Origin of the sequence: Crocosphaera sp. XPORK-15E (assembly GCF_034931425.1) — a bacterium.
Classification (GTDB): Bacteria; Cyanobacteriota; Cyanobacteriia; order Cyanobacteriales; family Microcystaceae; genus UHCC-0190.
Genome location: NZ_JAYGHQ010000015.1, coordinates 80,682 through 138,352 on the forward strand (window position 1 = coordinate 80,682; position 57,671 = coordinate 138,352).

Genomic DNA, 57,671 nt, shown 5'->3' on the forward strand with positions numbered 1-57,671 from the left:
AGAGTGCGTAATAATTCCCCAGTAGCTAAATTCCAGACCTTGATTGTATTGTCATAACTCCCACTAAGAACAGTCTGACCATCAGGACTTATGGCTACAGTCCTAACCAGGGAAGAATGACCCTCAAGAGTGCGGAATAATTCCCCAGTAGCTAAATTCCAGACCTTGATTGTATTGTCCCAACTCCCACTAAGAACAGTCTGACCATCAGGACTTATGGCTACAGTCCTAACCCGGTCAGAATGACCCTCAAGAGTGCGTAATAATTCCCCAGTAGCTAAATTCCAGACGTTGATTGTATTGTCATCACTCCCACTAACAACAGTCTGACCATCAGCACTGATAGCTACACTAGAAACCCCGACAGAATGACCTTCAAGGGTGCGTAATAATTCCCCTGTAGCTAAATTCCAGACCTTGATAGTCTTGTCCCAACTCCCACTAACAATAGTCCTACCATCAGCACTCATAGCCACACTATTAACCGAGTCAGAATGATCTTCAAGAGTGCGGAATAATTCCCCAGTAGTTAAATTCCAGACTTTGATACTTCCACCACTTCCATAAGTAATTAATTGCTTGCCATCAGGAGTTAAAGCAACATTAGTTCCAGATAATCCAGGGATAATGCCATCATTAATATAGTTAGGATTATAAACAGTAATTACAGGAGGTTGACTATTTTTCTGCTTAATAGGAGGTTGAGAAATAACAGTCGGTTTAATGGGTATATTTTGACTAGGGGGAGATTGATTGCTTATTGGTGGAGGTTGAGAAATAACAGTGGGTTTAATCGGGATATTTTGACTAGGAGGAGATTGCTTAACAGTGGGTGAACTTTTAGGCATTACAGAGACATTATTACCTGAAATATTACTACTAAAATTAGGCAATAGATTAAGCCATAAATCTACATTTTGAGGTCTATATTTAGGAGAGATAGCCAAACCTCGCATAATTGCTTGCGTCATTCCTAAACTAATATTCTGATTCAAATTATTAGGTATTTTTAATGGATCTACGTTATAAGTAGCAGTATGAAAACTCCTTTTTCCTGCATCTTCAGGAATCATCTGAGTTAACATAAAATATAGGGTTGCAGCTAACCCATAAACATCCGTATAAAAACCAGGTTTATTATCTTTATCATCAGGATAAATTTGTTCAATGGGACTATATCCAGGGGAATACATTTGAGTATGATGTGCTGTTTGATCAGGGATATATTCCCGCGCAATACCAAAATCTATTAATACTGCTTCTTGTGTCTCCTGATGAATAATGATGTTAGCAGGTTTAATATCTCGGTGTAATATTCCCCTCTCATGAACCCCTTTTAAACCATTAGCAACCTGTTTAATATATCCTAATGCTTCCGTTTCCGATAATATACCCCTTTTATTAACTAATTGTTCAATATTATCCCCAGGAATAAACTCCATAACAATAGCCGGAAAACGATTATCAGGAATCAAATCAATACATTTAACAACATGAGGATAAATATCACATTTAGCTAAGTTTAAAGCTTCCGTTATAAAGTCTCTACGAATCTTATCAAGAAAATTATTAGGAATTTCTTGCTCATTAATCGTTTTAATAACAACAAAATTTCCTTTCTTATCCTTTGCTAAATAAGTTAACCCAAAACCACCTTCACCCAGTTGCTTTTCAATGGTATATTTACCCTGATCTAATTGATGTCCTTTTTGCCATATAGTCATGATTAATTACTGATGCAATAGTTTGATTTTTTTCCCCCTTCTACTAATAATGAAGGAATTTAAGCTAATCAGACCAATCATTAACTATATCTATACAAACTCTTGTAACACTTTTATATTTTTAATCTATTAAATTTTAGCCTTTCACCCGCAAAAATGTATCACCTCTATACCAAAAACTCAGATACAGTTATGTAGGGTGGGCAAATAGAAGTTATTGGCAGATTTTTTCTAACTATTCAATGATTGCCCACCCTACCCTTAAATTAAGCTTGCGCTAGTAATTTTTCTTCAATGAAGTCATAACCACTCGCTTCCAATTCGAGGGCTAATTCTTTACCACCTGTTTTAACAATTTGTCCCGCGTGCATCACATGAACATAATGAGGTTCAATATAATCAAGTAAGCGTTGATAGTGTGTAATAACTAACAAAGCATTATCAGCAGTTGCTAACTGGTTAACCCCGTTTGCTACAATTCTTAAAGCATCAATATCTAAACCAGAATCAATCTCATCTAAAATAGCCAAACTAGGTTCTAATAACGCCATTTGTAAGATTTCATTGCGCTTTTTTTCACCCCCAGAAAAACCCTCATTTAAACTTCTTTCTAAGAAGCTAGGATTCATTTTAACAATCTCTAATTTTCCCTCAACTAAATCTTCAAAATCAAAGGTGTCAATTTCTTCTAACCCTAAATGTTTCTGACGAGCATTATAAGCGACTCTGAGGAAGTCTAAATTACTGACTCCAGGAATTTCTAAAGGATATTGAAAGGCCAAAAATATACCCTCTAATGCTCTTTCATGGGGTGCTTTATCTAAGATATTTGCTCCTTTATAAATCACCTCACCGCCAGTTATTTCATAGTCAGGATGTCCTGCTAAAACCTTAGATAAGGTGCTTTTTCCTGAGCCATTTCTGCCCATAATAGCATGAACTTCTCCCGCCTTAATTTCTAAGTTAACCCCTTTTAAAATAGGAGTTCCTTCCACATTGGCAGTCAAATTTTTAACGGATAAAATAACGTCACTCATGATTTTTCTGGCAAATAATTGATTACTTGGTTTACTCTTGTTTCCACTGGTAAGGTGGGCAGTGTATCGGCCTAAATTATCCGACAGTTCCCTCTAATTTGAGGCTTAATAATTTGTCTGCTTCTGAGGCAAATTCCATCGGTAATTCACTCAAGACATCCTTACAGAAACCACTGACTAACATAGAGATAGCATCTTCTTCAGAAATACCCCGTTGAGCAAAGTAGAAAAGTTGGTCTTCCCCTATCTTAGAAGTCGAGGCTTCATGTTCAACTTTTGAGGTATTATTATCGACTTGAATGTAGGGAAAAGTATTGGCTTCCGCATTATCCCCAATCAACATAGAATCACATTGAGAATAATTTCTCGCCCCCGTTGCTTTCGGGTTAATTTTCACCAAACCGCGATAACTATTTTTAGAATTACCAGCAGAAATTCCCTTAGAAATAATCGTGCTTCGGGTATTTTTGCCAATATGAATCATCTTGGTTCCCGTGTCAGCTTGTTGCTTATGATTTGTTAGAGCAATAGAGTAAAATTCTCCAACAGAATTATCTCCCACTAACACACAACTGGGATACTTCCAAGTAATAGCTGAACCCGTTTCTACCTGAGTCCAAGAAATTTTAGAATTAACTCCTTTACAGAGTCCTCTTTTGGTTACAAAGTTATAAATTCCGCCCTTACCATTTTCATCGCCAGCGTACCAATTTTGCACCGTAGAATATTTAATATCCGCATTATCTAACGCCACTAATTCAACCACTGCGGCATGGAGTTGATTACTATCATACATAGGAGCAGTACAACCTTCTAAATAGCTGACGGATGCTCCTTCTTCTGCGACAATTAAAGTCCGTTCAAACTGTCCCGTATCGCCATTATTAATACGGAAATAAGTAGATAATTCCATAGGGCATTTTACCCCTTTAGGAATAAAGACAAAAGAGCCATCAGTAAACACAGCAGCATTGAGGGCAGAAAAGAAATTATCATTAACAGGAACGACACTACCGAGATATTTTTTAACTAACTCAGGATGTTCGTGTAATGCTTCAGAAATAGGACAGAAAATAACCCCAGATTCTGCTAATTTTTCTTTAAAAGTTGTCGCCACAGAAACACTATCAAAAATTGCATCTACAGCTACATTGCTGAGGCGTTTTTGTTCTGATAAAGAAATACCTAATTTTTCAAAGGTTTCTAACAAAGTTGGATCAACTTCATCTAAATTTTTGAGTTTTTCCTTCTTTTGTTTTGGCGCAGAATAGTAGATAATATTTTGATAGTCAATTGTTGGATAAGTGACATGGGGCCAAGTAGGTTCCGTCATTTTCTGCCATTGCTTATAGGCCTTGAGACGAAACTCAAGCATAAACTCTGGTTCGTTTTTCTTCGCAGAAATAAGACGGATAACGTCTTCACTTAAACCGCGAGGAATAGTATCAGATTCAATGTCAGTAACAAAGCCGTATTTATAAGGTTGGTTGACTAGGTTTTTGACGGTTGTTGCACTCATTAGATTTTGTGTTCTCCATTTCCGTGTAACGACTCTCCTTAAGATGGGAAAGTCAAATAATTTAAGGATGAAAGTGACAGGCAGTCAACCCCACAAGGTTGATATCTTTGGGACAAAGATTAATTAAACAACATTTATGTTGCTTAATTCTATCTTACAATAGATTAACAACCTAATTGTTGTCAAAGTGACATTCACCTAAAATTTTTGGGAATTCTACCCCTAAATCCCTAATATTTTATAACTTATGAGTTTAAAAATGACTATTATGCACTCTCCTTCAACAAAAGAAGACATTTTGCAGTATTTACTTAAACAGGGTCAAGCTAAAGCCCAAGAACTCGCTGAGACGCTTGATATTACTCCTCAAGCAACCCGTCGTCACCTCAAAGACTTGGAAGGGGAAGGGTTGATAGAACATCAAGCAACCCAGGGAGGGTTAGGACGACCCCAATATATCTATTCTCTCAGTAAACAGGGGCGAGATCGCTTTCCTAACCGTTATGGAGAGTTTGCTGTATCGTTTTTGGATACCTTAAAGGAAACGGTGGGGGAAACTCAGGTTAAGGAGGTGTTACGCAAGCAATGGGAAAGAAAAGCAGATGAATACAGACAGCGTATTGGTGAGGGGTCGTTAAAAGAGAGGGTGGAGAGGTTAGTTAAACTGCGACAGGAGGAGGGTTATATGGCTGAAATACACCAGGTAAACGGAAAAAATGGCTTAGATGGTCAAAGGGATGGTTATATCTTGGCTGAGCATCATTGTGCTATTTCTGAGGTAGCGGAGTCCTATCCGACGGTGTGCGGTCATGAATTAGAAATGTTTGCCGCAATTCTGCCCGATTGTACTATAGAACGGACTAATTGGATTAATGAGGGAGAGCATAATTGTGGGTATTTAATACAATTTAAAAATGATTATTAAGGGAATAGGGAACAGATAAATTAATATTTTTTGTCTTTATTATACAATTCTTAATACTGAACTTAGGGATCTCCCTTGACATTTTACTCTCATTTTGAGAGAATTGAATTAAATTAGCAGAGCGTCAAGCAGAAAGAAAGATGAAAAACTTGGTCATTAAACCCCATGAAATTAATTTCAATTTCCCATCTTCGTCAAGAGGCCAGTTGTTACCCCGATGTAAAAAAAACAATTGAAAATTGGTACACAGTGGTTAAAAATGCTCCATGGCAAAACTTAGAAGAAGTCAAGAAGATATATCGAGATGCAGAAGCAGTTGGCAATTTTACCGTTTTTAATATTAAAGGAAATCACTATCGTTTGATAGTCGGCATTGATTATGAAGCACAAGTTATCTATTACAAATACTTTCTAACCCACAGGGAATATGACAAAGACAACTGGAAAAATGACCCCTACTTTTGATGACGCAAGCTATCGTCATCTTTTGTTTGAAATTGCCCCGAAAGTAATTGAATCAGAAGCAGAATATCACAAAGCCTTAACCGTTGCTGAACAATTAACCTTCAACAAAACTCGCACACCGGAAGAAAGCGCATTATATCAATTATTAGTGACATTAATTGAAGTATACGAAACAGAAAATTATTCCATAGAACAATCAAAACCTCATGAAATTTTACAACATTTAATGGAAGTCAGTGGCACTCGTCAAGCTGATTTAGTTGGTATTATTGGCTCAAGCGGTGTTGTTTCTGAAGTGGTTAATGGAAAACGAGCCATTAGTAAAGCACAAGCAAAAGCACTGGGAGATTATTTTAAATTATCTCCTAACCTATTCATTTAAACCAGAAAAACGTTATCATAGAGAGTGTAAGCTGTTTAGTTAACATTAAGATGAATCAACCTCAATCTCCTGCCCAATTTTTAACTCCTGAAGAATCTGCTGATGTTGACAAAGCCTTATTAACTGCTCCAGAAAAGTTCTTAACCCGTTTAACCATTTCCTCTTTAAAATTATTAATTATCATTGCTCAAGATGTAGGAGTTTCTGTCGAAGAATTAACCCATCAGCAAGTCATTAACTGGCTTGAAAAAGATGGGAAAATTCGGCGAGAAAAAGGCGCAGATGCTTCTGTCTTGAAGTGGTAATAATTAGGATTAAAATTAAATCAATCAGAAAATCTTAATAATTCAATAAAATTATTAAGCTACAATCAAAGTAAGAAAATGATTACAGGAATTGCCTCATGACCATTACTTTAAAAGTTCCTAGTATTGCCTGTGGTGCTTGTGCTAATACTATCACTAAAGCTATTGAAGGGCAAAAACCGGAGGCTAAAGTTTCTATTGATGTTGAGTCAAAAATAGTTACGGTGGAGACAGAAGCATCTGAAGAAATGATTAAAGAAATTATCACAGCAGTGGGTCATACTGTTGAATGATAATCAATAAAACTTAATCATGATCAGTTGGATGACTGTTATTTTTAGGGTAGTTTCTTAAAAATAAATTAACCATCAAGATAGGTTTAAAACTTTCATTGCCCCCTTAATTATATCATAATAAGGGGGTTTTGTTACATCAATTTCTTTAGCTTCTTTTTGATTAATTCCTAATAAACCTTTACGTTGTCCTTTCCGAATTGATAAGATTTTTCCTTGAGGATTTTGAATTCTTAATTCTTGCTGATCTTTGCAATAATAACAGATGTATTGTTTGCCTTGGTATTCAAAAATATCTTGAGATGTGACATCAGATAACAAAGGAAGACGCATTCCCACAATATCTAATTCAATATTTGTATTACCATTCCAGTGATTTTCTGTGAGTTTGTAGGCAATATCTAGACGTGCTGGTAAAGGAAAATAACGACCATAACGCCAAGCGATCGCCTTCATTTCTTGACCATCATGATCTTGACAAAATACTATTTTTATATTATTTTTACCAACAATTCTTTGTTCTAAAACTCTTACATTGTCTGTCCAAAATATGGGAAAAGCATTACCAATTCCCCAAGGTTGTAAACCATCAATTTGTTGATATAAACGAAAATTTAATTCTTTAAAATCTGCTTGAGCATCAATTTTAACTAAAGGTTTAAGATGATTTGGTTCTAAACATTGATGAGCAAAACTGCTTAATCTTTCCTTAAATGCCTCTAAATTATTAGCAGAGAAACTAAAGCCTCCGGCGGCTTTGTGTCCACCATATTTACCTAATAAATCATCACAAAAGACTAAAGCTTCAAACACATTAAATTCTTCAATACCTCTCGCTGAACCTCTAATTTTACTCAAATCTTCTTCTTCATAAGTACCAATAAAAACTGGAACCCCATAACGCTCAACTAAACGTGAGGCAACAATACCAATTACTCCATGATGCCATTGATGTTTGACGATCAGCAAAACGCGATCCTTTTCATAATTAATAGGTGTTGTTTCAATCAAATGAATCGCTTCTCGTTCAATTTCCTCACATAAAGATTGGCGTTTACCATTAATTTGTTCACACTGCATTGCTCTTTCTAAAGCAATTCCTAAATCATCGGTTGTCAATAATTCAATGGCAACTTGAGGATCGCCAATTCGTCCGACTGCATTAATTCTCGGCCCTAATTTAAAGCCAATATCATCAGGTTTTAATTGCTTTTGTTCTTCACTAACTCCCGCCACTTGCATTAAAGCTTGAACCCCTGCTAATTGTGAGTTAGGTAATTGTTTTAAGCCCCGTTTTAACCAACGACGGTTAACCCCAACTAAGGGTGCTAAATCGGCAATTGTTCCCAAGGTAAATAGTTCTAACAAAGGGGCAATAATGCCTTGAGTTTTATCTAAACTTTGGGCCGTAGTTACAGCTAAAATATAAGCAACTCCAACCCCTGCTAAACCCCGATAAGGAGACATAATAGGCAATAATTTTGGGTTTAAAATTGCCTGAGCAGGGGGCAATTTTTCCGGTAAATCATGATGATCTGTAATAATAACAGTTAACCCTAATTCAACGGCTCTTTGAATGGGTTCATAGGCAGAAATTCCATTATCAACAGTTAAAATAAGTCCTACACCATCTTGAGCAAAACTTTCGACAATTCGTTTATTAATTCCATAACCATCTTTCATGCGGCTAGGAATTTCATAATAAACATCTGCTCCTAAATGTTTTAAGGCCCGTAATAATAAAGAAGTGCTAGTCATTCCATCAGCATCATAATCTCCACAGATGGCAATTTTCTCACCTGTTTCAATGGCTTCTTTTAATAAAGCAATACTTTTGTTTAAATCAGGAAATTCTTCTAAAGGAGAAGGCAAAATTTGTGTATCAGGGTTAAGATAAACTTGAGTTAAACTGGGGGTATCAATGCCCCGATTTAAAATTACTTGGGCTATAAGGGGAGAGAGTCCCGTTTCCTTGACTAATGCCTGTACTTTTTCCGGGTGAGAAGGGGCAATAGACCATCTTTGATTGGGTAATTTCATAAGAGATTTGTCAGATTACTCTGTTACAGTTTATAATAATAACAATTCTTTGATTATAGCAAATCTAATTTTAAATACCGATGCCAAGAAAAATCAACTTACAGCCTTTAACAATAGGATTCTGTTTTAGTTTAATCCTCATAGGATGTACCCCAGAAAATAATATTTCAGGGGAAGATTCTTATCAACCCATCAATCTAACAGAAGTCAAAGGAGAGTTAACTGGAGATGATCCCGAAGCGATGACATTAGAGTTATTTGGGATAAAAGAAAAGGTCGAGGGAAACTTTTCTCAGGAAATCACAGTCAATAAACAAGAAGGGTTTGACCAAATTGTTATGTTAACTCAGATGAACCTACCGGATGATTCAGTTAGGGGGATACGTTACAAACTTCAATTTCAATTCGATCAATCTATCGGAAAATGGCGTTTAATAGAAGTAGGTCGTCAACAATCTTGTTACAGAAGCAATGAATCAAGTGATTGGACAATTAAACCTTGTCCCTAATAATAGAATTTAACTCTAAGTTATTAATTATTAGTTCTGTTTGTCGAGAATTATCAAATAACCGTTTAAAATTAATAAACAGAGACAATTCCTAAATCCTAACCCATGCCCTTAATTCAATGGTATCCTGGCCACATTGCCAAAGCCGAACGACAACTCAAAGAACAACTCAACCGTGTCGATGTTGTCTTTGAAGTGCTAGATGCTCGTATTCCCCTAGCTTCTCATCATCCTGACGTACCTGAGTGGATTGGAGAAAAACCGAGGATTTTGGTACTCAACCGCATTGATATGATACCTGAATCCGTGCTTCAAGATTGGTTAAGCTGGTTTAAAAGCCAAGGTGAAAACGCCTATTGTACCAATGGTAAACAGGGACAAGGTATCAAAGCCTTAAATAAAGCGGCTCAAGCGGCTGGAGTACAGATGAATTATCGAAGACGCGATCGCGGAATGCTTCCCCGTCCCGTGCGAGCAGTGGTTATAGGCTTCCCTAATGTGGGAAAATCAGCCTTAATTAACCGTTTATTGGGGCGTAAAGTGGTGGCCAGTGCTAGAAGGGCCGGTGTAACCCGTCAGTTACAATGGGTAAGGATTTCTGATAGTATCGAACTTTTAGACGCACCTGGAGTCATTCCCGCTAGGCTAAATAATCAAAAAAATGCCGTCAAATTAGCAATTTGTGAAGATATGGGAGAAGCGGGTTATGATAATCAACAAATTGCTGCGGCGTTAGTTGACTTATTAGTTGAATTAAATTTCGAGCAAATTTTGTTATCCCGTTATAAACTTGATCCCTTAGAAATTACGGGAGAAGAATATATTGATCGCTTAGGAAATGAGCGTTATCAAGGAGATAAAGAAAAGGGTGCCATGCAATTACTCAATGATTTTCGTAAAGGAATTATGGGAGAAATTCCCTTAGAATTACCACCGAGAGCAGAAGGGTTATGAGGGAGAAACTTAAACCACTAGCAGAAAAGCTTTATGGCATTTATGAGAATTGCTATATATAATTAAAGAAACAATATCCACCTTTGTATTATCCTAGAATGAACTTTTTTAAACAAACCCTTGCCAGCTTAATTGGAACCCTTGCCGGATTATTTCTCTTTGCTACAATCGGCGTAAGTGGCTTAGTTATATTGCTTATTACCTTAGCTTCTTTTGAGAGTGGCCCCACAGTCAAAGATAAATCGGTTTTAGTATTTGATCTATCTACCACAATTCAAGATACGGAACCCTCTGTCACTTTAAGAGAGGTCTTTTCTGATCAAGATAAATCAGTAATTACCTTACGTAAAGCGGTTAAAGCGATTGAAAAAGCGACCCAAGATAATCGAATTAAAGCAATATTTTTAGATGGTAGTAATGCTAGTAATGGAAGTGGTTACGCTACCTTTACAGAAATTAGAGAAGCTTTAGTTAAGTTTAAAGAAAGTGGCAAAAAAATCATCGCTTATGATGTCACATTAAGTGAGCAAGAATATTATTTAAGTTCCTTAGCAGATACCCTAATTATTAACCCCATGGGGTCGATGGAAATTAATGGCATTGGGGTAGAACCTTTATTCTGGAAAAATGCCCTAGACAAGTATGGAATTGGGGTGCAAGTGGTTAGAGTAGGGAGTTATAAATCGGCGGTTGAACCTTTTACAAGAACCACCCTAAGTCCTGAAAATGAAGAACAATTAGCAGTATTACTTAACAATATTTGGGGAGACTTTCTCAACACAGTGGGGAGCAGTCGAAAACTTTCCCCCCAACGTTTACAAACTATTGCCAATACTCAAGGAGTTTTAGATCCCAAAGAAGCACAAAAAGCGGGACTTATCGATAAAATTGAGTATCGAGATCAAGTGATTAACCAGTTAAAAGAAATTACAGAAAATAAAGATGAATCTCTTAGACAAATTTCTTTAGCTAACTATATTGATGTTCCCGTATCAGGAATTAAAGAGAAATCTTCTGATAATAAAATCGCCGTTGTTTATCTAGAAGGAACAATTGTTGATGGGGTAGGAAGCTTACAAGAAGTTGGGGGAAATCGCTTTGCAAATCTCTTTCGTAAAGTCCGAGAAAATGACGACATTAAAGCTGTTGTAATCCGTATTAATAGTCCTGGCGGAAGTGCGATAGCTTCAGAGATTATTTTACGAGAAATCCAACTGACTCAAGCTAAAAAACCTGTCATTATTTCAATGGGAAATGTAGCCGCATCTGGGGGATATTGGATCGCCACAGGAGGTCAACATATTTTTGCTCAACCAACCACTATTACCGGATCAATTGGGGTATTTGGTGTTTTATTTAATTTACAAAAAATTGCTAATGATAATGGCATTACTTGGGGTAGCGTCAAAACGGCTAAATTGGCAGATTTAGAGACAGCAACCCGCCCCAAAACTGAACAAGAATTAGTAATTTATCAAAAGTCAGTCAATCAAATTTATGACCTCTTTTTAGACAAAGTTGCTAAGTCTCGTAACCTATCTAAAGACAAAGTTGCTAAGATTGCTCAAGGGAGAGTTTGGTCAGGAGAAGAAGCGAAAAAAATTGGCTTAGTCGATAGTTTTGGCGGGTTAGAAGCCGCCATTCAATATGCAGCTAGACAAACCACTTTAGGGGATGATTGGCAAATTGAAGAATATCCGATTTCTCGTGGATTTGCTGACTTATTTATCAAGAAAAATCTTGATGATAATGCCCAAGAAATGGCGGTTTCTCTTGACCCATTAACTCAAGAATTGATGAGATTTAAAGAAGAATTGAGTTCCCTTAGAACCCTCAACGATCCGAGAGGTGTTTATTCTCGTCTTCCCTTTAATTGGCAATTACATTAGGAGAAAAACCCAAAGAATTTAACGACTAAATCTTGAACAATGTACTTGAAAAATATCCACTTATATGCCTTCCGTAATTATCAAGAACAATCCCTTAAATTTGAAGCACAAAAGACCATTTTATTAGGGAATAATGCCCAAGGAAAATCAAATCTTTTGGAAGCAATTGAATTATTAGCAACCCTAAAAAGTCATCGCACAAACCGCGATCAGGATCTCATTTTAGAAGGGGCAAATACGGGGCAAATTTTAGCTAATATTGAACGAACCTATGGTCAATCAGATTTAGGTTTAATTCTCCGTTCACCTGGAAGGCGTAGCTTAACATTAAATCATGAAAATTTACGTCGTCATCTGGAATTTTTAGGTCATGTAAATGCGGTAGAATTTTCTTGTTTAGACTTAGATTTAGTGCGAGGATCACCCGAAGCAAGAAGGAATTGGTTGGATACCTTATTAGTGCAATTACAACCCGTTTATGCTAATATGTTACACGAGTATTATAAAGTTTTAAGACAACGTAATGCTTTATTAAAAGCCATGCGTAAACAAGCAGAAAATTCCGAAAATTCAGCCAATGTATCAACAGATATCGAGCAATTAAAATTATGGGATCAACAATTAGCTGAAACAGGTTCACGAGTAATCAGAAGAAGAAATCGTGTCATCGAAAGATTAACCCCTTTAGCACAAACTTGGCATAAAAATATTAGCGGTGGCACAGAATTTTTAGAAATAAATTATTTACCCAATGTTATCAGTAAAGTCGATGAACCTCGACAAGTTCAACAAAACTTTTTAGAAAAAATAGAACAACGTCGCATTGCTGAACAACAATTAGGGACAACAGTTGTCGGGCCTCACCGGGATGATGTAGAATTAAATATTAATCACACCCCCGCTAAATCTTATGGCTCTCAAGGACAACAAAGAACCTTAGTTTTAGCCTTAAAATTAGCCGAATTACAACTTATTGAAGATGTGATCGGGGAACCACCCTTATTATTATTAGATGATGTTTTAGCGGAACTTGATCCCAATCGACAAAATCAATTATTAGACGTAATTCAAGGAAGATTTCAAACCTTAATTACCACCACTTATTTACATTCTTTTGATGCACAATGGTTAGAATCTTCGCAAATCTTAAAAGTTGAAGGGGGAAAAATTTACCCCTTTTAAGGTCTATATTACCGCGCACGATGGCCAATATCACGCCTATAATATTTCCCTTCAAACTCAATCGACTCAACGGCTGAATAAACAGCTTCAATCGCTGCCTGAAAATCTTTCCCCAAGGCCGTCACGCCTAAAACACGCCCCCCATCACTTAAAAGGCGATTGCCATCTAATTTAGTTCCCGCCTGAAACACCGTAGCCCCGGACTTTTCAGCCCCTTCAATGCCTGTAATCAGCTTACCTTTCTCATAATCCCCAGGATAGCCCCCAGAAGCGATTACCACACAAACCGCGCTCCCTGAATACCATTGCAAGGGCGGCAAACTCTCTAAACGCTGTTCAACACAAGCTAACAATAACTCATCCAGGGGAGTTTCTAACAAGGGTAAAACTGCTTGGGTTTCTGGATCACCAAATCGACAATTATATTCTAAGACTTTCGGATCACCATCAGGACTCACCATTAAGCCCGCATACAATACCCCACGATAATCAATACCCCGTTGACGCAACGCCGCCACCGTTGGCTCTAAAATTTCCCTTTGTACCCGTTGTAAGAGGGCAGGAGTAGCAATGGGGGCCGGGGCATAAGCTCCCATTCCTCCCGTATTGGGGCCAGTATCTCCTTCCCCAATGCGTTTATGATCCTGGGCTGGCACTAAAGGGCGCACCGTCAAACCATCCGTTAAAGCCAAAATTGACACTTCTTCCCCAATTAAACATTCTTCCACCACAATCAGGGAAAAACCATCAATTACCAAACTATCAACCGCAGCTTGGGCCTCAGCCACCGTATTCGCCACAATAACCCCTTTTCCCGCCGCTAACCCATCTGCTTTAACCACAATAGGGGCCCCTTGTTGGGCAATATAAGCTTTAGCTGCTTGAGCATCCGTAAAACTTTCCCCTTGAGCAATGGCAATGCCAGCTTCAGCCATCAGGGTTTTTGCCCAAGATTTACTGGACTCTATTTGCGCCCCTGCTTGGGTAGGGCCAAAAACTTTGAGGCCAAACCCTTGTAAATAGTCCGTAATACCCAAAGATAGGGGAATTTCTGGGCCAACCACCACTAAATCAATGGCCTGCTCCTGGGCAACCTGAGCAATGCTCACAAAATCATCAACTTTTAGGGCAATATTTTGACAACCTTTCAATAAAGCTGTCCCCCCATTACCAGGAACACAAAAACACTGTTCTACTTGGGGAGACTGGAGCAATTTCCAAGCGAGGGCGTGTTCCCGCCCTCCATTACCAACAACTAAGACTTTCACGCTTGTTTCTACCTATGATCCTTGACAATCTTCAGATTATCAGGAATTCTCAAGGTTGAAAGCTTAAACCGCAACGGGTTTAGGGAGATAGCCCATTTCTTCGAGTTTTTGCCAAACTTTGTTGACACTTTCTTCCAGGGTTTCGAGATCTGTGCGACACTCAACTTCAGGGTTTAAGGGTGCTTCGTAGGGATCATCAATACCTGTAAAAGATTTGATTTCCCCTGCTCTGGCCCGCTTATATAAGCCCTTGACATCCCGATCTTCACAGACTGCTAAAGGCGCATTGACGAAAACTTCGACAAAATCCCCAATTTTTCCGCGCACTTCTTCCCTAATCTCCCGATAAGGGGAAATGGCAGACACTAGCACAATTACACCGTTGCGAGTGAGTAATTGGGAAACAAAGCCGATTCGGCGAATGTTTTCGTCCCGATCTTCCTTAGAAAAACCTAACCCCTTGGTGAGATTTGTTCTAACAATATCTCCATCTAATACTTCTAGGGGATAACCCGCATCGAGAATTTTCTTTTCTAAAGCATGGGTGATGGTGGTTTTGCCCGCCCCACTTAATCCAGTTAACCAAACAGTTACGCCACGCTGCTTCATGCTGATTCTAATTTTCCTGAGTGTTTTTTAATAATTGTTGATAGCCTACCCTGGATGGGGACAAATGACAAGAGCAAGAACAATCATCATCATGTAATCCTTCTTTGAAGTTTTCCCGTTGATTAAAAAGTCCGGCATTGGTGGGATTACTCATTCCATAAAGATGATTTCTAAACAGTATAACAATGTCTTGAATGTCTTCGTCTAGATTTTCTTCTATTTTTTCAACCTCTGGACTATTAATAATAACAACTTCAACCCCCATGATTTCACAAAGAGTCAAAATAAGATCGGCACCAAGCATCAAAAGTCTGTCTTTACGAGTTAAGACCAAACGTTCTATTTTTTCACCACAAATTAGTTCTAATAAAGATATTAATCCTTTATTTTTGTAGTTAACACCACTGCCAATATCCTTAATGATTTGATAGCTCCAATCACGATCCTTACAATAAGTTTCTAATAGCTTCACTTGTTGTTTTAAATCTTTGGGAGATTGGTTTGTATTAATTCTTGCGTAAGCGACTGTTAAGGAAGATCCCCGAGGTTTGGGTAATATAGCATTGGCCTCAAAACGCCGATGTCCTCCTGGGGTTCTCATGGCTTCTATTTTTCCTGCTTTGTCCCAACGGCGCACGGTCTTTGTACTAACCCCCAAGAGTTGGGCCGCTTCTTGAATAGAGAGAAGATTTTTCATGTTAATTTCGGTTGATTAAGTGACTCACAAATGTGAGATTATCTACAGTTATTTCGGAAAGTTATCTAATGATTGAGCTTGATAATTGAGTCAAATTTTTCTGGTACTTCGCTTTTCTTGGATGGTTTTCATTTAACTTTGATTTATGTCTAATTTTTAGCATTTATTTAGGGCAATTGTCAATATCTATATGTACGTTTTTGACATAAGATTGAGAAATATTATTTGATATTACCGATCTGGTTTTGTCTAAAAGTTAAATATTTTTATATTTCGGGTAGATAAATGCGTAAATTTTCTACATTTGCAGCGATAACTTGGTCACTCTATTCAAGCATTGTCCCCTTTTGTCTAAGTTAGGATTTATGCACCAAAACTACCAGTAGTGTTAATTCATGAATTGCTAGAGCAAACACTCAATATATAGGGTATTTGTGTAATTACTGTCAGTATTTTAGAGACTTGTCTAAGAATGTCCGAATAATTGCTAGTTAAGAAAAATTAATATAAATAAAAAAATGTATCAAGATATTAGAATAAATTATGATTAGTTTACAAAAATACTTGATTTTAAATTTATTATCGGTTATGTTATTTGTGGAAACACCTTTAATTTGAGGAAAATATCTAAATGAAACACTTAAAAAGCACATTAGCCTCTGGTTTAACCGCTTTTGGCCTTTTAGCTGGAATGGGTGCGATTTCCGCCCCCGCTCAAGCGGCACTTATACCCGGAGTTACCTACAATTGCCCTGATGGTTCGACATTCGGCAATTGTCTACTCTCAGACTTGGTTAATGGAGGCAGCATTCAAGTCGGCGATAAGTTATTTTCTGAATGGACTTTGTTGGGATTAACGCCCACAAATGTAGATGCGGGTAATATCATCATTGAGGGAATTGACCCATTTACCGACGAACCTGGCCCTGGACTTAAGTATACTTTTGCCAATAATGAGCTATCTCTGACTGGCCCTGGAACCGAGCAGATTTTCTTTGGCTATAAAGTCGATGTTCTCGATCCTAACAAATTTATTAAAGACAACTCACTTGGTTTCCTGGCCACAGCAACAGGCAGCAATTCAAGTGCTGAAGTTCATGAGTTTGTTTTCGAGGACGCAGCCCGGTCTATCGCAGCTTTAGGAACCCATAATTTGCCTGGTCTAACTAACGAAAAAGATGTCCTGTTCGTAGTAGACAACGACCAAGTTACAGAGGACAGCCCCACAGACTTTATCGACTTTACAGATAACTATAAGACCCTGTACATCACCAAGGAATTTTCCGTAGATGTTTCAGGCGCAGCAGGTACAGCATCTATCACCGAAGTTACACAAAACTTCTCTCAAACATCTGTTCCTGAACCTAGTACCGTTCTCGGACTTGTGGCTTTAGGTGGACTTGGTTTAGCTTCTAAGGGCAAAAAGCAAAAATAACAGTTATCAAAACACTGTTGACCATTGAACTACCTCTAGCAACTTCGTTGAGCTAGACGTTTCTGATGCTTCTTCTTCAGGACATATTCTGCCAAAATGTTAGTTAATGTTCCATTAAAGCAAGCTAGGCCGAGCAGGCCAGAGGGCGCAAGCATTGCGCCCCTACAAGCGGACAAATTGGGACGTAGGGGCCTATGGTATATGCCCTCTCTTTGATAATATTTCCTGAAGAACAAAAAAAATCCTCCCTAAACAAGAGAGGAAAACATTAAATAATTTGTCAAACAGATTAAGAGGTTTAATGACTGAGACTAGGCACTTGAGAAAATGGCTTATAGTCTTCCATGTCGTCAAAAACGGTTAAATTGCTAGGCTTACAACGCTTAACTATTACGTTGACCCCTTGGGCCCCCTCGTTATGTAAGTCTTCCAGATAACCAGTAGATGCTTCATCAGCCTCCTGTTTACTAGAAAAAGGGCCGAAGTAGTAAGTACATTGGGGAGACTCTGTAATAATCTCTGCCCAGTAAGCCATTCCCAAAAAATTAAGCATCTTAAGCATCGCTTTTGTTCCTATCCTCCTGTATATCAGTTTTTAACTCGTTTATTCTAACGCTGATTCTTTGGAATTTTTTTACATTCTGTTATCTTCCTTTATCTTATACTGCTTAGTGCCGTTTCAGCGAAGTATTTCCCGATACAGATTCTAAATATAATTTCTCTGGCCAACGCTGACGATAAATCTCATAAAGGCTAATCGCTGCGGCCACAGAGGCATTGAGGCTAGGAGTCTTGCCCGTTAAAGGAATTGATACCAATTCATCACAACAACGCTGAGTTAACAAGCTTAATCCACTCCCTTCCGAGCCGATAACTAATCCTATCGCACCTCGTAAATTCATATTGTGTAAACTTTTACCACCTGCGGCCGCTGTGCCATAAATCCAAAATCCCTCGGCCTTTAAGGTTTCTAAGGCACGGCTCAAATTCACCACTCTAGCGACGGCAAAGGATTCTAAAGCCCCAGCAGCGACTTTTGAGACGGTAGACGTAATTCCTGCGGCTCGTCGTTGGGGAATAACTAACCCTTGGGCCCCCATGGCCTCAGCCGTGCGAATAATTGCCCCTAAATTATGGGGATCGGCAATGCCATCCGCAATCACAATCACAGGCTCATCGCTCTTAGCTTTCGCTTGAGCAATTAATTGTTCTAATTCTTGGTAGGTATAGGGAGCAATTTGTGCCGCTACCCCTTGATGATTGCCATTATGAGTGATTTGATTGAGTCTTTGGATCTCCACTTCATCAATTACCGCTCCTTTGGCTTTAGAAGCTTGTAACAGGGAATGAAAGCGTGGATCATAATGAAGTCGGTTTGTGATCCAAATCCGATTTAATTGGCGATCGCTTTCTAAGGCGGCTAAAACGGCATGACGACCATAAATCATATCATCAGACTCCTCAGAAGAATCTGATGATTCTTGCTTGATGGGGGGACGAGAGGAAATGATCAGTTGTTTCCCCTGGAGTTTCGGTTTAGGTGATTGATGGCGATCGCGTTTAGAAATAGGTTCAGGTTTATTAGACATAAGAATTTAGTCTTGTCGGTTTATTATTGACTATACGGAATACTGACTTATGGTTTCGAGGAGTTGGTTTAACCGTTGAGAATCATGTAAATATAAATAACCAATCAGGGTTTCTAAGCTAGTTGCTTGCTGATAAAGGCTTGGAGACAGACGACGGGGACAACCACTAGCGGCATTCCGTCCCCGTCTAACAATTTCTTGCTCTGCTTCTGTTAAATTGGGGATTAATCTCTGTAACAACGCCGCTTGAGTTTCCGCCCGCACCAGAGAGACAACCTGATTATGATAGTCAGCTAATCGTCGGGGGGGCAACAAATAGTGAGTCCGCACATAGAGTTCATAAACCGCATCCCCAATATAAGCTAAAAAAGCAGGGGACAATTGACGAACTAAATCACTCTCTCCAGTAGCAAGACTAATCGCTTGAAAATGAACCCCAGGCCGGTTCGGGGCAACCTCGGTGGGGAATGGGGACTGATTTGAGTCAAAGTTAGTTGAATTCACACCATTAACTAGGTAAAGGGAGCAATAGTTAACCCTAATCAACTGTTAACTATTTCTTCTTTTTCTTTAAACTGGCGATCGCATCCTCTAGGTTAGCTTGTAGAGACAGGAATTTTTCGAGACGCACAAGCTTAACGGTTTGGGTTACTCTGGGATTGGTAACGACTTGCAAGCTTCCTTGATTGTTTTGGGCTTTTTTCACCAACTGAACTAAAGCCCCTAGTCCTGAGCTATCGATAAAATCGATTTGAGAAAGAACTAAAATTACGTCACAGGGGCCCTCATCAATATAAGTCCCAATCACTTTACGAAAAGTGGGTTCAGAAAAGGCATCCAATAAGCCCGTCAGTCGAAATATTTGGTAATTATCCTGGACTTCGCGAGTTCCCCGTAAACTCACGGTCAGGTTTAGTTGCTCAGGAATGGCTTCCTCCTTCACCTTACTAGATTTTTTCGGTCAAAACTGCATTATAACTCCAATCAACCAGATGAGGTCAATTGAATTAATAATTTCTTTTTAAGTTCTTTTTTTGTTCTACTTTTGTTCTATACCTGACGACGTAAAAAGTTGACAATTTCCGCGCCAACTTCTTTGGGCCAATGTTCTTGGGGATAGTGTTTTGCTTCCTCAAGCTTGACAAATTCTATATTTGAGTGATTAGCCGCCAATTTTTGGGGAATATCAGCAGATAACCAAGGATCAGCCATTCCCCAAATAATCAAAGTCGGATGTTGCCAATTTCCTAACCCTGTTTCAATTTCTACCATAGTTTGAGATAGTTTCAGATTCTTGGTAGTGCTTAATAAGGCCCGTCCCACGGAGGAACTTTTTAAGAAAGGTTGACGATAAACCGCCAAATCTTCATCAGAAATCACAAACCCGCTGCCTCCTTCTAAGGTGCGATCGACCAATAAAGGATCTTGTGTTACCATATCTCCCACAAAAGGCAGGGCCCATTGCTGCATTGCCCAAGGAAGTTTAACCGTTGGGGATAAAGGCGTATTGAGGATGATTAGACGCTCAATTTTTTCAGGATGAGTTAAGGCATATTGTAGGGCCACCGATGCCAGAAACCCTTGCACCACTAAGGATAATTTTTCTAATTCTAAGGCTTCAATCAAGGCCCCTAATGCTTCTTGATAAGCTGATGAAGTATAAGGAAAATCCCGTTTATCCGGTTTGGCAGAAAATCCTGACCCGATCCAATCTGGAGCGATCGCCCGAAACCCATTATCTCCTAAAATATCCATTACCCCTCTCCAAGTGTAACTCTGAGCAGGCAAGCCATGAAGTAACAACACAGGAACATTATTGAGATCATTGATGGGAGTAACTTCCCGATAAAACCAGTCAAGGGAACCAACACAAAGGGATTGTTCTTTCATAAAGTTAAAAATACTTGGTTATCGTTTTCATTAGTTAACCTCAAAAAGTGGTTTTAGACAAATTTTGAGCAACCAAATCATTTATAATGCAGCAAGGTGCAAAACAAACCATATATTTGTACTATCTGTTAATGTGCCTATCGTTGAAAATTTTTGAGCAAAACAATGAAATTTCCAAGCTCTTTATTAGCGATCATTTGTCTTATTGGTACAGTCGGGATTTCCTTACCCATTAAAGCTAGTTCCTTACAGAATAACGCGATTGAGATTGCCCAGTCTGGCCAACCTCAAAAGACGTATATGACTCCCCAAAAAAATCCCAACCAAATTGCAGTTCAAATTCAAGATGGTGAGTTTTTCTTTGCTGGAATGTTGCAGCGTACTTCAGGTAATATGTTTACGGCTCAAGATAAAAAAGTTCGGGTTATGTACGATAAAGACACAAAACGAGTTGTTGTGATCAATGTGGCGACGGGAACCGAATTTTATAACTACTTTTTCTCGACGGTAAATGAAGGAAGATTGTAACGCATTAAGGAGTATAATTTTGGGATGCTAAAGAGATCAAATTTTTGCCTATCAATGAACAATAAAAACGCCGTCTTATCAACGATTATTATCGCTTCTACCCTATCTTTTTCTGTCATTGTCCAAGCAGACACCATCGACTCTCGTTGTGACATTTATCCTAAAGGAGAAGATAAAGTTTCTAAAGTAGTAAATTGTACCTTTTCTCAACGTCAAGGGTTTATTACCATTCGACGGGAAGATGGGATAACTTACGAATTGAAACCCAATGGCACTAATAGCTATACCGATCAAAATGGGAAACCTGTCATCCGAGAAATAGATGGTGAAACATTAATTTTTCGCTTACAAAAAGAATCGGTTTATGTCTATCAGGGTGAAAAAGCACCATCTTCATCTCATTCTCAAGGTAATACTCCTGAAAATCTTTACAGTACAACACCCCCAACGTTGCAAGATTTAGTGGGTGCAAGGGCTGGACAAACAGAGAATGAATTAATTTCCAGAGGCTATACTTACCGCAATACTGTTACTTTTGAAGGGGGTAAAAGTGCTTATTATATCGAAAATAAAACTGGCTATTGTGTAGAAGTCGGCACTGTTGAGGGACGTTTTAGTAGCATTGTTTATAATTCGAGCGATCGCTGTTATAAATAATCAATAATTATCGAGAAAAATGGGCATTGCCCACCCCGAACTCAGGTTATGTTACTCTCAACGTAGAACATTTTTGGGGGAATTATTGTCCTATGGAATGGTTTACCATTCTTCTCTCCAGTTTTATCACAGCCATTACCCCTGTGGGGTTCATTGTTGATACTGTTGTTGCTAACACCCTACGGGCCCAAGTTGCCGGGGTTGAAGAATTAGCGGTTCGGGTGGATAATACCCCCAGTTATCAACCCATTCAAGGGAAAGTTGATCGCATTCGCATTGCTAGTCGTGGCCTCGAACCCATTGAGAATCTAAGAATTGATTCTTTTGAACTGGAAACCGATCCCCTTGATTTCGATCTTAACCGTATTCAGGAACCAGGGGGAATTAAAAAGTTACGGGAATCTCTCCGTAAACCCTTTCAAGGGGCATTTCACATGGTGATCAAAGAAACGGATCTTAATCAAGCCTTGGAATCTCCTAATATTAAAATTCAAATACAAAAACTGTTAGATCAGGTTCTTCCTCCACAAGCTCCTCGATTTGAAATTTTAAAATTACGCCTCAATTTTTTGCCAGAAAATCGTTTAGGCTTAGAAGTAGAATTGAAACAAGAAGCGGAAGAAGGGCAAGAAAGTAATCAGTTAGATATTACGGCTGAAGTTGGTTTTCAAGTGGAGGGAGGCCGTTCTATTAAACTCATTGATCTCAGTGCTACCCTCAACGAAAGAAAATTATCACAACGATTTTTAGGACTGTTAACGGAAGGCATTAATCAACAATTAGATTTAGCAATTTTTGAAAATCAAGGCATTATTGCCCGAATTTTAAAGTTAAATCTCAATGAGGATACCTTAGATATTGTGGCATTTTTTCGCCTTAATCCGGCCTCGGCTGAGGAACCTTAACTTAAGCTAAAATCGTCATAATATGTAGAACCAGGTTCAGGGGAAGATCATGCAGGATAATAATCATCAACGTCGTTCCTCCGTCGCCTTTATTGCAGGGGTCATTGCTGCCGTTTTAGCAACGGGAGGTGTGGCCGCTTGGTGGGCCTTAAATAATTTAACCCAGTCCCCTCAAACCACTTCCCCAAACCCAACAGAAAGCCCAGTTAACCAAGAGTCCAACACTCAACAACGGGGGGCAATTTATTGGTTAGATACCACAGGCGATCGCCTAAAATTAAAAAGTAGTCCGGTTATGGGGCAAAAATCCCTAACGGAGCAAGAAGTCTTACAAACGGCATTATTCGGCTTATTATCGGGGTCAAAAACGGCCAATGAATCTACCACCATTCCCCCCAATACCAAGCTACTAAGCCTCAAATTAGACAAGGAGGGAGTCCATCTCAATCTATCTTCAGAATTTACCACAGGGGGCGGCAGTGCTTCGATGACTGGTCGTTTGGCCCAACTTTTGTATACAGCCACCAGTTTAAATCCTAAAGCTCAAGTTTGGTTATCTGTTGACGGAAAACCTTTGGATGTGTTAGGAGGAGAAGGATTGATGATTGAACAACCTATGACCCGTCAATGGTTTGAAGAAAATTTTGAATTTTAACAGGAATACCGGGATTTTGATTGACGACCCGAAATCTTTTGTTAGCTTTCCCTGCGGGAAGCCCCGCCCCATAGCGACAGCTTGGGGTCGGGATGAGAGCAGGGGCCGAAATTGACAACGAAGCTAGGTGGTTTATAATGGGATTGGTTAACAGCCCGCCCGATGACACAAACGAACTGGTAACAGGTGAACAGTGCATAGCTAGGGGAATTGTTTCGTACCGTTCGGCTGAGCTCACGGCCGAAGCCTTGACAACTGAGAATATGGGGTTTTGTTGAGAAATGACTGGCATTTTTGTCTACTATCAACAAGTAAAATTCTCATAGTATAAAGGCAACAGAATAATGAATCGTTCTGTTTCTTGGCGGTGGGATATCACGTCAAGTAAATCTGCCTGTGGAGGTATCGTTATCGGGGGTGTTGTGTTCTACATGATATCTAGATGCGACCAATGAAGCAGGAAATCTCTCGCCGTGAGGCTTCGCCGTGAGCGTCAGCCGAACGGTTGAGAAGCCCGCGCTGTATGCTCTTAGCATCAGCGTCGGGAGTATGTCACAATCCAATATGATTGATCAATCTGGTCTAGATATTCCTCAAATCCTTATGATAAGCTTATTCACCCGTTTACTTCGTGTCTGCGCTATTATTCCCCTTCCCGCTAGTTTGTTGCTTTTGAGTCTTGCACCTTCACCTGCTAAGGCCGGTGGTTGGAACCAGTTTAGTGTCTGTATTACACAACTGGAAAAATATCAGGTATCAGGGGATGATGCGGCCATTGCTTGTTCTGATGCACTAATTCCTAAAGAATTATCTCAATGTGTTAGTATGATTGGTCTTGCAACTCCTATTAAGGGTAATGACTCTTTAAGAGCTTGTTATCAGGTTAGACGGCCCATTGACTTAGGTAACTGTGTTGCGGATATTTATCATCAATTTCCTAGTCTGGCCAATGTTGACCCAGAAACTAATAGCAATGAAACCGCTTTATTAACCTTATTAAATTCCTGTCGTGCTAGTTTACAACCAGGTTTTTATTCGCAATGTGTGATTGCTTCTGCTAGACAAGTTTCAGACATAACACCTGTTAAAGCGATGGATAAGTGTTTAGCGGCCCAAGATTTTCCCCGCGATTTATTTCCCGCCTATACTGAAGAATAATTATCTATTCACTCCCTTACTTCCTCACTCATTCACTTTTATCTGTAGCCAATATTAAGGAATTTAATCTTCTATTAATTCCCTATTTCCTAACCAATGAAAATTTTATTAGTCGCTTTCAGTGGTTTATTAATGGGGTTGACAACTGCCCCATTTTCTGCTTTTTATTTGGCTTGGATTTCCTTAATTCCCTTGTGGTTATTCACAATTTTAGATGATAAAAATAACCCTAAAATAACTCTAAAAAAATTTATTTTCAGTCAAAAAACTTTGATAGCATTTGTTTGGGGATTTTGTTATCATGGTTTTGCTTTATTCTGGATTACAGGAATTCATCCTATGACTTGGATGGGAGTTCCTTGGTTAGCAAGTTTATTTATTGCTGCATTTTGTTGGATTTTTATTGCAGTTTGGGGGGCAATATTAGTTACTTTTTGGTCAATTTTAATTCGGTTATTTAATCTAAAAAATACCAATAGATTAGGCTTTAAAAATGGATTAATTAAAGCAATTTCAAGGGTAATAGTTGGGGTTGCTATTTGGTGTTTATTAGAATTAATTTGGAATCAAGGGGCTTTATGGTGGACTTCTTTATCTTATACTCAGAGTCCCAATAATTTAGGCATTTTACAACTGACTAAATTATCAGGTTATTCAACCGTAACTGCTGCTATTGTAGGGGTTAATGGTTTGATAGCAGAGTCCCTTATCTTAGGGCAAAAAAAGGATAAAAATAAAGCTCAATCTTTAAGTTTATTAATCACAGCAATTCTACTTTTTTTTAATTTACATTTACTTGGATTCTTATTATATAATCAACCTATTATTACTGATAAAAATCAAGCCATTAAAGTCGGAATTATTCAAGGAAATATCCCCAATACTATTAAACTTTATCCTGAAGGATGGAAAAAAGCCATTGAAGGTTATACAAAAGGTTATGAAACATTAGCCAGTCAAAAGGTTGATTTAGTGATTACCCCAGAAACAGCTTTACCCTTTGATTGGAATTATATTGTTAATAATAGTTCATTTTATCCAGCAATTTTAAACAAAAAAGTCCCTGTAATTTTAGGAGCATTTGGCAGTCAAGGAACAAGTTATACGAATAGTTTATTGATGATTACAGGAACAGGAAAATTATTAAGTCGCTTTGATAAAGTTAAATTAGTGCCTTTAGGTGAATATATCCCTTTTGAAAACATTCTCGGTAAAATCATTAATAGACTTTCTCCCTTAGATAGTCATTTAGCAGCAGGAAAACCGAGTCAAATTTTTAATACTCCCTTTGGTCAAGCTATCATAGGAATTTGTTATGAATCTGCCTTTAGTGAGCATTTTCGTCGCCAAGCAAAAGCAGGAGGAGAGTTTATTATTACGGCTTCAAATAATGCCCATTATAGTAAAATAATGCCCGCCCAACATCATGCACAAGACATCATTCGCGCCATTGAAACTGATAGATGGATGGCCAGAGCAACCAATACAGGATATTCTGCAATTATTAATCCTCACGGGGATACTTTATGGATATCTGATATTAATACTTACCAATTACATCAAGAGACAATTTATCGCAGAAACACCCAAACTTTATATGTTAAATGGGGAGATTGGTTAACAATAATATTATGTATTATTTCAGGGTTTTTGGTATTGTTCACCAATGAATAATGAATAATGAATAATGAATAATGCTAAGATAAGACTAATTATCAGAAACCCTAGATTTAAAAACCCTATGACTTCTATTACTTCTTCTCCTATCGGTGAAAAAACCATTGAATTAGCTCCCAGCTACAAAATTCCTTTAGTTTTAATCAGCATAGCTATTCCCCTTCTTCTAGTGCAACCTTGGGCAAGCTTACCTTTAGCCCTGTTTGGTCTATTTCTATTATTACAAACAGTAACTATCCGCTTACAGTTTACCCCAACCGCCTTGGATATTTACCGTTCCAGTAAACTCCTTCGCCGCTTTCCCTATACAGAATGGACAAACTGGCGCATTTTTTGGAGTCCCGTCCCCATTTTATTCTATTTTCGGGAAGTCAACAGTATTCACTTTCTGCCCATTATTTTTGATCCCAAAACCCTAAAAACTTGTTTGGAAGAATCCCCAATAAAGTCTAACTCAACCAGTGACAACTCATAGGATAATTATACTTATGGGTTATTTATTTTGATAAGATATGGATTACACAGAACAAGTGGCGATCGTTACAGGAGCATCACGGGGCATTGGCCGGGCAATAGCCCTAGAATTAGCCAAGACAGGGTTAAAAATTGTGGTGAATTATGCCCGTTCTAGTACCGCAGCCGAAGAAATTGTTAAAATAATTATAGAAGGGGGTGGAGAAGCGATCGCCGTCCAAGGAGATGTATCTCAAGGGGAAGATGTGGATACCCTCGTCAAAACAACCTTAGATAAGTTTGGCCGCGTCGATGTTTTGGTCAATAATGCCGGAATTACCCGTGATACCCTGTTAATGCGGATGAAACCGGAAGACTGGCAAGCTGTAATTAATCTTAATCTGACAGGGGTTTTTCTTTGTATCAAAGCTGTTACCAAACCCATGTTAAAGCAAAAATGCGGACGGATTATCAATATTGCCTCAGTGGTTGGACAAATGGGCAATCCTGGTCAAGCAAATTATAGCGCAGCCAAAGCTGGAGTGATTGGGTTAACCAAAACTGTGGCCAAAGAGTTGGCCAGTCGTGGGGTAACATCTAATGCGGTGGCCCCTGGGTTTATTGCCACAGATATGACGGAAAAGGTCAAAACTGATGATATTTTGCAATTTATCCCCTTGGGACGGTTGGGAACTGCCGAAGAAGTGGCCGGAATGGTGCGTTTTTTAGCCACTGACCCCGCCGCAGCCTATATTACCGGACAGGTGTTTAATGTAGATGGGGGAATGGTTATGGCCTAATAAGTAAAAAGTGAGAAGTCAACCCACCCTACCCTCCCAGGAGGGGAAGTAATAAGTATGATTTTTCTATGGGTTTAGGGACTGAAATTTATCAGGGAGAATAATCAATGTATCAAAAGATTCTTGTTGCTTTGGATATGTCAGAAATGGCAGAAATTGTCTTTAATCATGGGTTATCTTTGGCGAAACAGGAAGATAATACTCTGTTATTTTTACTTCATGTTCTGTCAGGTGAAGAAGAAAATAGTCCCTTACCCATTCCCTCTGATTTAAGTGAATTATATCCCGCTGTGGGTAATGATTTAACCTTAGAAACGTGGCGAGAACAATGGACAGCTTTTGAAAAATCTGGCATTGAAATGTTAGAATCTCATAATAAAATTGCCAAAGATGCCGGGATAAAAACCGAATTTCAACAAATTAATGGTGTTCCTGGTTCAAGCATTTGTAAAACTGCCCATGAATGGCAAGCTGATGTTATTGTTATTGGTCATAGAGGACGTTCAGGACTGCAAGAATTTTTGTTAGGAAGTGTCAGTAATTATGTGTTACATCACGCCGCTTGTTCTGTGTTAATTGTACAGCCTTCTCGTTAAAAATTAGAGCCTATTTATCAACAAAAATTAAATCATTCTTGGTTCGCTGTCCTTAAAAATGGGGGTTTTGTGATTTTTAAATCATACTGTTCACGATTCACGGTATAATAGGGAATAATGAGTAAACCCGACCCCCTGGAGAGGTGGCAGAGTGGTTGAATGCGGCAGTCTCGAAAACTGCTTTGTCGCAAGACAACGAGGGTTCGAATCCCTCCCTCTCCGCTTTTTAGAAGTCAGAAGTCGTAGGGGCTTAATAATATTAAGCCCCTACAGGTTGTTGAGTAAACTTGAGAAATGCTATATATATTTAATGAGTCCATATAAAATAATTATTCCTAATAAAAGAGAAGACATTAATAAAGGCATAACATTAAACATTCCCAAAATAATTAAAATTAATCCTAACCCATCAGCACATAAAATAGTCAGCTTTTGAGATATTCCCGAAGATTGAATCATTATTTCTGCTGAGGGTTGGAGTTGAATTTTGGCAAATAGATTAAAGAAAATCAAACTAATTAAAATAACTATAGCCCCCCAATATAGGGAAAAAAAAGCAAGATAAAAACCCAATAATTCTATAATTATCGTCACCATAGTAACGACAAAAAAATCATCAAGGCGATTATCTTCACACTTTTCTTTGACAATTATAATATTTTCTAGGTCTATAAAAGCCATTCTAGCTTGTTCCAAACACATCAAAAAAAGGGTAAATGCCAATAATTGATGACTTAAAGGATTATTAAAAATTTGCCAAAGAATACCTAAACTTGCGGGAAAAAACAACAAAAATATCAATGATCTATTGTTAAATAAGGAAGAAAAAATAAATGGGTTTTGTTGATTTTGCATAAATTTTAATCTGCTCTAACTTCTCTAAGGGCTTAATATTATTAAGCCCCTACTACTGACTTTTGACTTATTTAATCATCCATTTGCCAAGCTTCTAAGAGATTATTTTCATCAAAAATCTTCTTAGGACGTAACACAATAACCACTTGACCCAATAAAGGAATAGATGGTTGTTCAGAAAACCATTTAAAGGTTAATTCTCCCTCATCTTCCACCAAAAAATAACTGTTATCATCCCAATCAGTTATGGCCAGATCAATTAATACTAAAACCTCCTCTGGTTTCCCTGGAATAGACTGAGGTAAGCGATCGCTTGGGGTAAAAATAGCGACAGGATTAACCGATTTTAAGACTGCCTGCCACCCTGGAAGGGGAACTATTGATCCTTTCCCAGAATAGGACACAGAATTAAAAGGCCCCACCTTGTCCAATGGCCTCACCCCTTCCACCTCATTTTTGCTCAAAGGAAGGGTTCCCACCAGGGGAACGATACAAGACATCTCTTGTTGCTCTTCCAAGCGGTAGAGGGGCATTAATGGTGCGCTACGCTGAGGAATTGCAGTGAAGTCCGTGAGTAATTTTTCAATAGCTTCCCTTGCTGTCATTGAATGGGCAAATTTTAACCCTTTGGCAATCAAACGGGTACGATCTTGGAGATCCTTTTTTTGTTTCCCTTGTTTCCAACATTGATAGGCGATCGCGTCCCCAGGATGAAGAGTAAAATTAGGGGGAAGTTGAGGCAGCCGGGAAAAGGTTTGAAAGGTTTTAGCCACCTCTTTCGTATCAAGATAATCCAAACCCTTATCTTTCGCTAATTGGGCCACTATAGCTCGCTGTTCTTGGTTGAGAATGCGTAATTCGTAGAGAACATCACTTTTAGGGCCCCGATAATAACTTAGTAGGTCTTCCGATACTTCCGATATGACCAAACTTTCGTAAACTTGGGCCGCGACAATAATTAAGTTTTGCTGACTTGCTTGAAACCCCGTTTGTTCAAAGAGGGTTTGGCTGTTATATCCTGCTTGTTGTAGCTGATGACAGGTTTTTCCCCAGTCTACCCAGGTTCCCTCTTTGTGCAGGAGCGATCGCAGCATTTGATTAGCTTCTTCTTCGGAAAGTTGGTTAGATGTGTCTTGGGGCTGATCGTTCATATTACTCAAAGTTATCACAAGCTTTAGTAATCTTACAGCAATGATTAATGATAACGCGATACACTAAAGGATATGGAAACAATCTATTGACCGCTATAGATGCCTTGGAACCGCTTAATTTTCTTACATGACTAAACTTGCAGCTTCAAACCCACGCCAAGCCCCACGACAACGCATGAAATCATCTGACTTACCCAGTGATAGCGCCCTCGGACTTGTTTCAACCCATAGCTTCCCTGCCATTGTGGGAACCGCAGATATGATGCTTAAGTCGGCGGACGTAATCTTAGTCGGCTATGAAAAAATTGGCAGTGGCTACTGTACTGCTGTAATCAGAGGAAAGGTGGCTAATGTTCGTCTTGCTGTTGAAGAAGGGGCAAAAACAGCCGAAAAATTTGGTCAACTCATTTCTAAGTTGGTCATTCCCCGGCCCATGCCTAATTTAGAAGCAATTTTTCCTATTGGTAGTCATTTAGTGGAAATTGCTCAACAACAACAGGGTTATAGTCGCTTAAGTAACCGCTCGATTGGACTGTTGGAAACGAGAGGGTTTCCGGCAATGGTGGGGGCAGCAGATGCCATGTTAAAGTCCGCCGATGTTCAATTGGCTTCCTATGAAATTATTGGGGACGGGTTGTGTACGGCTATTATTAGGGGTTCGGTGGCTAATGTGGCTGTGGCGATTGAAGCAGGAATGCACGAGGCGGAGAGAATTGGGGAACTGCACGCGATGATGGTCATTCCTCGATTATTGGAAGATCTTGAACATACTTTACCTGTGGCTAGTTGTTGGGTTGACCAAGGGGACGCATTACCGATGTTGATGCCTACTACGGTGAAACAACGGGAATTAATTGCTTTACCAGAGTTGGAAAAAAGACCTTTGGTCATGAAGAAACCTGCCGAAATTGTGGAACCTGTGGAAGTAGAAGCGCAGGAAACATACGAGGATTTTTAAACCTGTTATGATAGCTAAGATCAAAATATTACATATTAGCTTCCTAAGTTGTCCTACTATCATCAATATTCTGAAGCGTTTTCTCCCAAATACTTGAGTGAGTTACAAGGGCAAATTTTAGCCTCTCCTTATTTTACGGTTAATAATCTTAATCGTGATTTTGTGGGAACTAAGGGGTTTTCTCTTGTCTTCCAGCGATCGCATTTAAGCAATGTTATACAACGCTTTCCTTACTTCAAACTTTATCTAAACCGAGCCATACAAGAAGACTGTAATGCGTTTTACCTCAACCCTCTATTACTAGAACAGGGTTCTCGCGTAGATCCTCACATTGATCGTTCTTTGCGTTCCTACTGTGACAAGATTTTACCACCTCTTGTGGTTAGTGTTCTTTATATTCAGGTTCCCCTAAATTTAGAAGGGGGAGAATTGATATTGCAATCAAAAAAACGCCACTTAGGACAAATTTCGCCCCAAATTAATACTTTATTATTTTTTCAGGGAGATTTAACTCACTCGGTTAACCCTGTTAAAACCCCTGGTATTCGTTTGAGTCTGGTTTGTGAACAATACAATCTTGATGAGTCACAATTAAGAGAAATTCCCGAAATTAAATTAGAATCAAGGGCAATTAAACAGAAGCAAAAAGTAAAAAGCAAAAAGTAAATGCTGATACCCTAAAGGGTTCAGGTATCATCCCCAGGCTTTAGACTGAGGGAATATGAAAAAATGAAATAGCCCTGTAGCAAAATCATCAAACAAAGCGAATATCATCTTCAGTTTCAGTCAAATGGGATGTATCACCCTGTAATTTTATTTGCCAATTATTCCCCTCTTTTACAATTTTAACCAAACAACATAAAGAGGCTTTAAATGGTGGATTTTTTGGGATTAATCCTTGAGTAGTTCCTATCACTGATGCACCATGACCAATTAATAAAATATCTTCAGAATGATTTGTAACTAATTGCTTGACAATTTTAGCCATTCTCATCATCATTGTTGTTTTATTTTCGGGATATTCAGGAACAAGATAAGATGAATAATTCCAGTCAATCCGAGGATAGTCTTTTTCTAATAATTCCCTGGGCTGGATTTCTGGATTTTCACTCATCCACTCAGGATTATGCCATTCCCCTAAACCTGCTTCTAATTTAATGGGTAAATCAAGCATTTCTGCTACTTGATTTGCAGTTTGAATCGTTCGTAAAAAAGGTGAGGCGAAAATATGCGCTATCTTCTCTGATTGTAGTCTTTTTCCTAATTGTTGGGCTTGAATTACCCCATCTTCTGATAAAGGGGGATCATAACGTCTGACGGCAGTATTAAACCACTCAGGATTAACAAAATCTAGACGGTTCCCATGTCTTGCGATCCAAACAGTTTGTTGAAAGGGCATTGCACTTTTACCGGATAAATATTGATGCTATATGTCGGGTTCACAAGTAATAAGTGTTAAGTAATAAGTATGATTTTTCTTCATAAATAAAGAGGCTTTATACCATAAGAGGGCTTGATATTTCATTATTACTTTTTACTTTTTACTTTTTACTAAAGCCCTTCGGGCTTTGGTAAAGGTGTTAGGAAAAATCATGTAACAAAAAAGAAACATTTCACGCTTAACTAATTTTTGGTCAAGACAGGCCTGAGATTTTAATTTTTGATCATAGCACAGGGGGGTCAAATGGCGCAAACTCATTTGCTTATTGCTAATAATTCTCAGAGATTTTCCCTGACTAAGCTCTTAATTGAATAGATTAAAAATTCAAAACGATTTACAAGATTTAATAACAAAAAATTATCTTATCAAATTTTCAAGGGGTTGAGGGGATCTAAAAATGCTGTGACCAAGTTGAGGTAAACTCAAAATGATAGTCATGTTTGTAATTATAACTTTTATGAATCAGACAACAACCTATTCCGTCAATCATCAACAGTTATCCCAACTGATGCAATCAGCTAACATCAGCAATTTTGAGCAATTGAGTGAGGTTTCTGGGGTATCTCAATGGCAGTTAAATAGACTGCTGGTGGGGTTAATGCCAAAGCTATCTATTGAAACCCTATTGAAGTTATCTAAAGCCTTAAAAGTCCCCTTAGAACAGTTACTGGTGCGCTTTGAAATCGATGACTCCTTAACTGAAGATTGGCAAGTAGACAGCAAAGTAAGCTCATCGGTTACTCCTTCAATTGCCGAGCATTTACAACAAGAATATCAACATCTACAACAACAATTAAAACAACAAAAAGAAACCTTAGAAAAAGAGTTTCAACAATCAAGTTTAGCTGTCTTAGAATCTTGGTTGCTTCAATGGCCAACTGCGGCAATTGTTGCTCAAAAAAATCCCCAACTTTCTGCGGTGAAATTATTACCTTTAGTCAAACCTATTTTTGAGTTACTGAAACAATGGGGACTAGAAATGAATGCCACCGTTGGGGAAACTATCCCCTATAATCCGCAATTTCATCAACTCTTAGAAGGGGGAGGAACCGCAGAACCTGGTGATCTAGTGGTGGTGCGTTACGTCGGTTATCGTCAAGGAGGCAAATTGTTACATCGGGCGAAAGTTAGTCCCGTCAAAAAGGACGAAGAATCAGGGCTGTTGAATTCTCCCTGACCCTAAACCCCAGGCTTAAGACTGAGGGTTACGACTCAGGACTTAGGCAACGACTCTACCTGTAGGGGCAATTCATGAATTGCCTTTACAATAAGACATTATTTATGTTGAAGAACAACAGTATCTAACCCCTAACACCTACTTTTTTGTTACAAAATTTTATACAATATTTCAATTTTCTCTAGATTTGGGGGTATTTTGTCAGAATAAAATGACATTTAGGAAAAAAGGCTCGTTTTCGTTACATTTGATACTTACAGTAAGGACTACCTCTTTCTATGCTTAATGGCTAAGGTGTCTGATCAGTTTGTCTTGATCAGGCTTTTACCTAAGTTGAATTGGGAATTAATGACCTATGGCCCATCACGGAATTTTCATGCTTCTAGAAAAATATCCCCATTTACGACCAATTATTGAACAAAGCCGTTTTTTACTGGGATATACTGATGGCCGTGCTGATGGCAAACAAGTACCTGTATTTTTGCTGCGTTCTCCTTGGACTCAGTTTTGTATTTGGGCCACCGCTAATGATTTACTGATTCCTGCTGGTGGGGTGTTAGTGCTGACAGATGATCCACAATGGAGTCTAGAAAGTCACTGGAAAGCTTACAGCTTAGTCAGCAATCGTCCTAACACTCCCCTCACCAGAAATACTACCAAACGGCATTATCATGGTCGTCAGCGACGGGAAAATACAGTTTCTTCTATGACAACCTTGGCCGCTGAAATTGCCACAGAAGCTGTGCAAAAATCTTCATCCCGTACGCGGGAAATGAGTCCTTTGCCTAATTAACAAATTCTGGGTAATTGTTCCCCACTTAACATATCAACGATACGGTTTGCCCCAATTTTACTCTCTAAGGTGACTAAGCCTGTTTTAGTTTTTTCTGGGGCAACTTGACCAATAATACAAGCATCTTGAGCAAAAGATTGCATGATTTCTAAAGCTGTATCGACGGAATTTGGGGGAATAAACGCCACAAATCGGCCTTCATTGGCCACATAAAGGGGGTCAAATCCCAATATTTCACAAGCACCCTGTACGTCTTCTCGCACCGGAATCGCTGTTTCTTTGATGTTAACAGTTACGCCAGCACTAACGGCGATTTCGTTTAAGGCACTGGCTAACCCTCCTCGCGTCAAATCTCTTAAACAATGAATGTCAACCCCTTGATTGATCATGGTGAGAATAATTTGATGCAGGGGGGCGCAGTCACTTTCGATGGTGGTTTCAAATTCTAATCCTTCCCTTACTGCCATGATCGCAATACCATGACGACCGAGATCGCCACTAAGTAAAACTAGATCTCCTGGCTGCACACTTTGAGGGGCAATTGTTTGATTGTGTTCAACAATTCCTACTCCTGCGGTATTAATAAATATACCGTCTCCTTTACCACGATCAACTACTTTTGTATCTCCTGTAATAATCTTAATGTTAGCAATTTTAGCAGCTTTTTGTAAGGATTGAACTACCCGCCATAGGGTTTCCATCGGTAGTCCTTCTTCTAGGATAAATCCTACACTTAAATATAGGGGACGGGCCCCACTCATCGCTAAATCATTGACAGTTCCATTAATGGCTAAACTGCCAATATCTCCCCCAGGAAAAAAGAGGGGATGAATCACATAAGAATCTGTTGTAAAGGCGATTTTATCCCCAGGAAGGGTGATTACAGCAGAGTCATGAGGGGGGGAATCATTAGAGGTTTTAAAGGCAGGAAAAAACATCTTTTCGAGTAACTGCTGCATGAGTTTACCACCCCCACCATGAGCGAGTAATACTTGGGGATATTGATCGAGGGGAATGGGACAGGAAAGGCTAAAATTACTCATTTTTTTATCACATTGCCTCGAAAATATTAACAGGAGTGAGCTTTAATTCTGGAAATTGTGGAGAAACAATAGGAAAATTACCTAAAAAATTATCAACTTCAATATATTGTTTGTCTATTAATTGTAAAACTAACACTGTTTGTCCTTCTGGATCAATAATCCAATATTCAGGAATAACACAATCTTGATATTGAATACGTTTAGCAATGTAATCTCTATTTCGTTGTAATTCCCCAGAACTGACGACTTCAATGACTAATAAAGGGGGAGGCATCAATAGACGAATGGTATTGCGTTTAGATAATAAATTAATATGTTCTTCTTGAATAATAGTTAAGTCAGGATAACGGTTTCTGGGTTCCCCTCTCACCTCTAATTCTAACCCATGACCTCGCACTCTATCAGTTCCGATCAGAAGGGAAAAAAACAGAAAAAGACGGTTAGCAATTTGCACATTAATTCCTGATTCTGGAGGCATTTCTATCAACTCTCCATTAAACAACTCATAGAGTTTATCTGTATCATCCTCATAAGCTAAATATTCTTCAAATGTCTTAAATTGATGTTTAAGTTCTAACATGAGAGAAAATGGAGGGTTTTACTCTCCTTTGTTATTTTGGTAAATTTTTCTAACTTAGTTAAGTTATCCGGTTGAGGGGGGTTTAAAATGCACAATATACCCACCATACCTTATCACTTTGTGATTCTACCCCATTTTTTTGATTATGTCAAGTTATACCCCTGAAAGTTTAGATAAATTCATTGATTTTTGTCAGCAATATATTACAGGAAAAGAGAGAAAAGAAGCACAAATCTTTTTAGATAGATTTTTTCAAGCTTTCGGTTATCAAGGGGTATTAGAAGCGGGTGCAAGTTATGAGGAAGCGATTAAGAAAGGCAGTCAAAAGGGTAAGACAGGGTTTGCTGATTTAGTCTGGAAACCTCGCGTTTTAATCGAGATGAAAAAGCGTGGAGAATCTTTAGGCAAACATTATCCCCAAGCCTTTGAATATTGGACGCGGTTAGTGCCGGATCGGCCTCGTTATGTCATCTTATGTAATTTTGATGAATTTTGGATTTTTGATTTTAATTTACAAATTGATGAACCTGTTGATATTGTAGCACTTTCTGACTTAAAGAATAGGGCTAGTGCTTTTAATTTTATGGAGTTGGGCAACCGTACTCCTGTATTTAAAAATAATCAGGTTGTGGTGACGGAAACCGCAGCGAGACGCATGGGGGAATTATTTAAAATTTTACAGAAACGGAGTAATAAAAGTGGGTTTGATGAGTTGACGGCACAGCGTTTTATTTTGCAGTGTGTATTAGCAATGTTTGCGGAAGATCGGGGGTTATTGCCGCGAGATTTATTTTTAAGTTGTGTTCAAGATTGTTTGAATGGGGAAAGTTCTTATGATGTTTTGGGTGGTTTATTTCGGGAAATGAATCAAGTTGGAATTACTCCTGCGGGACGATATCAAGGGGTAGATTATTTTAATGGGGGTTTATTTTCTCAGATTCATCCTATTGAGTTAACGAGTAAGGAATTGGAGTTTTTGGAAGCAGCAGCACGTCAAGATTGGAATAAGATTCGTCCTGCTATTTTTGGCAATATTTTTGAGGGGACAGCGAATGAGAATGAACGTCATACTTATGGCATTCATTATACGTCTGAAGCGGATATCATGAAGATTGTTCGGCCTACTATTAGTCGTTATTGGGAGGAGAGAATTGAAGCAGCAGGAACAATAGGAGAATTGAATCAATTACAGTTAGAGTTACAGGGATATAAGGTTTTAGATCCTGCTTGTGGTTCAGGTAATTTTTTGTATGTGGCTTATCAAGAATTAAAGCGTATTGAACAGTTATTGTTAGATAAGATTACCAGTCGTCGGAAGTCTTCTAATGAACAAATGCAGATGAGTTTTGTTACTCCTAAGCAGTTTTATGGTATGGATATTAATCCCTTTGCTGTGGAGTTGGCTAGGGTGACTTTAATGATTGCAAGAAAGGTGGCTATTGATAAGTTTGAGTTGACGGAAAATTCTTTGCCTTTAGATAGTTTGGATGACAATATTGTGTGTACTGATGCTTTATTTACAGATTGGATTAAAGCTGATGCTATTATTGGTAATCCTCCTTTTTTGGGTGGTTATCGTATTCGTCAAGAATTAGGAGATAATTATGCAGAAAAAGTTTTTAGTAAGTTTTCTGATGTACAAGCACAAATCGATTTTTCTAGTTATTGGTTTCGTTTAAGTCATGAAAATATAGAAGGAAAAGGAAGAGTTGGACTTGTTGCAACTAATTCTATTAGTCAGGGAAAAAGTCGTGTTGCTGCCCTTGATTATATTACCAACAATGGCGGTTATATTTATGAAGCAATCTCAACTCAACCCTGGTCTGGAGAAGCAAATGTTTATGTGAGTATTATTAATTGGACAAAAGAACTACCAATCAAGTCATTTTTAAATAACGATATTGTTACTAAAATTAGTTCAGCATTAAAAACAACCACAGATATCTCTAGTTCTCAACAGTTAAAAGTGAATCTTAACTATTCTTTTGTTGGGACACAACCTAATAGTAAAGGATTTTTAATAACGGAAGAAATTAGTGACAATTGGATACAGTCTGACAGTCAAAATAGAGATGTATTAAAGTTATTTTCTTCAGCAAAAGATTTAGCTAGTAATCCTCATGGAAAACCGAGTCGATGGATTATTGATTTTGCCAATATGAATCTTGAAGAAGTCAGTGAATATAAACTCCCTTTTACTCATGTCAAAGAATATGTTAAACCAGAAAGAATTAATAATCGTGAAGCTGTTTTAAGAGAAAAATGGTGGCGGTTTAAACGAACTAATGAAGCGATGAGAAAAGCACTAAAGAAAGTTAATTTTTATTTGAATATTCCCTGTCATTCAAAATGGTTTATTTTTCTGACTGCTGAAAATTCTTGGCTTCCTGGTAATTCAACTGCTGTTGTTACTTCACATGATTTTTATATCTTAGGTATCCTCAGTTCAAAAGTTCATAGACTATGGATAGAAGCACAAAGTTCAACTCTTGGAGAGACAACTCGTTACACCCCTAAAACTTGTTTTGAAACCTTTCCTTTCCCTCAAACTCCCTCATCTAAAACCGTTGATGATATTCGTAAAACCATGACCAAACTCCATGAATATCGTAGCCAACAGATGGAAAAGAAACAATGGGGAATTACCAAACTATATAACGCATTTTTTGATGAACCCAGTAGCAAACTTTATCAACTCCATCAACAACTTGATAACTTAGTTATGGAAGCTTATCAATTTAAACCTGATGATGATATCTTAGAGAAGTTATTAGGATTAAACCTAGAATTAGCAGAAAAAGAAAGTCAAGGAATATTAATTATTGGCCCTTGGTCGCCTGTTTAATTAAAGTTTATTGTACAGCAAATTCAGTTTTTTGACGAACATAAGGAGGATGAAAAGCAAGAACTATATTTCCTTTAGGAATACCTAAAGCAATGAGTTGTTCTGTTACACTTTCTTCAAATCCATCGAAATAAATCCAGATTTTTTCTCCTCTAATTTCTCCATGAAATAGACAAGCATGAATATGTTTTTTACCTTCCCATCCTTCATTAATCAGCAAAAAATGATTACGATCTTGACTGACAATTACCATACTGTTAATCTGCTGATTATTTTCAGTCAGTTGGGCATATTTCCTTAAGTTTTTGTATAGTAATTTTCGATAAGTTTCTAATTGATCCATTTGACTATTTCCTCTTTTTGTGCATCAAAAATTAATAATTTTATATGCTGAAATTCTAAGACTATCTGGACAATTTCTTCTGTAAAAAAATCGACATAAATTTCTTCACGAACGGCTAAATAGAGAGTGCGTAATGGTTGTTGTTTTTGAATGAGAGATGCGTAGAGAATATATTGTCCTAATGCGTTTTCTAAGTCTTTAACTAATGAAGGGTTAATAAAGCTTTTAATTTCTACTGCAATTTGTTTATTCTTTTTCTAAAGCCATTCTCACACTATCATGATATAGATCTTTAGCTGGCATTCATTTTGTAGGGTTTACATAACAATTGTGAACAAATAAATTGTAACATAGGAATTTTACTTGTGACATATCGGGTATTTATAAAGTAAATATTAAGGTAGGTGCAAATTTTCTTAATGGTGGGTTATGGTGGACAATTAATTAACAAATTAGCTGCATAGGATATCACCACCTAACCCACCCTACTCATCTACTCATCTATAATAAGCTAGAAGCTTGTGCTACTGAATATGATTTCTAAACTTTCACCTCAAATAACCATTAATCAAACCATTGCTGATTTTTTAAGCAGTTTACAAGATACTCTATTTTCTGGAGATATTAAGGGTGATTTTGCTAACCGTTTAATTGCTTCAACTGATAACAGTATTTATCAAATTTTACCCCAAGCTGTTATATTTCCTCGTAGTATGCAAGATGTGATAGAGATTTTTAAATTAGCTAATGAATCTCAATTTGATTCTATTACTTTCTCTCCCAGAGGAGGAGGTACAGGCACGAATGGACAGTCACTTTCTCCTAGTATTATTATAGACTGTTCTAAATACATGAATCAGGTTTTAGAAATTAATTTAGAAGAAGAATGGGTAAGGGTTCAACCAGGCATAATATTAGACCAATTAAATCAAATTTTAGCTCCTCATGGACTGTTTTTTGCTCCTTCTCTGGCTCCTAGTAATCGTGCTACCATTGGGGGAATGATTAATACAGATGCAGCAGGTAAAGGTTCACGTATTTATGGTAGAACAAGCGATCATATTTTAGCTTTAACTTGGGTGTTATCTGATGGTACTTTTGGGACTTCTTCTCAAGTTAACTCCCAAAATTTAGAAGCGTTAAAACAACAGTCAGGAAGGTTAGGCAATATTTATAAACAAGTCGATAAAATTGTCACTGAAAAAGCTAATTTAATTACTGAAATATTCCCTAAATTAACCAGATTTATGACAGGCTATAACTTAGCTAAGGTTTATGATGAGCAGAGAAACTATTTTGATATAAATCGCATTTTATCAGGTTCAGAAGGTACATTATCTGTGATTACAGAAGCAAAATTAAAGTTAACAAAAATCCCGAAAGCAACTCAATTATTAGTGATTCATTATCAAAGTTTTGATGATGCGCTTGCTGATGCCGATCGCTTGTTACAATTTAATCCATCTGCTATAGAAACTATTGACGAAACCATTTTAGAATTAGCTAAAAAAGATAGTATCTTTCAAGAAGTTAAAGACTTCATCGGAGAAGCAAAAGCAATTAACTTAGTAGAATTTATTGGAGAAAATCAAGAAAACATAAATAAGCAAAATTGTCAATCAATTAAACAATTAAATAAACCAGGCATTATTAGCTATTATTTAACAGATAAATCAATCGAAATAAAACAATTATGGATGTTACGAAAAAAAGGAGCAGCTTTATTAGGAAGTATGCCAGGCGATCGCAAACCCATTCCTTTTATTGAAGATACCGCCGTTCCCCCTTCAAGTTTAGCAAATTATACCCGTGAATTTAAAGCATTATTGAACAGTTATAATCTTAATTATGCTATGTTTGGTCATGTAGATGTAGGGTGTCTTCATGTACGTCCCGCTTTAGATATGAAGTCTCCTGATGATGAAAAATTAATTAGAGAAATATCCGATAAAGTTGTCAATTTAGTCCGTAAATATGGGGGTGTAATGTGGGGGGAACATGGTAAAGGTTTCCGTAGTGAATATACAGCTTTATTCTTTGGAGAAGAACTTTATCAAGACTTACGAAAAATCAAATCAGTATTTGATCCTAAGAATAAATTAAACCCAGGAAAAATTGTCACTCCTTATGAAAGTTCAGATGAAATTGTTAAAATAGAATCAACCTTAAGGGGACAGTTTGATCGTCAAGTATCTCATCAGTTAAGAACCGACTATGAAGCTGCTTTTAATTGTAATGGAAATGGGGCTTGTTTTAACTTTAATCCTGATGAAATTATTTGTCCTTCTGCTAAACAAACCCGTGAACGTATTCATTCCCCAAAAGGAAGGGCAATGTTATTAAGAGAATGGTTAAGATTACTTTCAAAATCCGAACCTGTAGAGACGTTTAATGAAAGGTTTCTACTTCCTAAAAAAGTTTGGCATACTATCGAAAAATGGCGAGGAATAGAAGATTATTCTCATGATGTTTATGACGCAATGGAAGGGTGTCTTGCTTGTAAAGCTTGTGTTAGTGAATGCCCTATTCATGTTGATATTCCTTCCTTAAAGTCTCAATTCTTAAATCGTTATCATAGTCGTTATTTACGTCCCTTAAGAGACTATTTAATGGCCAATATAGAAACTTTAGCTTATTATCAATCTTTTGCTCCTAACTTGGTCAATTATTTGCTGCAAAATCCGTTAATATTGTGGTTAATAAAGCAAAGTTTAGGTATGGTTAATCCTCCTTTAATTAGTGTGAAAACCGTCAGACAAGAATTGTTCCCAAAAAAAGCCCCTCAATTTAGTTTACAAACCCTTCAAAACTTATCAATAGATGAGCAAAAAAATACGGTTATTTTAATTCAAGATGCCTTGACAAGTTTTTATGAATCAGACTTAGTTATTGATACTTATGAATTTTTACAGAAACTAGGCTACAATGTTTATATAGTTCCCTTTTTTATGAATGGAAAACCGTTACATTTGAAAGGATTTATAGCACAATTTGAGTCAATTGTCAATCAAAATATTGAAAACCTAAAATATTTAACTGAGTTGAATATTCCGATTATTGGAATCGAACCAAGTATGACAATAACCTATCGAGATGAAGCGGAAAAAATTGCCGAAACAAAAAATATTCTTAACCAAGTTCAACTAATTCAAGAATTCATCATAAACCAGGATAAACCCTTACCCAAAATCAATACATCAAATCCTTATTATTTATTAGGACATTGCCATGAAAAATCCCTCGCTTTTAACTCACAAAAACAATGGCAAACCATCTTTAAAAATATGGGAATTAACCTAAATTTAGTGTCTGTTGGTTGTTGTGGAATGGCGGGAATGTATGGTCATGAAGTTGAACATTACGAGAATTCTCAAGCAATATATAAAAGTAGTTGGCAACAACATTTACCCTTAAATATTGAAGATAGACCCTATTATTTAGCCACAGGATATTCCTGTCGTTCTCAAGTGCAAAGATTTTCAGAATGGACACCAAACCATCCCCTTCAAACTTTGAATCAATTAATTAAGACAATAGGCAAGTAATAAGACACTATTTTTATAAAATGTAACCGAATTGCCAACAGCTACAAAAACGTATAAAATAGAAGAATAATCTCAATAATAGTGAGTAGTTTATGACTGTTACAGTGGCCAATACAGTTAACTGGACAATTGCTGATTTAGAAGGATTACCGGAAAATAGCAACCGTTATGAAATCATTGATGGAGAATTATTCGTGACTCGCGCCCCCCATTTAGATCATCAAGATATTGCTGGTAATATTTATGCAGAATTAAGAACTTGGTCAAGAAAAAAAGGGTTAGGCAAAGCCTTTATTACCCCAGGAATTATTTTTTCTGAAACTGATGCAGTGATTCCTGATATTATTTGGATTAGTAACGAAAAACTGATTAAATTTACGGATAGTTCCGGTCATCTTACGGCAGCCCCAGAATTAATTATAGAAGTTTTATCAACTTCTGAAAAGGATATCAAAAGAGATCGCCAAACTAAGTTAAAATTGTATTCTATTCAAGGAGTTTCTGAATATTGGATCGCAGATCGTCAACAACAATTAATAGAAGTTTATCGTCGTGATCAGGGAATTTTAAAAAAAGTGATGACCTTGTATAGTTCAGATCAATTAATCAGTCCCCTATTACCCGATTTTAGCTGTCAGATTATAGAATTATTTTAGTTAAATAATAGCTTCTATTTTCTATCCCCAAAAATAATCCGTCCTAACCGTATCATTGTCGCTCCTTGTTGCACTGCAAGTAAATAATCATTAGACATTCCCATCGATAACTGTTCTAATTTTAACGAAGATTTTTGTGTAATTGCTTTCGCTAGTTCTCTTGTTTTGCTAAAAGTTTCTAAACATTCTTTTTCCGATAAACCCAAGGGTAAAATTGTCATCAACCCTTCAATTTTAAGGTATTGAAAAGCTTCTAACTTTGGTAAATCTTCCCAAAGTTCTGTCACTTGCCACCCATATTTATTCGGGTCAGGTAAAATTTTAACTTGTAAACAAACGCGAGGAGAAATAGAAGATTCTGCTGCCAATTCATCAAGATGTTGAGCTAACTTAAGACTATCAACAGAATGAATCCAATGAAAATGTTCTAACACTTTTTTAGCCTTATTCGTCTGCAAATGACCAATAAAATGCCAACAAATATCATTGTATTCCTGTAACTGTGCTTGTTTGTCTAACCCTTCTTGAAGACGACTCTCAGCAAAATCCCGAATACCAGCATCATAAGCTTCTTTAATTGCCTCAACAGGCATTTGTTTGCTAACAGCAACAAGACGAACTGAAGCCGGAATTTGATGGCGAATATAGTCAAGGTTTTGGGAAATCGTCATAAAACTTAAGGGAAACTCTGCTTATACATATCATAGAAATCTTTATAATCTTGGGGTGTCCCTAGACGGCGCAGATTACGCAACCGTTTTTCCACTAATAGCCTACCATCAGAGCGGCTAATCGGTTCTAAGGATGTATTTTGTGGTGTTGTTGTGACGATAAAAAATAACCGTTGAGCATACAGTGTCGTAAACAACTCTTGGTTATCATCAAGTACACACACACGATAGAGGAGTCCGAAAGTAGGATGATTAAAATAAATTTCGTTGCTCATTCTGTCTAGTCTTGCTTTTGTGTCAATAATAAACCCCTAGATACACTCAGACTAAAGGTTTGTTATCGTTTCTTAACAAATGTTTTTAGCCAGCTTGCCGAGTGGTGGGTGTTGGGGCAACATTAATTAATCAATATAATACTTATTTTTGATTGCTTATATCTTAGCACAATTCATCTATTATGCGCCAGGAATTTTTTGCCAATCTGCCCAAATTGCTAAGGTTAATCCTGGAGAATAAATATTAACAAACATGGTTTGACCATCAGGGGAAAAACACACTCCAGCAAACTCACTATTATTATAGGCATTACGGGCTAAACGATAACATTTTCCTTGGGGTGTTACTCCAATTAAAAACTGTTCTCCTGCCCCATCTTCACAAACTACTAAATCTCCAAAAGGAGCTAAGATTAAATTATCGGGATAATCTAAAATTTCTGCCCCAGGAGATTCCACAAATAAAGAGATAGTTTCCTTAGCCGGATTATAACGAAAAATTTGTCCTTTTTCTGCCATTCCCCCACTGGTACAAGTGAAATAAAACTCACCCTTTGCCAAACAAATACCTTCCCCTCTTTTAAAAATTGCTGCTCCTTTTTTTTGAGCTTCATAACGTAGAGTATCGTCATCAGGATCAACATTTTCAATCTGTACCCATTTGACCGATTTCGGTTGATTTAAAGGATAATTTTTGCTGGTATCAATGCGGGGCATTTCTGTAATTACTAATGCTTCTAAAATGCCTCCTGTTTTTAGATTTCCTGGTTCCTGGGGACGAAAACGATAGAAACAACTATCATTTTGATCTTCTGTTTGATAAATATAACCTGTTCTGGGATCAACTGCAATGGCCTCATGACGAAATCTTCCCATAGCAATTAAGGGAATTGGTTTTGCTATTTTTCCTTGAGAAGAAACTTCAAAATTGTAGCCATGTTTAACGGAAACATTGTCGGGATTTTCTTGAGAATTTAATTGGGGTGTTGAGATTTCTTCTTCACAACTAATCCAAGAATTCCAAGGAGTAGTACCCCCTGCACAATTGCGGTTTGTTCCTGCTAAAGAGACAAATTCTTTGGCTAAAGTTCGATTCTTATTAACAATTAAAGTTGTGGTTCCCCCTTGAGAAAAATGATCATATTTATGTTGTTTTGATGCCATAACTCCAGGAAATTCATGGGGACTTAATTCATGATTCCGAATTAAAATTATTTGTCCATTTTCTCCTGGAAATGCTGCCATCCCATCAAAACTTGTCGGGACAGAAGTACCATCACTCATAGGTTTTCCTACTTGAGAAATCACTTGATATTGCCATCCTTTGGGCAGATCTAAGATACCATTAGGATCGGGAATTAGCTGACCAAATTTTTCCGTTTTGGTTGTTTGTCCATTGGCCACACGAGTATAATAATTTTTGAGAGAAACAGCAGCGACTCCTGTGATTATGCTTATTCCTGCTAAGTTTAGAAAATTTCTTCTAGATAACACCATCTTAATTATCAATTATTGATAAACGCTAATCTTATTATACTTTTTCAGTGTAATATTACGACAGTTTGCGAGTTTATTCAATAGGGAGTAGGGGCAATTCATGAATTGCCCTTACATCAAGGATTTTTTTTGTCTTTTATTTTCAACTTTTAACTTATTCTCCATATCCCATCATTTGTAATTGATATAAACTGCGATATAATCCATTTTTATCTAATAATTCTTCGTGACTTCCTGACTCAATAATCTCTCCTTTTTTTAGTACGAAAATTCGATCAACATCCCGAATAGTTGAAAGTCTGTGAGCGATAATAATGGCTGTTCTATTAATTAATAAATGGTTTAAAGCTTCTTGAATTAAGGCTTCTGTTTTGACATCTAAATTAGCTGTTGCCTCATCTAAAATTAAGACATGAGGATGACGAATTGCTACCCGTGCAAAGGCTAATAATTGTTTTTGTCCCCCTGATAAATTGGTTCCTCTTTCCCGTAATTGGGTATTATATCCTTGGGGAAGTTCTTCAATAAAACGATCAACATTTGTTAATCTTGCTGCTTCTTTTACTTCTTCTAAGGAATAATCTTCTCCTAATGTAATATTGCGCTGAACATCGCCAGCAAACAAAAAACTTTCTTGTAAAATAAGTCCCACATATTGACGTAAATCATTTTTAGAAATCTCCCGAATATCAACTCCATCAATCAAAATTCTGCCCTGACTTGGTTCATGAAGGCGGGATAAAAGACGAATAATTGAACTTTTTCCTGCCCCTGTTGGCCCCACTAAAGCAACCTTTTCCCCTGGTGAAATAGTAAAGTTTAATCCTTTGAGAACAAACTCATCTGGTTTATAACCAAACCAAACATTATCAAAACAAATTTCTCCAACTTTTTCTTGATCTTTGCGACTCAATAAAAATTGAATATCTTGCTCTGATTCTTTGATTTCAATGGGTTCTTGCATTAATTCTGTAATCCTTTCAATTGCAGTAAAACCAGCTTGAAACATGGTAAATTTATCCGCAAATTGACGCAATGGATTAAACAAACGTTGAGCATATAAAATAAAAGCAGAAAGGGTTCCAAAAGAAATAGTATTATTAGTAATAAAAATTCCCCCTAACCAAATTACACAAGCGATCGCTATTAAACTAATCCATTCTAAAGTAGCAGAAACAGCAGAATCATAAAAAATAGTTTTATCCGTTGCTTGGCGATAATCTTGATTAATCACCCGAAACAATTCACTATTAAACCGTTCCCGTCGAAATAATTGCACCACATTAATGCCTACAATATTTTCTTGCAGCATGGAATTAAGATCTGATAATTTCTCCCTTGATTTATAATTTGCTTTCCGATATTGCCCTTGAAAATATACAATTAATCCTGCAATGGGAATTATCATTAATAACAACATTAACGCCAATTTCACCTCTAGGGTAAACATTGTTAGAATAATTACTAAAATATAAATTGCATCACTAATAACCCCAATGGCCCCACTAGCAAAAACATCCCCCAATGCTTCAACATCACTGGTTAAACGAGTCACTAAACGTCCCACAGGAGTCCGATTAAAAAAACTGGTTCCCAAAGACATCACATAGGTAAACAAATTTTCTCGAATTTCTGCCGTAATATTTTGCCCTAATTGTTGAACAATATACCCTTGAAAAGAAGTACAAATCAAACGAATAACAATGGTTATTAGTAAAAGAAGGCTCAAAAATTGTAGTCCTTTGGCCACAGAAATCTGTTCTAAAAATCCCCAAGTAGACTCTTGACGTAAGACAGAAATCGCCTGTCCAATAATTAAGGGTTGTATTGCACCCGCAACCGTTAGGGGTACTAATAACACCAGGGAGAGCAATAATAAACGGGGATGACGACGCACATAAGGCAATAACTTTAAGATCAGGCCGCCATCACTTTCATGAATACGGTTGACAGATTTGGCAGAATGTGTAGGGGAAGAAACAGCCATAGTAAGGATTGAAGATCATTAATCACTGTTACTTAAGTTAACATTTTGCCGTCTGTAGGGGTAATTCATGAATTACGGTTAATTAACCAAGGGTGGGATCAAAAACTGGCGATCGCAGACCTTTTCTAACTGGGCCGCTACCCGTATTAAAGTCAACTCATCGGCGGGTTTTCCCACTAATTGAACCCCCACAGGTAAACCCTTCTCATCTTGTCCCATAGGCAAGGTAATGGCGGGTAAACCACTGGCATTAAAGGCGGGACAAGGGGCTACCCAATGCTGAATTTTGACTAAGGTTTCTTCGGGGGATAAATTCGCCCATTCTCCAACTTTGATCGGTTGATGTAAATAAACAGGCAAAACTAACAGATCAAAATGATCAAAAAATGCAACAATTTTACGGGAAATAAGCTGCATTTGACGGACTGCCTGTAAATATTCCCCTGCACTTCCGGCCTGTTCTTTTAACCAATAATTAAGAGGACTCAAGGCTTCATCAGGAAGTCCCGCCGCCCCTACTCCTGCTTGCCAAACCTTTATAAACGGGTCGATCAATTCTTCAATGGAAGGACATCCCATTTCTAAATTATGCCCCATCGCTTCTAATAATTTAACCGCCTGTTCAACTGCCTCTTTAATGACGGGTTCCGCCTTATTAAACGGGGGAACATCATAAGCATAAGCAATTTTTAGGGGAGGTGAAACCTGTTTTGTCGCCATTAAAAAGGTAATTTCGGGGGACGGCAACCAATAGGGATCACCTGTAATATAACCAGACATCACATCTAATAAGGCCGCAGCATCAGCCACAGTTCGGGCCAAGGGGCCATTACTGGAAATGCCGCTTTGATAGTCTCCTACTGGGGCATGGGAAATCCTTCCCTTAGCGGGTTTTATGCCCACTAAGCCACAACAAACCGCCGGGCCACGAACTGACCCACCTCCGTCGGAACCTTGGGCAATGGGGCATAAACCCGCAGCTACGGCGGCCGCGGCCCCACCGCTTGACCCCCCGGCTGTGTAGTCTGGGTTCCAGGGGTTACGGGTTGGGGGAAAGCCTGGGGGTTCTGTGTAAGGGAATGATCCCAGTTCAGAAGTGGCGGTTTTGCCCAGAATAATGAACCCTGCCCCTTTTAAACGCATTGTTACCCCATCATCATAGTCAACTATGTTGTTTTTTAGGGCAGGAACTCCATAGGTGACGGGCATTCCTGCTACTGCGTTGAGATCTTTGATGGCTGTGGGAACCCCAAAAAATGGGGGCAGCAATTTGAGATCAGGTGTATTAATTAATTGTTCGGTTTTGGTTTTGGCATCAGCTAGGGCCATGTCTGCGGCTACAGTGAAAAAACTACCGAGTTGGGAGTCATAGCGGGCGATGCGATCGAGGTACAATTGGGTTAATTCTAAGGGGGAAATTGTGCGATCGCGGATTAGTTGGGCCAATTCTAAAGCAGGTTTAAAGGCTAATTCAACGGAATTCATGGTGGGGGTTAGGGAGGGATGGTTAATATTGCTAGAATAAACAATTTTCGTAGGTTGGGTTGAGGAACGAAACCCAAAAAAACCTTTGTGTTGGGTTTCACTATCGTTCTACCCAACCTACCTTTATCTTAACCGACTAGCCTTGGACTAAATTTCTCGATCAAAGCCAAATTTGTCCCGAATTTCGGCATTAAAATACTGTCCTTTTGAGGGAGTTTTTTCTAACTCTTTATACACCGCTTCTGGTACGTCATTATATTTGTAAATACTCCCGTTAACAAATTCAACTTTAAGGATTTTTTTGTCGCCATCATAGTCAAAAGATTTAAGGGCAGCACTCTGACTTTTTAGCAGAGGAAAGGCAATTACATCCCGAATACTTGCCGAATCTGTTAATAACATAATTAGGCGATCAATGCCAATTCCTAAGCCTCCGGTGGGGGGCATTCCATATTCTAAAGCAGTTAGGAAATCTTCATCTACACTATGGGCCTCTAAATCTCCGGCTGCTTTTTGGGAAGCTTGTTCTTCTAATCTTTGTCGTTGATCAATGGGGTCAGTTAATTCTGAAAAACTATTGGCTAATTCTCGACCTACAACATATAATTCAAAGCGTTCTACTAATCCTTGTTTGCTGCGATGGGGTTTAGCTAAAGGTGAAATTTCTACAGGAAAATCCAGAATAAAAGTAGGTTGAATTAGGGTAGATTCAACGGTTTGTTCAAAGGCTTCATTGAGTAATTTACCAAGGGAAGTACAGTTATCAGGAATGGCTAAACCTGCTTTTTCCATCGCTTTTTTTCCTTCTTCTAAGGTCTTAAATTGATCAAAATCTAAGCCACTTTTCTCTTTAACAATATCGTGCATTGTTACCCGTCGCCAAGGGGTTGATAAGTCAATTTTTTCCTCTTGATAAGTAATATTTAATGTGCCTAAAACTTCTTTCGCTGCTGTGGTAATAATCTCCTCAGTTAGCCTCATCATATCATTATAATCTGCATAAGCTTGATATAATTCAATGGAAGTAAATTCAGGATTATGTTTGGTAGAAACCCCTTCATTACGAAAGATTCTGCCCATTTCAAATACTTTTTCAAACCCACCTACAATTAAGCGTTTGAGATGTAATTCTGTGGCAATTCTGAGATATAAATCCATCTCTAAGGTGTTATGATAAGTAATGAAAGGTCGCGCCTCTGCTCCCCCTGCTTCTGATTGTAAAACTGGGGTTTCTATTTCAATAAATCCCTGTTGATCTAAGTAGCGACGAATAGAAGCCGTAATCTCAGCCCGACGGCGAAAAGTTTGCCTAACTTGGGGGTTAACAATTAAGTCTACATAACGCTGACGATAACGTTTTTCTGTATCTGTTAACCCATGCCATTTATCCGGTAAAGGTAACAGAGATTTTGTCAAAATAGTATATTCTTTTACCTTAACAGAAAGTTCTCCTTTTTCTGTTCTTTTAATGATTCCTTTGACTCCAATAATGTCCCCAGTATCGGTTAACTTTTTGAGGTGATCAAAGGCATTTTCCAGATCACTCATGTAATCTTGAATTTCTTTTTTATCTAAATATAATTGAATGGTTCCCGTTTCATCTTGTAGACTAAAGAAAGCCAATTTTCCAAAGACACGACGGGCGATAATTCTACCCGCGATCGCCACATCTACCTCAATTTCTTCCCCATCTTTAAGACTTTTATATGTATCTTGTAATTGTGCCGCATTATGGGTAGATTCCCATTGATAAGCATAAGGGTTTAACCCTAATTCTTTCAACTGTTCAACTTTTTCAAGACGGGTAGCACGAATTTCTTCTAAACTAGAGGTAGATTGGGGTTCTCGTTGAGGTTGATTGGAAGACATTGTTAAAATAACTCAAAAAAAGCCAAAAAAGATTAAGCTATGGTCAAATCAGGTTTAACCCGATTAACCCAGATTTTTATTATAACTGATTAATTCACCTGGATCAGTAAATACTTTATTATTTTTTAGCATCTGATAGAAACCCTTTTAAATCATGATCGATCATTGATTCTTCACCTTAATTTATAGCAAGTAAAAGCAGTAATTTTGTCTGGATAGATAAACCAGAAATCATAATTTCAGCCATTTAAAAATCAATAAATGAACAATAATACTCAAAAATATCTTACCAAAATCCCCGTTTCCCGCTAGGCATAACAGTTCGCCAATTAGTTTTAGCCAGAGAGATTTGAGCCTCAGTAATTTGGGCCGAACTCAAATCAACGCCACAGAGATTTGCCCCTTGTAAATTAGCATATTTTAAGTTTGCCCCACAGAGATTTGCTCCCCTTAAATCAGCCCCATTTAAGTTAGCATAACCCAGATAAGCCTCACTCAAATTAGCATTTTTCATACTCGCCTGACTTAAATCAGCCCTTCCTAAATCAGCACGAGATAATTCTGCCCCTTGTAAATTAACACGACTCAATTTAGACTCATAACAATTAATACTAGGTAAAAACGCTTTGGCCAAATTCAGTTCATTTAATTCTTGATTAGCAAAATCTCGTCGTCCTTTTTCATAAGCAGCTAATAGGGTTTTTTCCTGCCATTTCTTCTCTTTCTTAGCAGAAGATGCTTCCTTTGAGGTAGTCGAAGCATTGCTGCGACGACGACTACCCCCTTGTCCTTGAGCAATATTATAACTAACATTAGCCGCAGGACTCATCCCCTCCTCTACAGAAGTCGAAACAGCGCGTCCCAACTCTGTAGACACAGCAGAAACCGCACTGCTTTGAGAGATATTAGTGTTAGTAGATTTAGAAAAACGGTTAGTAGTTGGCGAGGGAGTGATTATCCCTGTTGTTGGAGCAGGGGAAGAAGTATTAAACCCTGTAATCATCGTCGTCATGCCATCTTGCATCCCCTGTTCATAGGGGGCCATGGCCATGGCATCTAAAACCTCTTGAGCCGACTTGTAGCGATGTTTAACGGATACCTCTAACATTTTTTTGAGAACCTTAGACAAAGAGTCACTAATATCAACGTAGGGTTCCCAGGCAATTTCGCCCGTTTCCGGGTCACAACCAATATCTTTAGGGGTTTTCGCTGTCAATAAGTAAACACAGGTGACACCAACCGCATAAATATCACTGGCATAAACAGGGCGCATGGCCATTTGTTCCGGGGGAGCAAAACCTGCTGTCCCTACCGCAAAGGCAGTAAAAGCCGTTTGTGCCGAGGCATTACCGGCCACCATCGAGTTAACTTGGTTTTTAACCGCACCAAAGTCGATTAATACCAGTTTACGGTCTTTTTGATTGCGAATGAGGTTAGCAGGTTTAATGTCGCGATGAATGACTTTCTGGGAGTGAATATATTGCAGAATGGATAAGAGTTCCGTCAAAAATTGCTTAATTCCGGCTTCGCTGAAGGGGCCTTTTTTCTTGATCTCTTGATGAAGATTGTAGCCCTTAACATATTCTTGAACCAGGTAAAATTCCTGATTCTGTTCAAAGAAATCCAATAATCGAGGGACTTGAGGATGATTTCCCACAATTCCCAAGGTATGGGCCTCTCGCTCAAATAATTCCTTTGCCATTTTATAGACTTGGGGATCATCGGTTGCTGGCCGTAATTGTTTTACCACACAAATTGGATTCCCTGGCAGGGAGAGATCAGCTGCCCCAAAGGTTGCACCAAAGCCGCCTTTTCCTAGAATGCCTAGGGGTTGATAGCGGTTGTTTAATCGCAGTTGAGAGCCACAGGATTGACAAACCTGGACATTATTGGGGTTTTTCGGTTGGGCGCAAGACGGGTTTACACAGTAGCTCATTCAATCTCACCGATGTCACATTTTGGACTTTGACCAATCGGATTCAAAAGCGGTCAAGATTACCGAAGTTTAGTCATCTAGTTTTAATATTCCCTAACTTTCTCCAAAAGTAACAGGTGGGTGAGCAGAAAGGATGATGAGGTGATGGGAAAATTGTCTCCTCAAATCCTCACCTCCTCACTCCTTAAGGCATTCGCCCTGCCTATTACTCAGATCTTGCACCAACACCGAAAAGCTAAAAAAATCCGATTTTAAAACCGTAAAACCCTGATTTTTAGTTAAAATTTAGGCAAAAGATCGGATTTTTGTCTCAGGCGCAAGATCTGAGTATTACTCGATAGAAATGGTCTGAGGCCCTGAACCATTATCTTTGGTATTGTCTGTGTAGGCAAAGTTGGTTAGTCCTTGTTTTTGGAGCCAACCTTTTAAGGGATCTTCTGACAGTTTGAGTTTAAGCGCACCTGAAACAATTCCTCCGGTAAAAGCTAGGGGTTGCTGTACAAATTCTTTGACAATTGGCTGTAATTCGTCGAGGAACATTTTAAACCTCCTTGTTTAATTCAGATCTGGGGTGAATAATGCCCCCTTTAAATGTTAAGTTAATTTAAGCTAATCGGATACTGTTGAGTCATTATTTTCCTATGTCTGTCACTAAAGATACATCAAAATCTATGAATCGTGGGCTATTAACCACAATTATTTTGTTCGGAATTGTCATTATTTGGATCGGTGCTAGACTTATTTTTCCTGATATTCCTACCATTTTTGCGGGGACAAAACCGGATAATTTAGGGTTCAATAATGGACAATTAGCTCCTTGTCCCATGACTCCTAATTGTGTTAATTCTCAAAGTAAAGATGCTGAACATTCGATCAAATCTTTATCCTATCAAGGGGATAGTGTAAATGCGATCGCTAAGCTAAAAACCATTATTAATCAAGAAAAAGGGAGTCAAATTATTTCAGAAACGGATAATTATCTTTATGCTCAATTTACGAGTCCTTGGATGGGATTTGTTGATGATGTTGAGTTTTATGTAAATCCAGAAAAAGGAACAATTGAAGTGCGATCGGCTTCTCGTTTAGGGGAATCTGATTTAGGGGTAAACCGTCAAAGAATTGAACAAATTAGAGAGGCATTTAAAACGACTGTAGGGGCATAATAATATTATGCCTTCCTTATGATCTACGGGCTTAACATTGTTAAGCCCCTACTCAATTTATCAGATAATTACTATGCAGTTTATTATTGAAGCAATTAAACAATCTCCGAATCATTGTATTACTTTTGCGGATTATATGAATTTAGTTTTATATCATCCCCAAGAAGGTTATTATAGTTCTGGCCAGGTTAAAATTGGTTCTCAAGGTGACTTTTTTACTGCTGCTTCTTTGGGATCAGATTTTGGGGAATTACTAGCCAATCAATTTATAGAAATGTTTGATATTTTAGATGGAAAAGATACATTTACGTTAATTGAAGTTGGCGCAGGTTCAGGAATTTTAGCCCTAGATATTCTTGCTTATTTACAGAAACATGATCAGAATTTTTATGACAAAGTTAATTATCTTATTATTGAAGAAGCACCGGGGTTAATTGAGCAACAAAAAACCTTACTTAAAGATTTAGATAAAGTGACTTGGAAATCTTGGGAAGATATTACTGATGACTCAATTATTGGCTGTATTTTTAGCAATGAATTAATTGATGCTTTTCCTGTACATCAGGTAGTCATTCAAAATCAAATCTTAAAAGAAGTATATGTTACTTTAGTAGATAATCAACTTCAAGAAGTAATTCAAGATTTATCAACCCCTAAATTATTAGACTATTTTCAACTAATTGAGCTTGATTTTCCTAACAATACTTATCCTGATAATTATCGAACAGAGATAAATTTTAAAGCATTAGATTTGTTGGAAATTGTCTCTAATAAACTTAAGAAAGGCTATTTATTAACCATTGATTATGGCTATAATGCTCCTAAATATTATCATCCACAACGCTATCAAGGTACATTAAAATGTTATTATCAACATCGTCATCATCATGATCCTTATATCAATATTGGACAACAAGATATTACGGCTCATGTTGATTTTACGGCTCTAGAAAAACAGGGAAAATTGTTAGGACTAGAAACATTAGGATTAACAGAACAAGGATTATTTTTAATGACATTAGGATTAGGCGATCGCTTATCAGAATTATCTAATGGGAACTATACTTTACCAGAAATTTTCAAACGTAGAGATGCTTTACATCAATTAATTGATCCGACAGGGTTAGGAGGATTTAAAGTATTAATTCAAGGAAAAAACTTGACTGAAAAACAAAAGTCACAAACATTAAAAGGATTAAATCAACCTTTTTGATTTGTCTAAATTTGTATATCATTGCTTAAAAAATTTTTATAAATAGAACATCTTTTTAAGTTGTAAGGTATAATTATGATTAGAATAGCTTACTAAGCCCAGTACAAGTCTTGCTTGTGACAGCCTAGAAGGCTGTGTTACCAATTTACATCTCAAGCATCTACTAATAGAAGCACTAGATAGGTTTTATTAAGATAATGAAACATTTTAAAATTATTCTTTGTTTATTAATAACTGGTGGCAGTTTGTTTTTGAATCCCATCTTAACTGTGGCTCAATCTCAAACATCTCCTACTTTACCTACAACCGGAATAAAAACAACTGATGAACTTTTAAACAAATTCTGTAATTTTCTTAAAGAGCAATCAACTTTTACGGTTGAAATAGATATTACCTATGATAATGTTTTGCAATCTGGGGAAAAAGTTCAATACAGTGCTTACCAACAAGTTTGGGTAAATAAACCCAATCAACTGCGTTCAGATTATGTTGGTGATCAACGCAATACCAGCTTTTATTATGATGGAAAAACCTTCACATTATTTAACCCAAACTTGAATCTTTATGGAACAAAACCTGCGCCTTCTAACCTAGATGAAGCCGTGAATAATGTTCAAGAAAAATACGGTATTACTATTCCTATGTCTAACTTATTTGTTAGTGATCCTTGTAATGCTATTAAATCAGAAATTCAAACATCTTTGTATCTGGGAGCTAATTTAGTGAATCGTGAACCAACTTATCATATTTTGTTGGTTGGAGAGACTAGAAATATTCAACTATGGATTAGTCAACAGGAACCATTTGTACCGCTTAAAGCAATTATTACTTACAAAGATTTGCCAGAATTTCCACAATATACGGCTATATTTTCTAATTGGAATTTTAAGCCAGAAATCAGTGATAATACTTTCACTTTTAGCCCATCTAAAGATACATTTAAGATTGAGTTTTTGCCTTCTGATGAGGGAAATTAAAATCAAATAAAAGTTGCATTTTAGCACTAACAAGGAGATAAAATCATGAAACGTTTTTTCCGTCAATCTTTAATTACTTTTGTGGCTATTCTATTAGCGACCAGTTTACTATCAGTAGATGCAACCTACGCCCAACGTCGCGGAGGTGGTAGTCGTGGGGGAGGTGGTAGCTATCGCGGTGGTGGGGGTGCATCTTCTAGAGTTAATAGTAATGTCAATTTACAAAATCGTGGTAATTTTAATGGGTCGCGTTCCTCTGAACGTTCTATAAACTCTCAAACCCGTCAAGGAAACCAACAAACTCGACAAGGTAATATTCAAGGAAACCAACAAACTCGACAAGGTAATATTCAACAGAACCAACAAACTCGTCAGGGAACTCAGCAGGAACGTCAAACTGAACGAACTGAGAGGACTGATACCCGTCAGCAACAACAGACAGACAGAACTAATACCCGTCAACAACAACAGACAGACAGAACCAATACTCGTCAAGAACAAAGCACAAACAGACAACAAAATCGACAAGATTTTATTGATGATAATTATTATAGAGGTGGCTGGTATGGGGGGGGTTATTATGTTCCTGCGGCTTGGGGTTGGGCAGGTTTGGCAACGGGTTTAGCCATTGGTGCTAGTGTTGCTTCTCCTCCTCCTTATTACGACACAGTTTCTGTGGGTTCTACCTCTTACATTTATTCAGATGGCATCTATTTTGAACCCAGTGGCAGTTCTTATGTCGTGGTTGCGCCCCCTTCTGGTGCGGTAGTTTCCTACTTACCAGAAGGCTGTAGCCAAACTCAGGTTAATAATACTGTTTACTATAGTTGTAGTGACATTTATTATGAGCCATTCTATCAGAATGGCAGTACGGTTTATCGAGTTGTAAAATTATAAAAAAACCAGTCCAAGGAATTAACTTGAACTGGGGTTTAGGGGGATCTTCAAAATTAAAATTCTGAATCAGAGTCTCCATATTCATCATCTTTTAATTTACGTTGTTGTTGAATTGATTCTTGAAACGCACCAATGACAAACCCTAATGCTGCACCACCAATCAGGAAAATGGG

General features: G+C 37.8%; 58 protein-coding genes and 1 tRNA gene (1 of these 59 only partly in view). 31 read left to right on the plus strand and 28 right to left on the minus strand.

Annotated elements, in window-relative coordinates; all coding sequences use genetic code 11:
• From VB691_RS17170 to sufB, 3 genes are all read right to left on the minus strand, one after another.
• Positions 1–1,724 (minus strand): WD40 repeat domain-containing serine/threonine protein kinase (locus tag VB691_RS17170; protein WP_323292734.1); only part of this gene is annotated, 1,724 nt, incomplete at its 3' end.
• A gap of 266 nt (positions 1,725–1,990) precedes the next feature.
• On the minus strand, positions 1,991–2,761 hold the full coding sequence (gene sufC, locus VB691_RS17175; RefSeq protein ID WP_323292735.1) for a Fe-S cluster assembly ATPase SufC: 771 nt from the start codon (positions 2,759–2,761) through the stop codon (positions 1,991–1,993).
• A gap of 76 nt (positions 2,762–2,837) precedes the next feature.
• On the minus strand, positions 2,838–4,280 hold the full coding sequence (gene sufB, locus VB691_RS17180; protein ID WP_323292736.1) for a Fe-S cluster assembly protein SufB: 1,443 nt from the start codon (positions 4,278–4,280) through the stop codon (positions 2,838–2,840).
• Positions 4,281–4,539: 259 nt separating this feature from the next.
• On the opposite strand from sufB, the gene sufR reads away from it, so the two are divergent.
• The 5 genes from sufR to VB691_RS17205 all read left to right on the plus strand — a co-directional run bounded on the left by sufR (position 4,540) and on the right by VB691_RS17205 (position 6,650).
• Positions 4,540–5,205 carry an iron-sulfur cluster biosynthesis transcriptional regulator SufR gene (gene sufR, locus VB691_RS17185; RefSeq protein WP_323292737.1) on the plus strand — a complete coding sequence of 222 codons (666 nt, stop codon included), beginning with the start codon at positions 4,540–4,542 and terminating at the stop codon, positions 5,203–5,205.
• Positions 5,206–5,370: 165 nt separating this feature from the next.
• Complete coding sequence (locus VB691_RS17190; protein ID WP_323292738.1) at positions 5,371–5,670, plus strand: type II toxin-antitoxin system HigB family toxin; 300 nt, start codon at positions 5,371–5,373, stop codon at positions 5,668–5,670.
• Complete coding sequence (locus VB691_RS17195; RefSeq protein ID WP_323292739.1) at positions 5,633–6,052, plus strand: transcriptional regulator; 420 nt, start codon at positions 5,633–5,635, stop codon at positions 6,050–6,052. Before VB691_RS17190 ends, VB691_RS17195 begins: the two co-directional genes overlap by 38 nt.
• Before the next feature lie 50 nt (positions 6,053–6,102).
• Positions 6,103–6,357: a hypothetical protein gene (locus VB691_RS17200; protein WP_323292740.1), complete on the plus strand. Its 255-nt coding sequence runs from the start codon at positions 6,103–6,105 to the stop codon at positions 6,355–6,357.
• Positions 6,358–6,455: 98 nt separating this feature from the next.
• Entirely contained in the window at positions 6,456–6,650 is a 195-nt protein-coding gene (locus VB691_RS17205; RefSeq protein ID WP_323292741.1) for a heavy-metal-associated domain-containing protein, read from the plus strand.
• 75 nt (positions 6,651–6,725) lie between these two features.
• On the opposite strand, the gene recJ is transcribed toward VB691_RS17205, so the two are convergent.
• A complete protein-coding gene (recJ, locus tag VB691_RS17210) occupies positions 6,726–8,690 on the minus strand; it encodes a single-stranded-DNA-specific exonuclease RecJ (protein WP_323292742.1) in 1,965 nt (654 codons plus the stop codon).
• 80 nt (positions 8,691–8,770) lie between these two features.
• Between recJ and VB691_RS17215 the strand changes: the two genes are divergently transcribed.
• The 4 genes from VB691_RS17215 (at position 8,771) to recF (ending at position 13,224) form a co-directional block, all read left to right on the plus strand.
• Positions 8,771–9,199, plus strand: a complete 429-nt coding sequence (locus VB691_RS17215) for a hypothetical protein (protein WP_323292743.1) — start codon at positions 8,771–8,773, stop codon at positions 9,197–9,199.
• Positions 9,200–9,304: 105 nt separating this feature from the next.
• Complete coding sequence (gene ylqF / locus VB691_RS17220) at positions 9,305–10,153, plus strand: ribosome biogenesis GTPase YlqF (protein WP_323292744.1); 849 nt, start codon at positions 9,305–9,307, stop codon at positions 10,151–10,153.
• Between the two features lie 98 nt (positions 10,154–10,251).
• On the plus strand, positions 10,252–12,042 hold the full coding sequence (gene sppA / locus VB691_RS17225; protein ID WP_323292745.1) for a signal peptide peptidase SppA: 1,791 nt from the start codon (positions 10,252–10,254) through the stop codon (positions 12,040–12,042).
• A gap of 39 nt (positions 12,043–12,081) precedes the next feature.
• Positions 12,082–13,224 carry a DNA replication/repair protein RecF gene (gene recF, locus VB691_RS17230; protein ID WP_323292746.1) on the plus strand — a complete coding sequence of 381 codons (1,143 nt, stop codon included), beginning with the start codon at positions 12,082–12,084 and terminating at the stop codon, positions 13,222–13,224.
• Positions 13,225–13,232: 8 nt separating this feature from the next.
• Here the strand turns inward: recF and purD are convergent, their stop codons facing one another.
• The 3 genes from purD to VB691_RS17245 form a co-directional block, all read right to left on the minus strand.
• Positions 13,233–14,492 (minus strand): phosphoribosylamine--glycine ligase, encoded by a 1,260-nt coding sequence (gene purD, locus VB691_RS17235; protein ID WP_323292747.1) that lies wholly within the window; start codon positions 14,490–14,492, stop codon positions 13,233–13,235.
• Positions 14,493–14,555: 63 nt separating this feature from the next.
• Complete coding sequence (cysC, locus tag VB691_RS17240; RefSeq protein WP_323292748.1) at positions 14,556–15,101, minus strand: adenylyl-sulfate kinase; 546 nt, start codon at positions 15,099–15,101, stop codon at positions 14,556–14,558.
• A 7-nt stretch (positions 15,102–15,108) separates the two neighbouring features.
• Positions 15,109–15,798, minus strand: a complete 690-nt coding sequence (locus VB691_RS17245) for an IS607 family transposase (protein WP_323292749.1) — start codon at positions 15,796–15,798, stop codon at positions 15,109–15,111.
• A 631-nt stretch (positions 15,799–16,429) separates the two neighbouring features.
• Between VB691_RS17245 and VB691_RS17250 the strand changes: the two genes are divergently transcribed.
• The gene (locus VB691_RS17250; RefSeq protein ID WP_323292750.1) at positions 16,430–17,233 is read left to right on the plus strand and encodes a PEP-CTERM sorting domain-containing protein; all 804 of its coding nucleotides are present in this window, start codon (positions 16,430–16,432) and stop codon (positions 17,231–17,233) included.
• A gap of 298 nt (positions 17,234–17,531) precedes the next feature.
• On the opposite strand, the gene VB691_RS17255 is transcribed toward VB691_RS17250, so the two are convergent.
• The 5 genes from VB691_RS17255 to VB691_RS17275 all read right to left on the minus strand — a co-directional run bounded on the left by VB691_RS17255 (position 17,532) and on the right by VB691_RS17275 (position 20,712).
• Positions 17,532–17,795, minus strand: a complete 264-nt coding sequence (locus VB691_RS17255; protein WP_323292751.1) for a DUF1816 domain-containing protein — start codon at positions 17,793–17,795, stop codon at positions 17,532–17,534.
• Positions 17,796–17,901: 106 nt separating this feature from the next.
• On the minus strand, positions 17,902–18,822 hold the full coding sequence (gene rlmB / locus VB691_RS17260) for a 23S rRNA (guanosine(2251)-2'-O)-methyltransferase RlmB (RefSeq protein ID WP_323292752.1): 921 nt from the start codon (positions 18,820–18,822) through the stop codon (positions 17,902–17,904).
• A gap of 30 nt (positions 18,823–18,852) precedes the next feature.
• The gene (locus VB691_RS17265; RefSeq protein ID WP_323292798.1) at positions 18,853–19,242 is read right to left on the minus strand and encodes a Mini-ribonuclease 3; all 390 of its coding nucleotides are present in this window, start codon (positions 19,240–19,242) and stop codon (positions 18,853–18,855) included.
• A 133-nt stretch (positions 19,243–19,375) separates the two neighbouring features.
• Positions 19,376–19,732, minus strand: coding sequence for an STAS domain-containing protein (locus VB691_RS17270; RefSeq protein ID WP_323292799.1), 357 nt, complete (start codon positions 19,730–19,732; stop codon positions 19,376–19,378).
• A gap of 140 nt (positions 19,733–19,872) precedes the next feature.
• On the minus strand, positions 19,873–20,712 hold the full coding sequence (locus VB691_RS17275; RefSeq protein ID WP_323292753.1) for an alpha/beta fold hydrolase: 840 nt from the start codon (positions 20,710–20,712) through the stop codon (positions 19,873–19,875).
• 165 nt (positions 20,713–20,877) lie between these two features.
• On the opposite strand from VB691_RS17275, the gene VB691_RS17280 reads away from it, so the two are divergent.
• The 10 genes from VB691_RS17280 to VB691_RS17325 all read left to right on the plus strand — a co-directional run bounded on the left by VB691_RS17280 (position 20,878) and on the right by VB691_RS17325 (position 28,363).
• Positions 20,878–21,240, plus strand: coding sequence for a hypothetical protein (locus tag VB691_RS17280; protein WP_323292754.1), 363 nt, complete (start codon positions 20,878–20,880; stop codon positions 21,238–21,240).
• A gap of 54 nt (positions 21,241–21,294) precedes the next feature.
• Positions 21,295–21,897 carry a hypothetical protein gene (locus tag VB691_RS17285; RefSeq protein WP_323292755.1) on the plus strand — a complete coding sequence of 201 codons (603 nt, stop codon included), beginning with the start codon at positions 21,295–21,297 and terminating at the stop codon, positions 21,895–21,897.
• A 26-nt stretch (positions 21,898–21,923) separates the two neighbouring features.
• Positions 21,924–22,802 (plus strand): DUF2993 domain-containing protein, encoded by an 879-nt coding sequence (locus VB691_RS17290; protein WP_323292756.1) that lies wholly within the window; start codon positions 21,924–21,926, stop codon positions 22,800–22,802.
• 49 nt (positions 22,803–22,851) lie between these two features.
• A complete protein-coding gene (locus VB691_RS17295) occupies positions 22,852–23,457 on the plus strand; it encodes a GerMN domain-containing protein (protein WP_323292757.1) in 606 nt (201 codons plus the stop codon).
• A gap of 603 nt (positions 23,458–24,060) precedes the next feature.
• Entirely contained in the window at positions 24,061–24,615 is a 555-nt protein-coding gene (locus VB691_RS17300) for a hypothetical protein (protein WP_416245253.1), read from the plus strand.
• A 96-nt stretch (positions 24,616–24,711) separates the two neighbouring features.
• On the plus strand, positions 24,712–26,289 hold the full coding sequence (gene lnt / locus VB691_RS17305) for an apolipoprotein N-acyltransferase (protein WP_323292759.1): 1,578 nt from the start codon (positions 24,712–24,714) through the stop codon (positions 26,287–26,289).
• Positions 26,290–26,356: 67 nt separating this feature from the next.
• On the plus strand, positions 26,357–26,767 hold the full coding sequence (locus VB691_RS17310) for a DUF3119 family protein (protein ID WP_323292760.1): 411 nt from the start codon (positions 26,357–26,359) through the stop codon (positions 26,765–26,767).
• 37 nt (positions 26,768–26,804) lie between these two features.
• Positions 26,805–27,545, plus strand: a complete 741-nt coding sequence (gene fabG, locus VB691_RS17315; RefSeq protein ID WP_323292761.1) for a 3-oxoacyl-[acyl-carrier-protein] reductase — start codon at positions 26,805–26,807, stop codon at positions 27,543–27,545.
• 107 nt (positions 27,546–27,652) lie between these two features.
• Positions 27,653–28,141: a universal stress protein gene (locus VB691_RS17320; RefSeq protein WP_323292762.1), complete on the plus strand. Its 489-nt coding sequence runs from the start codon at positions 27,653–27,655 to the stop codon at positions 28,139–28,141.
• Between the two features lie 137 nt (positions 28,142–28,278).
• A tRNA-Ser gene (locus VB691_RS17325) sits at positions 28,279–28,363 on the plus strand.
• 75 nt (positions 28,364–28,438) lie between these two features.
• Here VB691_RS17325 and VB691_RS17330 read toward each other — a convergent pair.
• Complete coding sequence (locus tag VB691_RS17330) at positions 28,439–28,996, minus strand: hypothetical protein (protein WP_323292763.1); 558 nt, start codon at positions 28,994–28,996, stop codon at positions 28,439–28,441.
• Positions 28,997–29,067: 71 nt separating this feature from the next.
• Positions 29,068–30,147, minus strand: a complete 1,080-nt coding sequence (locus VB691_RS17335; protein ID WP_323292764.1) for a RuBisCO accumulation factor 1 — start codon at positions 30,145–30,147, stop codon at positions 29,068–29,070.
• A 127-nt stretch (positions 30,148–30,274) separates the two neighbouring features.
• Here VB691_RS17335 and VB691_RS17340 point away from each other — a divergent pair, with 127 nt between their 5' ends.
• Together VB691_RS17340 and VB691_RS17345 are read left to right on the plus strand one after the other, a co-directional pair.
• Positions 30,275–31,105 carry a carbon dioxide-concentrating mechanism protein gene (locus VB691_RS17340; RefSeq protein ID WP_323292765.1) on the plus strand — a complete coding sequence of 277 codons (831 nt, stop codon included), beginning with the start codon at positions 30,275–30,277 and terminating at the stop codon, positions 31,103–31,105.
• Positions 31,106–31,153: 48 nt separating this feature from the next.
• A complete protein-coding gene (locus tag VB691_RS17345; RefSeq protein WP_323292766.1) occupies positions 31,154–31,771 on the plus strand; it encodes a 2OG-Fe(II) oxygenase in 618 nt (205 codons plus the stop codon).
• Positions 31,772–31,859: 88 nt separating this feature from the next.
• On the opposite strand, the gene VB691_RS17350 is transcribed toward VB691_RS17345, so the two are convergent.
• Positions 31,860–32,504, minus strand: coding sequence for a histidine phosphatase family protein (locus VB691_RS17350; protein ID WP_323292767.1), 645 nt, complete (start codon positions 32,502–32,504; stop codon positions 31,860–31,862).
• 499 nt (positions 32,505–33,003) lie between these two features.
• Here VB691_RS17350 and VB691_RS17355 point away from each other — a divergent pair, with 499 nt between their 5' ends.
• Complete coding sequence (locus tag VB691_RS17355; protein ID WP_323292768.1) at positions 33,004–33,723, plus strand: helix-turn-helix transcriptional regulator; 720 nt, start codon at positions 33,004–33,006, stop codon at positions 33,721–33,723.
• 355 nt (positions 33,724–34,078) lie between these two features.
• Entirely contained in the window at positions 34,079–34,516 is a 438-nt protein-coding gene (locus VB691_RS17360) for a hypothetical protein (protein WP_323292769.1), read from the plus strand.
• Here VB691_RS17360 and hypE read toward each other — a convergent pair.
• Positions 34,513–35,559 carry a hydrogenase expression/formation protein HypE gene (gene hypE / locus VB691_RS17365; protein ID WP_323292770.1) on the minus strand — a complete coding sequence of 349 codons (1,047 nt, stop codon included), beginning with the start codon at positions 35,557–35,559 and terminating at the stop codon, positions 34,513–34,515. The two genes, VB691_RS17360 and hypE, sit on opposite strands and share 4 nt — an antisense overlap.
• Before the next feature lie 7 nt (positions 35,560–35,566).
• Complete coding sequence (locus VB691_RS17370; RefSeq protein ID WP_323292771.1) at positions 35,567–36,139, minus strand: Uma2 family endonuclease; 573 nt, start codon at positions 36,137–36,139, stop codon at positions 35,567–35,569.
• 145 nt (positions 36,140–36,284) lie between these two features.
• Between VB691_RS17370 and VB691_RS17375 the strand changes: the two genes are divergently transcribed.
• Positions 36,285–38,984, plus strand: a complete 2,700-nt coding sequence (locus VB691_RS17375; protein ID WP_323292772.1) for a DNA methyltransferase — start codon at positions 36,285–36,287, stop codon at positions 38,982–38,984.
• A 7-nt stretch (positions 38,985–38,991) separates the two neighbouring features.
• On the opposite strand, the gene VB691_RS17380 is transcribed toward VB691_RS17375, so the two are convergent.
• Both VB691_RS17380 and VB691_RS17385 read right to left on the minus strand, forming a co-directional pair.
• On the minus strand, positions 38,992–39,327 hold the full coding sequence (locus VB691_RS17380) for a XisI protein (protein WP_323292773.1): 336 nt from the start codon (positions 39,325–39,327) through the stop codon (positions 38,992–38,994).
• Entirely contained in the window at positions 39,315–39,569 is a 255-nt protein-coding gene (locus VB691_RS17385) for an element excision factor XisH family protein (RefSeq protein WP_323292800.1), read from the minus strand. The genes VB691_RS17380 and VB691_RS17385 overlap by 13 nt, the downstream gene beginning before the upstream one ends.
• Positions 39,570–39,860: 291 nt before the next feature.
• Between VB691_RS17385 and VB691_RS17390 the strand changes: the two genes are divergently transcribed.
• Together VB691_RS17390 and VB691_RS17395 are read left to right on the plus strand one after the other, a co-directional pair.
• Positions 39,861–42,872: an FAD-binding and (Fe-S)-binding domain-containing protein gene (locus VB691_RS17390; protein ID WP_323292774.1), complete on the plus strand. Its 3,012-nt coding sequence runs from the start codon at positions 39,861–39,863 to the stop codon at positions 42,870–42,872.
• 92 nt (positions 42,873–42,964) lie between these two features.
• A complete protein-coding gene (locus VB691_RS17395) occupies positions 42,965–43,528 on the plus strand; it encodes a Uma2 family endonuclease (RefSeq protein ID WP_323292775.1) in 564 nt (187 codons plus the stop codon).
• 14 nt (positions 43,529–43,542) lie between these two features.
• Here the strand turns inward: VB691_RS17395 and VB691_RS17400 are convergent, their stop codons facing one another.
• The 8 genes from VB691_RS17400 to VB691_RS17435 form a co-directional block, all read right to left on the minus strand.
• Complete coding sequence (locus tag VB691_RS17400; RefSeq protein ID WP_323292776.1) at positions 43,543–44,199, minus strand: YggS family pyridoxal phosphate-dependent enzyme; 657 nt, start codon at positions 44,197–44,199, stop codon at positions 43,543–43,545.
• Positions 44,200–44,204: 5 nt separating this feature from the next.
• On the minus strand, positions 44,205–44,474 hold the full coding sequence (gene pipX / locus VB691_RS17405; RefSeq protein ID WP_323292777.1) for a transcriptional coactivator PipX: 270 nt from the start codon (positions 44,472–44,474) through the stop codon (positions 44,205–44,207).
• Positions 44,475–44,654: 180 nt separating this feature from the next.
• Positions 44,655–45,971, minus strand: coding sequence for an alkaline phosphatase PhoX (locus VB691_RS17410; protein ID WP_323292778.1), 1,317 nt, complete (start codon positions 45,969–45,971; stop codon positions 44,655–44,657).
• A gap of 154 nt (positions 45,972–46,125) precedes the next feature.
• Positions 46,126–47,958 carry an ABC transporter ATP-binding protein gene (locus VB691_RS17415; protein WP_323292779.1) on the minus strand — a complete coding sequence of 611 codons (1,833 nt, stop codon included), beginning with the start codon at positions 47,956–47,958 and terminating at the stop codon, positions 46,126–46,128.
• A gap of 78 nt (positions 47,959–48,036) precedes the next feature.
• Positions 48,037–49,443, minus strand: coding sequence for an amidase (locus VB691_RS17420; RefSeq protein ID WP_323292780.1), 1,407 nt, complete (start codon positions 49,441–49,443; stop codon positions 48,037–48,039).
• Positions 49,444–49,590: 147 nt separating this feature from the next.
• On the minus strand, positions 49,591–51,312 hold the full coding sequence (gene lysS, locus VB691_RS17425; RefSeq protein WP_323292781.1) for a lysine--tRNA ligase: 1,722 nt from the start codon (positions 51,310–51,312) through the stop codon (positions 49,591–49,593).
• Positions 51,313–51,598: 286 nt separating this feature from the next.
• Positions 51,599–53,248, minus strand: coding sequence for a serine/threonine-protein kinase (locus VB691_RS17430; protein ID WP_323292782.1), 1,650 nt, complete (start codon positions 53,246–53,248; stop codon positions 51,599–51,601).
• Positions 53,249–53,578: 330 nt separating this feature from the next.
• Positions 53,579–53,788 carry a hypothetical protein gene (locus VB691_RS17435; protein WP_323292783.1) on the minus strand — a complete coding sequence of 70 codons (210 nt, stop codon included), beginning with the start codon at positions 53,786–53,788 and terminating at the stop codon, positions 53,579–53,581.
• Positions 53,789–53,889: 101 nt separating this feature from the next.
• Between VB691_RS17435 and VB691_RS17440 the strand changes: the two genes are divergently transcribed.
• From VB691_RS17440 to VB691_RS17455, 4 genes are all read left to right on the plus strand, one after another.
• Positions 53,890–54,411, plus strand: a complete 522-nt coding sequence (locus VB691_RS17440; protein ID WP_323292784.1) for a DUF1499 domain-containing protein — start codon at positions 53,890–53,892, stop codon at positions 54,409–54,411.
• Positions 54,412–54,484: 73 nt separating this feature from the next.
• On the plus strand, positions 54,485–55,624 hold the full coding sequence (locus VB691_RS17445; RefSeq protein WP_323292785.1) for a class I SAM-dependent methyltransferase: 1,140 nt from the start codon (positions 54,485–54,487) through the stop codon (positions 55,622–55,624).
• 197 nt (positions 55,625–55,821) lie between these two features.
• Entirely contained in the window at positions 55,822–56,601 is a 780-nt protein-coding gene (locus VB691_RS17450; protein ID WP_323292786.1) for a DUF2092 domain-containing protein, read from the plus strand.
• A gap of 45 nt (positions 56,602–56,646) precedes the next feature.
• Complete coding sequence (locus VB691_RS17455; RefSeq protein WP_323292787.1) at positions 56,647–57,498, plus strand: DUF6515 family protein; 852 nt, start codon at positions 56,647–56,649, stop codon at positions 57,496–57,498.
• A 53-nt stretch (positions 57,499–57,551) separates the two neighbouring features.
• Here VB691_RS17455 and VB691_RS17460 read toward each other — a convergent pair whose 3' ends face one another.
• Positions 57,552–57,671, minus strand: partial view of a hypothetical protein gene (locus tag VB691_RS17460; protein WP_323292788.1) — the 3' portion only. 102 nt of this gene lie beyond the right edge of the window; 120 of the gene's 222 nt are visible here — the last part of the coding sequence; its start codon lies off the right edge, out of view — the gene reads right to left on this strand; the stop codon is at positions 57,552–57,554.

What these genes read in the sequence shown, in the direction of transcription:
- sufC (WP_323292735.1), bottom strand. Translation starts at nt 2,761, where the DNA reads ATGAGTGACGTTATTTTATCCGTTAAAAATTTGACTGCCAATGTGGAA.
- sufB (WP_323292736.1), bottom strand. Translation starts at nt 4,280, where the DNA reads ATGAGTGCAACAACCGTCAAAAACCTAGTCAACCAACCTTATAAATAC.
- sufR (WP_323292737.1), top strand. Translation starts at nt 4,540, where the DNA reads ATGACTATTATGCACTCTCCTTCAACAAAAGAAGACATTTTGCAGTAT.
- VB691_RS17190 (WP_323292738.1), top strand. Translation starts at nt 5,371, where the DNA reads ATGAAATTAATTTCAATTTCCCATCTTCGTCAAGAGGCCAGTTGTTAC.
- VB691_RS17195 (WP_323292739.1), top strand. Translation starts at nt 5,633, where the DNA reads ATGACAAAGACAACTGGAAAAATGACCCCTACTTTTGATGACGCAAGC.
- VB691_RS17200 (WP_323292740.1), top strand. Translation starts at nt 6,103, where the DNA reads ATGAATCAACCTCAATCTCCTGCCCAATTTTTAACTCCTGAAGAATCT.
- VB691_RS17205 (WP_323292741.1), top strand. Translation starts at nt 6,456, where the DNA reads ATGACCATTACTTTAAAAGTTCCTAGTATTGCCTGTGGTGCTTGTGCT.
- recJ (WP_323292742.1), bottom strand. Translation starts at nt 8,690, where the DNA reads ATGAAATTACCCAATCAAAGATGGTCTATTGCCCCTTCTCACCCGGAA.
- VB691_RS17215 (WP_323292743.1), top strand. Translation starts at nt 8,771, where the DNA reads ATGCCAAGAAAAATCAACTTACAGCCTTTAACAATAGGATTCTGTTTT.
- ylqF (WP_323292744.1), top strand. Translation starts at nt 9,305, where the DNA reads ATGCCCTTAATTCAATGGTATCCTGGCCACATTGCCAAAGCCGAACGA.
- sppA (WP_323292745.1), top strand. Translation starts at nt 10,252, where the DNA reads ATGAACTTTTTTAAACAAACCCTTGCCAGCTTAATTGGAACCCTTGCC.
- recF (WP_323292746.1), top strand. Translation starts at nt 12,082, where the DNA reads ATGTACTTGAAAAATATCCACTTATATGCCTTCCGTAATTATCAAGAA.
- cysC (WP_323292748.1), bottom strand. Translation starts at nt 15,101, where the DNA reads ATGAAGCAGCGTGGCGTAACTGTTTGGTTAACTGGATTAAGTGGGGCG.
- VB691_RS17245 (WP_323292749.1), bottom strand. Translation starts at nt 15,798, where the DNA reads ATGAAAAATCTTCTCTCTATTCAAGAAGCGGCCCAACTCTTGGGGGTT.
- VB691_RS17250 (WP_323292750.1), top strand. Translation starts at nt 16,430, where the DNA reads ATGAAACACTTAAAAAGCACATTAGCCTCTGGTTTAACCGCTTTTGGC.
- VB691_RS17255 (WP_323292751.1), bottom strand. Translation starts at nt 17,795, where the DNA reads ATGCTTAAGATGCTTAATTTTTTGGGAATGGCTTACTGGGCAGAGATT.
- rlmB (WP_323292752.1), bottom strand. Translation starts at nt 18,822, where the DNA reads ATGTCTAATAAACCTGAACCTATTTCTAAACGCGATCGCCATCAATCA.
- VB691_RS17275 (WP_323292753.1), bottom strand. Translation starts at nt 20,712, where the DNA reads ATGAAAGAACAATCCCTTTGTGTTGGTTCCCTTGACTGGTTTTATCGG.
- VB691_RS17280 (WP_323292754.1), top strand. Translation starts at nt 20,878, where the DNA reads ATGAAATTTCCAAGCTCTTTATTAGCGATCATTTGTCTTATTGGTACA.
- VB691_RS17285 (WP_323292755.1), top strand. Translation starts at nt 21,295, where the DNA reads ATGAACAATAAAAACGCCGTCTTATCAACGATTATTATCGCTTCTACC.
- VB691_RS17295 (WP_323292757.1), top strand. Translation starts at nt 22,852, where the DNA reads ATGCAGGATAATAATCATCAACGTCGTTCCTCCGTCGCCTTTATTGCA.
- VB691_RS17300 (WP_416245253.1), top strand. Translation starts at nt 24,061, where the DNA reads ATGATAAGCTTATTCACCCGTTTACTTCGTGTCTGCGCTATTATTCCC.
- lnt (WP_323292759.1), top strand. Translation starts at nt 24,712, where the DNA reads ATGAAAATTTTATTAGTCGCTTTCAGTGGTTTATTAATGGGGTTGACA.
- VB691_RS17310 (WP_323292760.1), top strand. Translation starts at nt 26,357, where the DNA reads ATGACTTCTATTACTTCTTCTCCTATCGGTGAAAAAACCATTGAATTA.
- fabG (WP_323292761.1), top strand. Translation starts at nt 26,805, where the DNA reads ATGGATTACACAGAACAAGTGGCGATCGTTACAGGAGCATCACGGGGC.
- VB691_RS17320 (WP_323292762.1), top strand. Translation starts at nt 27,653, where the DNA reads ATGTATCAAAAGATTCTTGTTGCTTTGGATATGTCAGAAATGGCAGAA.
- VB691_RS17330 (WP_323292763.1), bottom strand. Translation starts at nt 28,996, where the DNA reads ATGCAAAATCAACAAAACCCATTTATTTTTTCTTCCTTATTTAACAAT.
- VB691_RS17335 (WP_323292764.1), bottom strand. Translation starts at nt 30,147, where the DNA reads ATGAACGATCAGCCCCAAGACACATCTAACCAACTTTCCGAAGAAGAA.
- VB691_RS17340 (WP_323292765.1), top strand. Translation starts at nt 30,275, where the DNA reads ATGACTAAACTTGCAGCTTCAAACCCACGCCAAGCCCCACGACAACGC.
- VB691_RS17350 (WP_323292767.1), bottom strand. Translation starts at nt 32,504, where the DNA reads ATGCCCTTTCAACAAACTGTTTGGATCGCAAGACATGGGAACCGTCTA.
- VB691_RS17355 (WP_323292768.1), top strand. Translation starts at nt 33,004, where the DNA reads ATGAATCAGACAACAACCTATTCCGTCAATCATCAACAGTTATCCCAA.
- VB691_RS17360 (WP_323292769.1), top strand. Translation starts at nt 34,079, where the DNA reads ATGGCCCATCACGGAATTTTCATGCTTCTAGAAAAATATCCCCATTTA.
- hypE (WP_323292770.1), bottom strand. Translation starts at nt 35,559, where the DNA reads ATGAGTAATTTTAGCCTTTCCTGTCCCATTCCCCTCGATCAATATCCC.
- VB691_RS17370 (WP_323292771.1), bottom strand. Translation starts at nt 36,139, where the DNA reads ATGTTAGAACTTAAACATCAATTTAAGACATTTGAAGAATATTTAGCT.
- VB691_RS17375 (WP_323292772.1), top strand. Translation starts at nt 36,285, where the DNA reads ATGTCAAGTTATACCCCTGAAAGTTTAGATAAATTCATTGATTTTTGT.
- VB691_RS17380 (WP_323292773.1), bottom strand. Translation starts at nt 39,327, where the DNA reads ATGGATCAATTAGAAACTTATCGAAAATTACTATACAAAAACTTAAGG.
- VB691_RS17390 (WP_323292774.1), top strand. Translation starts at nt 39,861, where the DNA reads ATGATTTCTAAACTTTCACCTCAAATAACCATTAATCAAACCATTGCT.
- VB691_RS17395 (WP_323292775.1), top strand. Translation starts at nt 42,965, where the DNA reads ATGACTGTTACAGTGGCCAATACAGTTAACTGGACAATTGCTGATTTA.
- VB691_RS17400 (WP_323292776.1), bottom strand. Translation starts at nt 44,199, where the DNA reads ATGACGATTTCCCAAAACCTTGACTATATTCGCCATCAAATTCCGGCT.
- pipX (WP_323292777.1), bottom strand. Translation starts at nt 44,474, where the DNA reads ATGAGCAACGAAATTTATTTTAATCATCCTACTTTCGGACTCCTCTAT.
- VB691_RS17410 (WP_323292778.1), bottom strand. Translation starts at nt 45,971, where the DNA reads ATGGTGTTATCTAGAAGAAATTTTCTAAACTTAGCAGGAATAAGCATA.
- VB691_RS17415 (WP_323292779.1), bottom strand. Translation starts at nt 47,958, where the DNA reads ATGGCTGTTTCTTCCCCTACACATTCTGCCAAATCTGTCAACCGTATT.
- VB691_RS17420 (WP_323292780.1), bottom strand. Translation starts at nt 49,443, where the DNA reads ATGAATTCCGTTGAATTAGCCTTTAAACCTGCTTTAGAATTGGCCCAA.
- lysS (WP_323292781.1), bottom strand. Translation starts at nt 51,312, where the DNA reads ATGTCTTCCAATCAACCTCAACGAGAACCCCAATCTACCTCTAGTTTA.
- VB691_RS17430 (WP_323292782.1), bottom strand. Translation starts at nt 53,248, where the DNA reads ATGAGCTACTGTGTAAACCCGTCTTGCGCCCAACCGAAAAACCCCAAT.
- VB691_RS17435 (WP_323292783.1), bottom strand. Translation starts at nt 53,788, where the DNA reads ATGTTCCTCGACGAATTACAGCCAATTGTCAAAGAATTTGTACAGCAA.
- VB691_RS17440 (WP_323292784.1), top strand. Translation starts at nt 53,890, where the DNA reads ATGTCTGTCACTAAAGATACATCAAAATCTATGAATCGTGGGCTATTA.
- VB691_RS17445 (WP_323292785.1), top strand. Translation starts at nt 54,485, where the DNA reads ATGCAGTTTATTATTGAAGCAATTAAACAATCTCCGAATCATTGTATT.
- VB691_RS17450 (WP_323292786.1), top strand. Translation starts at nt 55,822, where the DNA reads ATGAAACATTTTAAAATTATTCTTTGTTTATTAATAACTGGTGGCAGT.
- VB691_RS17455 (WP_323292787.1), top strand. Translation starts at nt 56,647, where the DNA reads ATGAAACGTTTTTTCCGTCAATCTTTAATTACTTTTGTGGCTATTCTA.